General features: G+C 74.1%; 50 protein-coding genes (2 of these 50 only partly in view). 34 read left to right on the top strand and 16 right to left on the bottom strand.

Annotation, left to right across the window (positions count from 1 at the left end; all coding sequences use genetic code 11):
- Both ACIGHB_RS29230 and ACIGHB_RS29225 read right to left on the bottom strand, forming a co-directional pair.
- A protein-coding gene (locus tag ACIGHB_RS29230; protein ID WP_399917218.1) for an MFS transporter crosses the window boundary here: on the bottom strand, positions 1-1,569 show its 5' portion. The gene continues 9 nt to the left of window position 1, outside the view; the window shows 1,569 of its 1,578 coding nt (coding positions 1-1,569); its start codon is at positions 1,567-1,569; the stop codon falls past the left edge of the window.
- A gap of 144 nt (positions 1,570-1,713) precedes the next feature.
- Positions 1,714-2,439: a TetR/AcrR family transcriptional regulator gene (locus ACIGHB_RS29225; RefSeq protein WP_399917087.1), complete on the bottom strand. Its 726-nt coding sequence runs from the start codon at positions 2,437-2,439 to the stop codon at positions 1,714-1,716.
- A 127-nt stretch (positions 2,440-2,566) separates the two neighbouring features.
- Here ACIGHB_RS29225 and ACIGHB_RS29220 point away from each other — a divergent pair, with 127 nt between their 5' ends.
- Complete coding sequence (locus ACIGHB_RS29220; RefSeq protein ID WP_399917085.1) at positions 2,567-3,790, top strand: saccharopine dehydrogenase family protein; 1,224 nt, start codon at positions 2,567-2,569, stop codon at positions 3,788-3,790.
- A 103-nt stretch (positions 3,791-3,893) separates the two neighbouring features.
- Here the strand turns inward: ACIGHB_RS29220 and ACIGHB_RS29215 are convergent, their stop codons facing one another.
- Together ACIGHB_RS29215 and ACIGHB_RS29210 are read right to left on the bottom strand one after the other, a co-directional pair.
- Complete coding sequence (locus tag ACIGHB_RS29215; RefSeq protein ID WP_399917083.1) at positions 3,894-4,412, bottom strand: STAS domain-containing protein; 519 nt, start codon at positions 4,410-4,412, stop codon at positions 3,894-3,896.
- 112 nt (positions 4,413-4,524) lie between these two features.
- On the bottom strand, positions 4,525-5,523 hold the full coding sequence (locus ACIGHB_RS29210; protein ID WP_399917081.1) for a LysR substrate-binding domain-containing protein: 999 nt from the start codon (positions 5,521-5,523) through the stop codon (positions 4,525-4,527).
- Positions 5,524-5,710: 187 nt separating this feature from the next.
- On the opposite strand from ACIGHB_RS29210, the gene ACIGHB_RS29205 reads away from it, so the two are divergent.
- The 11 genes from ACIGHB_RS29205 to ACIGHB_RS29155 all read left to right on the top strand — a co-directional run bounded on the left by ACIGHB_RS29205 (position 5,711) and on the right by ACIGHB_RS29155 (position 17,325).
- A complete protein-coding gene (locus ACIGHB_RS29205) occupies positions 5,711-7,126 on the top strand; it encodes a 2-hydroxymuconic semialdehyde dehydrogenase (RefSeq protein ID WP_399917079.1) in 1,416 nt (471 codons plus the stop codon).
- Positions 7,123-7,956 (top strand): fumarylacetoacetate hydrolase family protein, encoded by an 834-nt coding sequence (locus ACIGHB_RS29200; RefSeq protein WP_360313917.1) that lies wholly within the window; start codon positions 7,123-7,125, stop codon positions 7,954-7,956. The genes ACIGHB_RS29205 and ACIGHB_RS29200 overlap by 4 nt, the downstream gene beginning before the upstream one ends.
- 60 nt (positions 7,957-8,016) lie before the next feature.
- The gene (locus ACIGHB_RS29195) at positions 8,017-8,796 is read left to right on the top strand and encodes a 2-keto-4-pentenoate hydratase (protein WP_399917076.1); all 780 of its coding nucleotides are present in this window, start codon (positions 8,017-8,019) and stop codon (positions 8,794-8,796) included.
- Positions 8,793-9,212 (top strand): RidA family protein, encoded by a 420-nt coding sequence (locus ACIGHB_RS29190; RefSeq protein ID WP_399917074.1) that lies wholly within the window; start codon positions 8,793-8,795, stop codon positions 9,210-9,212. Before ACIGHB_RS29195 ends, ACIGHB_RS29190 begins: the two co-directional genes overlap by 4 nt.
- A complete protein-coding gene (locus tag ACIGHB_RS29185) occupies positions 9,209-9,781 on the top strand; it encodes a 3-hydroxyanthranilate 3,4-dioxygenase (protein ID WP_399917072.1) in 573 nt (190 codons plus the stop codon). Before ACIGHB_RS29190 ends, ACIGHB_RS29185 begins: the two co-directional genes overlap by 4 nt.
- On the top strand, positions 9,778-10,800 hold the full coding sequence (locus ACIGHB_RS29180) for an amidohydrolase family protein (protein WP_399917070.1): 1,023 nt from the start codon (positions 9,778-9,780) through the stop codon (positions 10,798-10,800). The genes ACIGHB_RS29185 and ACIGHB_RS29180 overlap by 4 nt, the downstream gene beginning before the upstream one ends.
- Positions 10,797-11,711, top strand: coding sequence for an acetaldehyde dehydrogenase (acetylating) (locus ACIGHB_RS29175; RefSeq protein WP_399917068.1), 915 nt, complete (start codon positions 10,797-10,799; stop codon positions 11,709-11,711). Before ACIGHB_RS29180 ends, ACIGHB_RS29175 begins: the two co-directional genes overlap by 4 nt.
- Positions 11,708-12,760 (top strand): 4-hydroxy-2-oxovalerate aldolase, encoded by a 1,053-nt coding sequence (gene dmpG / locus ACIGHB_RS29170; RefSeq protein ID WP_399917066.1) that lies wholly within the window; start codon positions 11,708-11,710, stop codon positions 12,758-12,760. The genes ACIGHB_RS29175 and dmpG overlap by 4 nt, the downstream gene beginning before the upstream one ends.
- Positions 12,757-14,001 (top strand): kynureninase, encoded by a 1,245-nt coding sequence (gene kynU / locus ACIGHB_RS29165; RefSeq protein WP_360313931.1) that lies wholly within the window; start codon positions 12,757-12,759, stop codon positions 13,999-14,001. Before dmpG ends, kynU begins: the two co-directional genes overlap by 4 nt.
- Before the next feature lie 38 nt (positions 14,002-14,039).
- Positions 14,040-15,803: an LVIVD repeat-containing protein gene (locus ACIGHB_RS29160; RefSeq protein ID WP_399917064.1), complete on the top strand. Its 1,764-nt coding sequence runs from the start codon at positions 14,040-14,042 to the stop codon at positions 15,801-15,803.
- A 61-nt stretch (positions 15,804-15,864) separates the two neighbouring features.
- Positions 15,865-17,325, top strand: a complete 1,461-nt coding sequence (locus tag ACIGHB_RS29155; protein ID WP_360313935.1) for an amino acid permease — start codon at positions 15,865-15,867, stop codon at positions 17,323-17,325.
- A 121-nt stretch (positions 17,326-17,446) separates the two neighbouring features.
- Here the strand turns inward: ACIGHB_RS29155 and ACIGHB_RS29150 are convergent, their stop codons facing one another.
- The 4 genes from ACIGHB_RS29150 to ACIGHB_RS29135 all read right to left on the bottom strand — a co-directional run bounded on the left by ACIGHB_RS29150 (position 17,447) and on the right by ACIGHB_RS29135 (position 21,317).
- Positions 17,447-19,129, bottom strand: coding sequence for an alpha/beta fold hydrolase (locus ACIGHB_RS29150; RefSeq protein WP_399917061.1), 1,683 nt, complete (start codon positions 19,127-19,129; stop codon positions 17,447-17,449).
- A gap of 84 nt (positions 19,130-19,213) precedes the next feature.
- Positions 19,214-19,771 (bottom strand): TetR/AcrR family transcriptional regulator, encoded by a 558-nt coding sequence (locus ACIGHB_RS29145; RefSeq protein WP_399917059.1) that lies wholly within the window; start codon positions 19,769-19,771, stop codon positions 19,214-19,216.
- Between the two features lie 92 nt (positions 19,772-19,863).
- On the bottom strand, positions 19,864-20,070 hold the full coding sequence (locus ACIGHB_RS29140) for a ferredoxin (protein WP_399917057.1): 207 nt from the start codon (positions 20,068-20,070) through the stop codon (positions 19,864-19,866).
- A 47-nt stretch (positions 20,071-20,117) separates the two neighbouring features.
- Entirely contained in the window at positions 20,118-21,317 is a 1,200-nt protein-coding gene (locus ACIGHB_RS29135) for a cytochrome P450 (protein ID WP_399917055.1), read from the bottom strand.
- 210 nt (positions 21,318-21,527) lie between these two features.
- On the opposite strand from ACIGHB_RS29135, the gene ACIGHB_RS29130 reads away from it, so the two are divergent.
- The 3 genes from ACIGHB_RS29130 (at position 21,528) to ACIGHB_RS29120 (ending at position 25,636) form a co-directional block, all read left to right on the top strand.
- On the top strand, positions 21,528-23,726 hold the full coding sequence (locus ACIGHB_RS29130) for an FUSC family protein (RefSeq protein WP_399917053.1): 2,199 nt from the start codon (positions 21,528-21,530) through the stop codon (positions 23,724-23,726).
- A gap of 216 nt (positions 23,727-23,942) precedes the next feature.
- Entirely contained in the window at positions 23,943-24,821 is an 879-nt protein-coding gene (locus ACIGHB_RS29125; RefSeq protein ID WP_399917216.1) for a DMT family transporter, read from the top strand.
- A 392-nt stretch (positions 24,822-25,213) separates the two neighbouring features.
- Positions 25,214-25,636, top strand: coding sequence for a subtilase-type protease inhibitor (locus tag ACIGHB_RS29120; RefSeq protein WP_399917051.1), 423 nt, complete (start codon positions 25,214-25,216; stop codon positions 25,634-25,636).
- Positions 25,637-25,805: 169 nt separating this feature from the next.
- Here ACIGHB_RS29120 and ACIGHB_RS29115 read toward each other — a convergent pair whose 3' ends face one another.
- Positions 25,806-26,270, bottom strand: coding sequence for an ATP-binding protein (locus tag ACIGHB_RS29115; protein WP_399917049.1), 465 nt, complete (start codon positions 26,268-26,270; stop codon positions 25,806-25,808).
- Positions 26,271-26,628: 358 nt separating this feature from the next.
- On the opposite strand from ACIGHB_RS29115, the gene ACIGHB_RS29110 reads away from it, so the two are divergent.
- A complete protein-coding gene (locus tag ACIGHB_RS29110) occupies positions 26,629-27,183 on the top strand; it encodes a hypothetical protein (protein WP_399917047.1) in 555 nt (184 codons plus the stop codon).
- A gap of 632 nt (positions 27,184-27,815) precedes the next feature.
- Positions 27,816-28,211 carry a hypothetical protein gene (locus ACIGHB_RS29105; RefSeq protein ID WP_399917045.1) on the top strand — a complete coding sequence of 132 codons (396 nt, stop codon included), beginning with the start codon at positions 27,816-27,818 and terminating at the stop codon, positions 28,209-28,211.
- A 218-nt stretch (positions 28,212-28,429) separates the two neighbouring features.
- On the opposite strand, the gene ACIGHB_RS29100 is transcribed toward ACIGHB_RS29105, so the two are convergent.
- Positions 28,430-29,557: a protein kinase gene (locus ACIGHB_RS29100; RefSeq protein ID WP_399917043.1), complete on the bottom strand. Its 1,128-nt coding sequence runs from the start codon at positions 29,555-29,557 to the stop codon at positions 28,430-28,432.
- A gap of 1,153 nt (positions 29,558-30,710) precedes the next feature.
- Between ACIGHB_RS29100 and ACIGHB_RS29095 the strand changes: the two genes are divergently transcribed.
- Together ACIGHB_RS29095 and ACIGHB_RS29090 are read left to right on the top strand one after the other, a co-directional pair.
- Entirely contained in the window at positions 30,711-30,890 is a 180-nt protein-coding gene (locus ACIGHB_RS29095) for a hypothetical protein (RefSeq protein WP_399917041.1), read from the top strand.
- A gap of 230 nt (positions 30,891-31,120) precedes the next feature.
- Positions 31,121-31,699: a DUF6328 family protein gene (locus ACIGHB_RS29090; RefSeq protein WP_399917039.1), complete on the top strand. Its 579-nt coding sequence runs from the start codon at positions 31,121-31,123 to the stop codon at positions 31,697-31,699.
- A 116-nt stretch (positions 31,700-31,815) separates the two neighbouring features.
- On the opposite strand, the gene ACIGHB_RS29085 is transcribed toward ACIGHB_RS29090, so the two are convergent.
- The gene (locus tag ACIGHB_RS29085) at positions 31,816-33,546 is read right to left on the bottom strand and encodes a thiamine pyrophosphate-dependent enzyme (protein ID WP_360322485.1); all 1,731 of its coding nucleotides are present in this window, start codon (positions 33,544-33,546) and stop codon (positions 31,816-31,818) included.
- 32 nt (positions 33,547-33,578) lie between these two features.
- Positions 33,579-35,171 (bottom strand): FMN-binding glutamate synthase family protein, encoded by a 1,593-nt coding sequence (locus ACIGHB_RS29080; RefSeq protein ID WP_399917036.1) that lies wholly within the window; start codon positions 35,169-35,171, stop codon positions 33,579-33,581.
- 83 nt (positions 35,172-35,254) lie between these two features.
- Here ACIGHB_RS29080 and ACIGHB_RS29075 point away from each other — a divergent pair, with 83 nt between their 5' ends.
- Both ACIGHB_RS29075 and ACIGHB_RS29070 read left to right on the top strand, forming a co-directional pair.
- Positions 35,255-35,641 (top strand): hypothetical protein, encoded by a 387-nt coding sequence (locus ACIGHB_RS29075; protein WP_399917034.1) that lies wholly within the window; start codon positions 35,255-35,257, stop codon positions 35,639-35,641.
- Between the two features lie 115 nt (positions 35,642-35,756).
- Positions 35,757-35,918 carry a DUF5670 family protein gene (locus ACIGHB_RS29070; protein ID WP_360309855.1) on the top strand — a complete coding sequence of 54 codons (162 nt, stop codon included), beginning with the start codon at positions 35,757-35,759 and terminating at the stop codon, positions 35,916-35,918.
- Between the two features lie 147 nt (positions 35,919-36,065).
- On the opposite strand, the gene ACIGHB_RS29065 is transcribed toward ACIGHB_RS29070, so the two are convergent.
- A complete protein-coding gene (locus tag ACIGHB_RS29065) occupies positions 36,066-36,293 on the bottom strand; it encodes a DUF5133 domain-containing protein (protein ID WP_360309857.1) in 228 nt (75 codons plus the stop codon).
- A gap of 286 nt (positions 36,294-36,579) precedes the next feature.
- Between ACIGHB_RS29065 and ACIGHB_RS29060 the strand changes: the two genes are divergently transcribed.
- From ACIGHB_RS29060 to ACIGHB_RS29045, 4 genes are all read left to right on the top strand, one after another.
- Positions 36,580-40,611 (top strand): HAMP domain-containing protein, encoded by a 4,032-nt coding sequence (locus tag ACIGHB_RS29060; RefSeq protein WP_360309859.1) that lies wholly within the window; start codon positions 36,580-36,582, stop codon positions 40,609-40,611.
- A gap of 118 nt (positions 40,612-40,729) precedes the next feature.
- Positions 40,730-43,198: a SpoIIE family protein phosphatase gene (locus tag ACIGHB_RS29055; RefSeq protein WP_399917031.1), complete on the top strand. Its 2,469-nt coding sequence runs from the start codon at positions 40,730-40,732 to the stop codon at positions 43,196-43,198.
- Positions 43,199-43,244: 46 nt separating this feature from the next.
- Positions 43,245-43,613, top strand: a complete 369-nt coding sequence (locus ACIGHB_RS29050) for an STAS domain-containing protein (RefSeq protein WP_360309863.1) — start codon at positions 43,245-43,247, stop codon at positions 43,611-43,613.
- A gap of 67 nt (positions 43,614-43,680) precedes the next feature.
- The gene (locus ACIGHB_RS29045; RefSeq protein ID WP_360309865.1) at positions 43,681-44,859 is read left to right on the top strand and encodes a PP2C family protein-serine/threonine phosphatase; all 1,179 of its coding nucleotides are present in this window, start codon (positions 43,681-43,683) and stop codon (positions 44,857-44,859) included.
- A gap of 119 nt (positions 44,860-44,978) precedes the next feature.
- Here the strand turns inward: ACIGHB_RS29045 and ACIGHB_RS29040 are convergent, their stop codons facing one another.
- A complete protein-coding gene (locus tag ACIGHB_RS29040) occupies positions 44,979-45,491 on the bottom strand; it encodes a MarR family transcriptional regulator (protein WP_360309867.1) in 513 nt (170 codons plus the stop codon).
- Between the two features lie 107 nt (positions 45,492-45,598).
- Here ACIGHB_RS29040 and ACIGHB_RS29035 point away from each other — a divergent pair, with 107 nt between their 5' ends.
- The 9 genes from ACIGHB_RS29035 to ACIGHB_RS28995 all read left to right on the top strand — a co-directional run bounded on the left by ACIGHB_RS29035 (position 45,599) and on the right by ACIGHB_RS28995 (position 55,089).
- A complete protein-coding gene (locus tag ACIGHB_RS29035; protein WP_399917028.1) occupies positions 45,599-46,810 on the top strand; it encodes a PP2C family protein-serine/threonine phosphatase in 1,212 nt (403 codons plus the stop codon).
- A gap of 109 nt (positions 46,811-46,919) precedes the next feature.
- Positions 46,920-47,405 (top strand): ATP-binding protein, encoded by a 486-nt coding sequence (locus ACIGHB_RS29030; protein ID WP_399917026.1) that lies wholly within the window; start codon positions 46,920-46,922, stop codon positions 47,403-47,405.
- A gap of 172 nt (positions 47,406-47,577) precedes the next feature.
- A complete protein-coding gene (locus ACIGHB_RS29025) occupies positions 47,578-47,985 on the top strand; it encodes an STAS domain-containing protein (protein ID WP_399917024.1) in 408 nt (135 codons plus the stop codon).
- Positions 47,982-50,195: a SpoIIE family protein phosphatase gene (locus tag ACIGHB_RS29020; protein ID WP_399917022.1), complete on the top strand. Its 2,214-nt coding sequence runs from the start codon at positions 47,982-47,984 to the stop codon at positions 50,193-50,195. The genes ACIGHB_RS29025 and ACIGHB_RS29020 overlap by 4 nt, the downstream gene beginning before the upstream one ends.
- A 177-nt stretch (positions 50,196-50,372) precedes the next feature.
- Positions 50,373-52,055 carry a PP2C family protein-serine/threonine phosphatase gene (locus ACIGHB_RS29015; RefSeq protein WP_399917020.1) on the top strand — a complete coding sequence of 561 codons (1,683 nt, stop codon included), beginning with the start codon at positions 50,373-50,375 and terminating at the stop codon, positions 52,053-52,055.
- Entirely contained in the window at positions 52,052-53,161 is a 1,110-nt protein-coding gene (locus tag ACIGHB_RS29010) for a B12-binding domain-containing protein (RefSeq protein ID WP_399917018.1), read from the top strand. The genes ACIGHB_RS29015 and ACIGHB_RS29010 overlap by 4 nt, the downstream gene beginning before the upstream one ends.
- Entirely contained in the window at positions 53,158-53,559 is a 402-nt protein-coding gene (locus ACIGHB_RS29005) for an STAS domain-containing protein (protein WP_399917016.1), read from the top strand. Before ACIGHB_RS29010 ends, ACIGHB_RS29005 begins: the two co-directional genes overlap by 4 nt.
- 133 nt (positions 53,560-53,692) lie before the next feature.
- Positions 53,693-54,118 carry an SsgA family sporulation/cell division regulator gene (locus tag ACIGHB_RS29000; protein WP_360309882.1) on the top strand — a complete coding sequence of 142 codons (426 nt, stop codon included), beginning with the start codon at positions 53,693-53,695 and terminating at the stop codon, positions 54,116-54,118.
- A 128-nt stretch (positions 54,119-54,246) separates the two neighbouring features.
- Entirely contained in the window at positions 54,247-55,089 is an 843-nt protein-coding gene (locus ACIGHB_RS28995) for an RNA polymerase sigma factor SigF (RefSeq protein WP_399917014.1), read from the top strand.
- Positions 55,090-55,160: 71 nt separating this feature from the next.
- Here the strand turns inward: ACIGHB_RS28995 and ppk2 are convergent, their stop codons facing one another.
- Both ppk2 and ACIGHB_RS28985 read right to left on the bottom strand, forming a co-directional pair.
- On the bottom strand, positions 55,161-56,180 hold the full coding sequence (gene ppk2, locus ACIGHB_RS28990; protein ID WP_360309886.1) for a polyphosphate kinase 2: 1,020 nt from the start codon (positions 56,178-56,180) through the stop codon (positions 55,161-55,163).
- Positions 56,177-56,599, bottom strand: the 3' portion of a protein-coding gene (locus ACIGHB_RS28985) for a hypothetical protein (RefSeq protein WP_399917011.1). The gene runs 21 nt beyond the window's last position; 423 of the gene's 444 nt are visible here — the last part of the coding sequence; the start codon falls outside the window, past its right edge; the stop codon is at positions 56,177-56,179. Before ACIGHB_RS28985 ends, ppk2 begins: the two co-directional genes overlap by 4 nt.

The raw sequence follows: 56,599 nt of genomic DNA, 5'->3' as shown, positions 1-56,599 counted from the left end.
CGGAGGGCGCTTCCGCGTCCCGGCCGCCCCCGCATCGGACCCTGTCGCCGCCCCCTCGTCCTCCGGCCGCCGCGTGGCCGCGCCGTGCCCGCCGGGGTGGCGCAGGGCGAAGAGGTAGCCGACGGCGAGGGCGATGGCCATGCCGTAGAAGACCCACTGGTTGGCCTGCGCGAAGTCCATCTGGATGGCTTGCATGGCGTCCCGTGTCGCCTCCGCCACCTGGCCGGTTCCGGTGGGCGGCGTGGAGTCGCCGTGTCCGGAGACGGACTCGCTGATGCCGCGGGCGACGTCGTGCGCCACGTCGGACGAGAAGCCGCGGGCCCGCAGGGTGTCCACCACGTTGTCGGCCATGACCCGCGTCAGGATGGTGCCGAACACCGCCATGCCGACGCTCGCCGCGTAGTTGCGGACCGTCTGGGTGATGCCGGTGACCTCCCCGTACGACGGACCGATGGCCCGGTTCACGGCGTCGGTCGAGGCCGGCGCCAGGATGAAGCCGATGCCCGCGCCGGCCATCGCCGCGTAGGGCCACTGGTCGTGCATCGAGAGGTTGGTGAGGTTGTTCGCCCACAGGGCGAAGCCCACGGCGCCGACGACGCATCCGACCTTCAGCGCGGGGCGGGCGCCCTTCTTGTCGAGGATCCGGCCGCCCCACTGGGAGGCGAGGGCGAAGCCGGCGAAGAAGTACAGCAGGAACAGGGCCGCCTGGTTCGGCGAGGCGCTGAGGGACACCTGGGCGTACACGGACGAGAAGAAGAACACCGGGACGAAGGCCAGCATGGCGAAGAACAGCACCGCCACGTCCATCGAGAACGCCTTGTCCTTGAACACCCTCAGATCGACCAGAGGATGTGCGACGCGCTGCTCGTACCGCACGAAGACGAAGAGCACCGCGAGCCCGCCGACGACGCAGAGCCACGTCGCCGCGCTCGCCCAGCCCCACGACCACGCCTGCTGGAAGCCGAGGACGCTCAGGCCCATGCCGACGGCGATGAGCACGGCGCCCCGCCAGTCCAGGGTGCCGCTGCGAGGCCGGTCGGCGATGTGGGCGAACAGCGTCAGCACCAGGGCGACGACCGCCACGGGGACGTTCACCCAGAACACGGCCCGCCAGGTCCACGACGCCGTGAGCCAGCCGCCCAGCAGCGGCCCGATCGCGGTCAGCGCGCCGGAGATCCCGAAGAACAGGGCGAGGGCGCGGCCACGTCTCTCGACCGGGAACACGGCCACCACGACGGCCAGCGCGGCCGGGAACAGCAGGGCCGCTCCGAACCCCTGGACGCCGCGGAAGACGATGAGCCACGTCTGCGCGAAGTCCCCGCTGGGCACACAGCCGCACAGCACCGACGCCACGACGAACACCAGGGTGCCGATCATGACCACGCGCCGGGGACCGTACAGGTCGGCGAGGCGGCCGCCGAGGGCGAAGAAGGCCGCGAGGGCGAGCAGATAGGCGTTCACGACCCACTGCATGCCCGAACTGGTGAGACCGAGCTCCCGGACGATGTCCGGGGCGGCGATGGAGACGATGGTCTGGTCGATGAAGGTCATCGCCACCGCGAACATCATCGCCGCGAGGGCCACGGTCTGGTTCGGAGCCCGCGCGGGACTCCCCGTCTCTGCTGCTCCGGGCCCCGAACCGGATGCCGGTTGGTTGCTCACCCTGACCAGTGTGATCCCGACCGGTGAGTTCCGCAGCGCGCCCGCCGGCTGTCAGGCGGCGCCGGAGGCCCGGCCCCGCGAGCCCGCCAGCCGGGCCTCCGCCCGGTCCAGGAGGGTGTCGAGGACGATCGGATAGGCGCTGAGGTTCATCCGGTCCGCCAGCAGGCGCGAGGTGGCGGCGATGTGCGGATGCGTCTCGGCGGGCAGGCGGGCGTACGTGGAGGTCCACATCGACTCGTCCGCCTGCCGGGCCTCATCCTTGACGGCCAGGGCACCCGCGTCGAGGGAGGCGAAGGCCAGCGCCAGGTCGATGAAGGCGTGGTACAGGCCCACGGCCTCCACGTCGCCGAAGCCCACACCGCGCAGAATGCCCAGGATGGCCTCGTCCACCTCGATCTCCCGGGGGCGGCCGGTGACGCGGCTGGCGGTCAGCAGCGCCGCCTGGGGATGCGCGAGGTACGAGGCGTGGATGGCCATGCCGAGCGAGCGCAGGTCGGCCCGCCAGTGCCCGGTGGGGGTCCAGCTGTCCAGGGCCCGGCCCATGAGCTCCTCGCCGATGGCCCGGGTGAGACCGTCGAGGCCGGAGAAGTAGCGGTACAGCGTGCTGGGGTCCGCGCCGAGGGCGGCGCCGAGCCTGCGTGCGGTCAGCCCGGCGCTCCCGTGCTCGCGCAGCATCCGCAACGCCGTCTCCACGATGTGCTTCTCCGACAGCACGGTGCCCTGCCGGGTCGGCCGGCGCCGGCGCCGTTCCGCCTCCGGAACCACCTTCTTCGGCATGCCTCCGCCACCTCTCCGCTCTCCCCGGTCCTTATGCCAACGCCGTAGACCTTATCGGCGGGGATCGTGTTCCATCGAGCCGTTCCCGGGGTCCCGCCGGGACCGTCTCGACGAAACGGTGTGTGACATGCGTGTACTTCTCGTGGGCGCCGGCGGTGTCGGAACCGCCGTCACCCGCATCGCGGCCCGACGCGGCTTCCTCACCCACATGGTCGTGGCCGACTACGACCCGGCCCGCGCGGAGGGCGCCGTGGCCGCGCTGGACGACCGGGAGGGCCGCTTCAGCGCGCGCCGCGTGGACGCCTCCGACGAGTCGGCGGTCCGCCGCCTCCTCGCCGAGGAGAACTGCGACGTGCTCCTCAACGCCACCGACCCCAGGTTCGTGATGCCCCTGTTCCGCGCCGCGCTCGCCGCCGGCACGCACTACGTCGATATGGCGATGTCGCTGTCCGTGCCGCACCCGACCGCCCCCTACGAACAGTGCGGGGTCAAGCTCGGCGACGAGCAGTTCGCCCTGGCCGAGGCGTGGGAGAAGGCGGACCGCCTCGCCCTGGTCGGCATGGGCGTGGAACCGGGCCTGTCGGACGTGTTCGCCCGGTACGCGGCGGACGAACTCTTCGACGAGATCGAGGAGATCGGCGTCCGCGACGGCGCGAACCTCACGGTGGAGGGATACGACTTCGCGCCCTCCTTCAGCATCTGGACCACCATCGAGGAGTGCCTCAACCCGCCCGTCGTCTACGAGAAGGGCCGAGGCTGGTTCACCACGGCGCCCTTCAGCGAGCCGGAGGTCTTCGACTTCCCCGAGGGCATCGGCCCGGTGGAGTGCGTGAACGTCGAGCACGAGGAGGTCCTCCTCATGCCCCGCTGGGTGGACGCGCGCCGGGTGACCTTCAAGTACGGCCTGGGCGACGACTTCATCGCGAAGCTGAAGACCCTCAGCGACCTGGGTCTCGACTCGACGGCCGAGGTCACCGTGCCCGGCCCCGACGGGCCGGTCCGGGTCTCGCCGCGCGACGTGGTCGCCGCCTGCCTGCCCGACCCGGCCACGCTGGGCGACCGCATGAAGGGCAAGACCTGCGCGGGCACCTGGGTGAAGGGGACCAAGGACGGCTCGGCGCGCGAGGTGTACCTGTACCACGTCGTCGACAACGAGTGGTCGATGCGCGCGTACGGTTCCCAGGCCGTCGTCTGGCAGACCGCCCTGAACCCGGTGATCGCCCTGGAGCTGATCGCCGACGGCACGTGGAAGGCCGCCGGCGTCCTCGGCCCCGAGGCGCTGCCGCCGCGGCCGTTCCTCGACCTCCTCGGCGCGTACGGCGCGCCCTGGGGCCTGCGCGAGGAGCGCTGACCGCGGGTTCCCCCGACGGTACGGGCGGCGTTCCCCCGACGGTACGGGCGGCGGAGAGGGGTGGGCGCGGATGGTCTTCCCGTCACCCGGCCCACCCCTCTCCTCACCTGGTCCGTGGTGGACGGGCTACCGCTCGCGGGCGGTCCGGAATCCGGTCGGGGGGGCTGCCGGGAGGTGCCGGGGCGTTGTCCCGCGGCCGGCCGCGCGGGCTCCTGCGGGCGGGGGAGACCGTCCACTCGGGGCGCGGCCGTCCGTACGCCGCGGCGCGCAGGAGGCGCTGGACGGCCCGGGAGCGGTTCGCGAGCCTGAGTCGCCGTCCGCGCCGCGGCCACCAGTCCAGGACCTTGAGGAACGCGGAGTCGCAGAAGGTGACCTGGGCGGTGTCCAGGACGAGGCCCGTGGTGCCGGCGTCGGCCGCCGAAGCCAGCAGGGCGCGCAGCGGGCCGACGCTGAGGTGATCGATCTCGCCGGCGAGGTGGACGACCAGGGTGCTGCCGAGGGTGGTGCAGGAGACGACGACTATCTCGCCGGGCGCGGCGTCCGCGCCCGAGTCGTGCACGACGGGAGGGGCGGGAGTGTCGAGGAGAACGGTCAGTATCGGAGCGGTGCTTGCGGTACTCACATCCCCACCAACGCCGTCCGCCCGGCGCCGGGCACGCCGGCTGTCCTCGGTTCACCCCAACTGACCAGCGACGATCCCCGGAAAGAGGGAAAATCGCGCCCGCCGGGATCCCTCAGAGGAGCAGCGCGCCCGACCCGCCGACGCTCCCGCCCGGCAGTGAGGCGCGGAGCAGGGCCGCCTCCTCGTCGAGGTGGCGGAGGAGGGCTTCCAGGGCGGGGGTGCGGGTGCGGTGGGCGGCCTCGGTGACGCCCACCGTGCGGCCGACGGAGGGGAGTTCGACGGGCAGGGCGGCGAGGTGTTCGTCGTCGCGGAGGACCAGCTCGGGCAGGAGCGCCACCATGTCCGTCTGGAGCAGCAGGGCCCGCATGGTCAGGATCGAGGTGCATTCGACCCGGTCGGCGGGGAGCGAGAGGCCCCGGTCGACGAAGAGGGCGGCCAGCTCCTGCCGCAGGGCGGTCTGTTCGACGGGAAGGATCCAGGGATGCCCGAGGGCGTCGGTGAGCGTGACCTCCGGAGCGTCTCCGCCGTGGGGCCGCGCCTCGCCGAGGAGGGGGTGGCCCGCCCGTACCGCGAGCCGGATGGGCTCGCGGTAGAGCACACGCTGGCGTAGCCGCTCGCCCCCCTCGCCGTCCCCGGGCACGGCACCCACCCGCCCGACGATGACGTCGAGTTCGCCGCCGAGCAGCGCGGGGTGCAGGACGTCCGGAGTGCCCTCCCTGACCACGACGGTCAGCCGGGGGCGCTCGCGCTTCAGCCGTGCGACGGCACGGGGGAGCAGCACGTTGGCCCCGGCGAGGAGGGTGCCCACGGTGACCGTGCCGTCCCGCCCCTGCCGCAGCCCCGTGAGGTGCTCCTCGGCGCGCCGCACCTCCGCCACCACCGCGCGGGCGTGGCCGACGAGCGCCTCGCCGTAGACGGTGGGGAGCATGCCGCGCGGGACGCGGGTGAAGAGCGGCAGCTCCGCGACCGCCTCCAGCTCGCGCAGGGTGCGGGTCGCGGCGGGCTGGGTGAGGTGCAGCGACTCGGCGGCGCGTACGACGCTTCCGTGCTCGTACACCGCGATCAGCAGGGTCAGGTGCCGGAACTTCAGCCGGCCGTCCAGGAGGTCCATCGCCCGGGGCTCCTTCCGCGGGACCTGCGGGACGAGTCCCCTCCCGCATACCGGTTTCGCTATACCTCATGCGTCGATCGGCATTGGATCGGCATAGCTGAGGGGGCGCACTATACCGACACGCCCCGGGGGCGCGTTTCGGACAGTCCCCGGCTCAGCAACGGAGGTCTGCAAGGTGAGTTCACCCGTGCGGCATTACGTAGGAGGCGGGTTCGACGCGTCCGGCGTGCCGTTCCCGCTGGTCGACCCGGTCACAGGGCGCGTCGTCGGCGAGGTGCCGGAGGCGAGCCCGGAGCTGGTCGACCGGGCGGTGGGCGCGGCCCGCGCGGCGCTGCGCGGGCCGTGGGCCGGCTGGAGCCCGGCGGAGCGGTCGCGGCTCCTGCACCGGATCGCGGACGGCATCGAGCGGCGCTCTCAGGAGTTCACCGACGCCGAGTGCGCCGACACCGGCAAGCCCCGCGAGCTGGCCTCGACCGTCGACATCCCGCGCGCCGTCGCCAACTTCCGGGCGTACGCGGACCTCCTGACCGGCCGCCACGAGCGCTCGTGGCACACCGCGACCCCCGACGGGCGCGGCGCCCTCAACTACACGGTGCACAAGCCCCTCGGCGTGGTCGCGGTCATCTCGCCGTGGAACCTGCCGCTGCTGCTCCTCACCTGGAAGGTCGCGCCGGCCCTGGCCGCCGGCAACACCGTCGTCGCCAAGCCGTCCGAACTCACCCCCGGCACCGCCTGCCTGCTCGCCGAGGTGATGGCCGAGGCGGAGGTCCCGGCGGGCGTCTTCAACCTCGTGCACGGCCGGGGCGCCGACGCCGCGGGCCAGTGGCTGACCGAGCACTCCGGCGTGGACGCGGTCGCCTTCACCGGCGAGTCCCGCACCGGAGCGACCATCATGCGGGCGGCGGCGGCCCGGCTCGCTCCGGTCTCCTTCGAGCTGGGCGGGAAGAACGCCGGACTCGTCTTCGCCGACTCCGACCTCGACGAGGCCGTCGCGGGCACCCTCCGCTCCTCCTTCACCCACAGCGGCCAGGTCTGCCTCTGCACCGAGCGCCTGTACGTGGAGCGGCCGGTCTTTGACGCGTTCGCCGCCGCCCTCTCCGCCGGGGCGAAGGAGCTCACCGGCTACGGCCCGATGATCTCGGCCGCCCACCGCGACAAGGTCCGCGGCCACCTCGCACGCGCCGCCGCCGACGGGCAGGTGCTGGCCGGCGGCGGGGTCCCGTCCTTCGGGGACGCCCGCGACGGCGGCTTCTGGGTCGAGCCCACCGTGCTCACCGGCCTCCCGGAGGACCACCCGGCGGTACGGGACGAGATCTTCGGCCCGGTCGTGCACCTGGCGCCGTTCGACACCGAGGAGGAGGCCCTCGCGCTCGCCAACGCCGGCCCGTACGGCCTCGCCGCCACCGTCTGGACCGGAGACGTGCGCCGGGCCCACCGGGTCGCCCCCGCCCTCGACGTCGGCATCGCCTGGGTCAACACCTGGAACCTGCGCGACCTGCGCACCCCCTTCGGCGGGGTGAAGGCATCCGGCATCGGGCGCGAGGGCGGCGACCACTCGCTCGACTTCTTCTCCGAACCGATGAATGTGTGCGTGAAGCTGTGACGACGACCCATCAGGCCACCCCGCGCGGCAGCGAGGCGGTGGCGGCCGCCGCCGAACGCCTCGACCGCGCCCGCCGCACCGGAGTTCCCTGCGACCCCGTACGCGACCTCCTGCCGCCCGGCGACCTCGACGCCGCCTATGACGTCCAGGCCCTCCTCACCGGGCGCAGGCTCGCCGAGGGCCGCCGGACCACCGGCTGGAAGATCGGCCTCACCTCTCCCGCCGTCCAGCGTCAGCTCGGCGTCGACACGCCCGACTTCGGCGCCCTCCTCGACGACACCGCCGTCCCCGACGGCGAGGAGCTGCCCTGGGGCGCGGTCCTCCAGCCGAAGGCCGAGGCCGAGGTGGCGCTCGTCCTGGAGCACGACCTCCTCCACGAGCGGCACACCGTCGCCGACGTGATCCGGGCGACCGCCTTCGCGCTGCCCGCCGTCGAGATCGTCGGCAGCCGCGTCCGCGACTGGGACATCACGGCCGTCGACACCGTCGCCGACAACGCGTCCAGCGGCGCGTACGTCCTCGGCACCCGCCCGGCCCTCCTGCGCGACCTCGACCTGCGCACCGCCGGCATGGTCCTGGAACGCCGCGGCGAACCCGTCTCGACCGGCGCGGGCGTCGCCTGCCTCGGCAACCCGCTGCACGCCGCCGTCTGGCTCGCCGACACCCTCGTCCGCCTCGGCCGGCCGCTGCGCGCCGGGGACACCGTCCTCACCGGCGCGCTCGGCCCGATGGCCGAAGTGGCTCCCGGCGACGTGCTGGAGGCCCGTATCGACGGGCTCGGCACGGTCCGCGCGGCCTTCGGCCCGGCCGTCGCGGGGGGCGCCCGATGAATCCCGCCGCCACCGAAGGACGCCACCGATGAACCCCTCCCACCCCGAAGGAGGCGCCCGATGAACCCGACCGCGCTCGCCGAACGCCTCGACGCCGCCGCCCGCGACGCCCGCCCGCTCCCCAGCGGCACCACCGGCCTCACCGAAGCCGGACCAGAAGGCGGCACCGCCGCCGCCTACGCCGTCCAGGAAGCCCTGGTCGCCCTCCGGCTCGCCCGCGGCGAACGACCCACCGGCGTCAAGCTCGGCTTCACCAGCCTCGCGAAGATGCGGCAGATGGGCGTCGCCGACCTGATCCACGGACGGCTCACCGACCGCATGGAGGTCCCGGACGGCGGACGCCTCGACATCTCCGGCCTCATCCACCCGCGCGTCGAACCCGAGATCGCCTTCCTCCTCGGGGCGGAACTCACCCCCGGCGGCGACCCGGCCGCCGCCGTCGCCGGAGTCGCCCCCGCCCTGGAGGTCATCGACTCCCGCTACGACGGCTTCCGCTTCTCGCTGCCCGAGGTCATCGCCGACAACACCTCCGCCGCCGCGTACGCCACCGGCCCCTGGACCCGGCCCGAAGCCCTGGGCGGTCCGCGCGCCCTGGCCAACCTCGGCGTCGTCCTTGAACTCGAGGGCCGCCCCGCCGAGACCGGCTCCACCGCCGCGATCCTCGGCGACCCGCTGCGCGCCCTCGCCGCCGCGGCCCGGCTCGCCGGACCGCTCCCCGCCGGTACGGTCATCCTCGCCGGAGCGGCGACCGCCGCCGTACCGCTGCCGCCCGGCACCCACGTACGGGCCACCGTCGCCCGGCTCGGCGCGGTCCGCCTCACCACAGGGGAGGCGCCGTGATCGTCCCCGGCGCGGCCCCGCCGCGCGGCCGCTTCCCGCACCTGCGCCGCGCGGGCGACCTGGTCTTCGTCTCCGGCACCAGCTCCCGCCGTCCCGACGGCACGTTCGCCGGCGCGGACGCCGACCCGATGGGGGTCACCGACCTCGACATCCGGGTCCAGACCCGCGCCGTGCTCGACACCATCGACGCCCTCCTCGCGGCCGCCGGCGGAAGCCTCCGCGACCTCGTGTCGGTCACCGCCTACCTCGTCAGCATGAACGACTTCGGCGGCTACAACGAGGTCTACAACGCGTACTTCGACGAGACCGGACCGACCCGGACGACCGTCGCCGTCCACCAGCTGCCCCACCCCCACCTGCTGATCGAGATCAGCGCGGTGGCCCACCTCCCGCACGACAAGGACACGCACCGATGAACCTCAGACCGTTCAACCTCCAGGCGTGGATCGAGGACCACCGCCACCTGCTCAAGCCGCCCGTCGGCAACGTGCAGATCTGGCGGGACGCCGACCTGATGGTGACGATCGTCGGCGGCCCCAACCGCCGCACCGACTTCCACGACGACCCCATCGAGGAGTTCTTCTACCAGCTCAAGGGCGACATGGTGCTCCGCGTCATGGAGGAGGAGGGCCGGCCGCCGCGCGACCTCCACATCCGCGAGGGCGACGTCTTCCTCGCCCCCGCCCACCTCCGGCACTCCCCGCAGCGCCCCGAGGAGGACAGCATCGGCCTCGTCGTCGAGTTCGCCCGCCCCCAGGGCCACCGCGACGCCTTCGAGTGGTACTGCGTCGAGTGCCACCACCTCGTGCACCGCAGCGAGGTCCAGCTCACCTCCATCGTGGACGACCTGCCGCCCGTCTTCAGCGCCTTCTACACCGACGACGCCGCCCGCACCTGCGGCCACTGCGGCGCCCTCCACCCCGGCAAGGACTGGCCCGAGGAACTCCGCCCCCGCACCCGCCGCGACGGGGCGGACGGCTCATGACCGTCGTCGACGTCCACGCCCACGTCTTCCCCGAGATCGGCCGCGCCGAGGCCGGCCGCATCACCGGCGGCGACGACGCGCCCTGGCTGCGCACCACCGACGGCCCCGACGCCGGGATGATGATGGCCGGCACCGCCGAGTACCGGCCCGTGCGCCGCACCCTGTGGGACCCGGCCGAACGCGTCGCCGACCTCGACCGGCTCGGCGTCGACGTCCAGGTGCTCTCCAGCACCCCGCTCCTCTTCGGCTACGGACTCGAACCCGCCCGAGCCGCCGACTGGTGCCGCACCGTCAACGCCCACCTCCTGGCGTACGCCGCCCACGCCCCCGACCGGCTCGCCCCGCTCTGCCAGGTGCCCCTCCAGGACACCGAGGCCGCCTGCGCCATGGTCACCGAGGCGATGCGGCAGGGCTTCCACGGCGTCCACATCGGCAACCACCTCGGCGACCGCGACCTCGACGACGGCGCGCTCGTGGAGTTCCTGGCGCACTGCGCCCACGAGGACGCGGCCGTCCTCGTCCACCCGTGGGACCTGCCCACCGGGCCCCGGTACTCCCGGTACATGCTGGCCTGGCTGGCCGGCATGGCCGGCGAGACCCACCTGACCATCCTCTCGCTCATCCTCTCCGGCGCCTTCGAGCGGCTTCCCGCCTCGCTGCGACTGCTCTTCGCGCACGGCGGCGGCAGCTTCCCTTACCTGCTGGGCCGGGCCGACAACGCCTGGCACCGCCGCGACCTCGTCCGCGCCGACAGCCCCCGCCCGCCGTCCGCGTACACCGACCGCTTCTCCGTCGACTCCGCCGTCTTCGACCCTGACGCGCTGCGGCTCCTGGTCGACGTGATGGGCGCCGAGCGGGTGCTTCTGGGCTCGGACCACCCGTTCCCGCTCGGCGAGGAGGAGATCGGCCGGCTGGTCCGCCAGAGCGACCTCACCCCCGAGGAGCGGGCCGCCGTCCTCGGCGGCAACGCCGTCCGCTTCTTCGGACTGACCCCCAGGCTCAAGGAGGCCGCGCGGTGAAGGCAGCCGTCATCGGATCGGGCAACATCGGCACCGATCTCCTCATCAAGATCATCCGAGGCGAGGGGCACGTCACCGCCGCCGCCATGGCCGGCATCGACCCCGGCTCGGAGGGACTCGCGCGGGCCCGGAGGCTCGGCGTCCCGACGACCTCCGACGGCGTCGCCGGACTCATCGCCCTGGACGGCTTCGACGAGATCGACGTCGTCTTCGACGCCACCTCCGCCGGCGCCCACCACCACAACGCCGCCGCCCTCGCCCCGTACGGCAAGACGCTCGTCGACCTCACCCCGGCCGCCCTCGGCCCCTACGTCGTCCCGCCCGTCAACCTCGACCAGCACCTCGGCGCGACCAACGTCAACATGGTCACCTGCGGCGGCCAGGCCACCGTCCCCATCGTCGCCGCCGTCTCCGCCGTCACCCCCGTCCACTACGCCGAGATCGTCGCCTCCATCGCCTCCCGCTCCGCCGGACCCGGCACCCGCGCCAACATCGACGAGTTCACCGAGACCACCTCCCGCGCCCTCGAAGAGGTCGGCGGCGCCGCCCGCGGCAAGGCCATCATCGTCCTCAACCCGGCCGAACCGCCGCTCCTCATGCGGGACACCGTCCACTGCCTCGTCGACGACGCCGACACCGAGCGCGTCACCGCCTCGGTGCACGCCATGGTCGCCTCCGTCGCCGCCTACGTCCCCGGCTACCGGCTCAAGCAGGAACCCCAGTTCCGCACGCTCCCCGCCGACGACCCGCTCGTCCGTCTCGGCGCCGGCGCCCGGCTCCTCGTCTCCGTCTACCTGGAGGTCGAGGGCGCCGCCCACCACCTCCCCGCCTACGCCGGGAACCTCGACATCATGACCGCCGCCGCGCTGCGCACCGCCGAGCGCCTGGCCGAACGGAGCCGGACCCGATGAGCCGTACGGAACCGGGGCCGACGCACCGGGTCTACGTCCAGGACGTCACCCTCAGGGACGGCATGCACGCCGTCTCCCACCGCTACACCCTCGACCAGGTCAGAGCCATCGCCGCCGCCCTGGAGGCGGCCGGCGTCGACGCCGTCGAGGTCGCCCACGGCGACGGCCTCTCCGGCTCCTCCGTCACGTACGGCCCCGGCGCCCACACCGACTGGGAGTGGCTGGAGGCCGCCGCCGGCGCCCTCGACCGGGCCCGCCTCACCACCCTCCTGCTGCCCGGCATCGGCACCGCCCACGACCTGCGCCGCGCCCACGCCCTCGGCGTCACCTCGGTCCGGGTCGCCACCCACTGCACCGAGGCCGACATCTCCGCGCAGCACATCGGGCTCGCCCGCGAACTCGGCATGGACGTCTCCGGCTTCCTGATGATGTCCCACCTCGCCCCACCCGCCGAACTCGCGCTCCAGGCGCGCCTGATGGAGTCGTACGGCGCCCACTGCGTGTACGTCACCGACTCCGGCGGCCGACTCACCATGGACGGCGTCCGCGACCGGGTCCGCGCCTACCGCGACGTCCTCGACCCGGCCACCGAGATCGGCGTCCACGCCCACCACAACCTCGGCCTGGGCGTCGCCAACAGCATCGTCGCCGTCGAGGCCGGCGCCCACCGCGTCGACGCCTCCCTCGCCGGACAGGGCGCCGGCGCCGGCAACGCCCCCCTCGAACCCGTCGTCGCCGTCCTCGACCTCATGGGCATCGCGCACGGCTGCGACCTCTTCCCCCTCATGGACGCCGCCGAGGAACTCGTCCGCCCCACCCAGGACCGGCCCGTCCGCGTCGACCGGGAGACCCTCACGCTCGGCTACGCCGGCGTGTACTCCAGCTTCCTGCGGCACGCCGAGACCACGGCCGCCCGTCACGGCCTCGACACCCGCGACCTGCTCGTCGAGGCGGGCCGCCGCCGCCTCGTCGGCGGCCAGGAGGACCTCCTCACGGACATCGCCCTCGACCTCACCCGCCGCACCGACGCCCCCGGAGCCCCCGCATGACGCACGACCTCGCCGCCCGCGCCGCCGCCCTGGACGCCGCCGACCCGCTCGCCGCCGTCCGGGACCGCTTCCTCCTCCCCGAGGACGTCGTCTACCTCGACGGCAACTCCCTCGGCGCCCTGCCCGCCGCCGTCCCCGCCGCCGTCGAGGACGCCGTCCACCGCCAGTGGGGCACCGACCTCATCCGCTCCTGGAACGCCAACGGCTGGTGGGACGCCCCCGTCCGCACCGGCGACGCCATCGGCCGGCTGATCGGCGCCGCCGCCGGCCAGGTCGTCGCCGGCGACTCCACCAGCGTCCAGCTCTTCAACACCCTCCTCGCCGCCGCCCGGCTCCGCCCCGGCCGCCGCCTCCTCCTCACCGACCCCGACCACTTCCCGACCGACCAGTACATCGCCGACTCCGTCGGCCGCCTCCTCGGCCTCGACGTGCGCCGCGTCCCGGCCCGCGACGCCGCCGCCGTGCTCGCCGCCGAGTCCGGGAACGTCGCGGTCGCCGCGTACGCCCCCGTCGACTACCGCACCGGCGAGCTCCACGACATGGCCGCGCTCACCTCCGCCGCCCACGCCGCCGGCGCCCTCGTCCACTGGGACCTCTGCCACGCGGCCGGCGCCCTCCCCGTCGAACTCGACGCGATCGAGGCGGACTTCGCCGTGGGGTGCGGCTACAAGTACCTGTCGGGCGGACCCGGCGCCCCCGCTTTCGCGTACCTCGCCCGCCGCCACCAGGAGGCGTTCGACCACCCCCTCACCGGCTGGCACGGCCACGCCGAGCCGTTCGCCATGGCCGGCACGTACACCCCCGCCCCGGACGTCACCCGGGCCCGCGTCGGCACCCCCGCCCTCCTCTCCCTGCTCGCCCTGGAAGCCGCGCTCACCGCCTTCGACGGCGTCGGGATGAAGACCGTCCGGGCGAAGAGCCTCTCCCTCACCGGCTTCTTCCAGGAGTGCGCCGACACCCTCCTCGACGGACTCGGCTTCACCCCGGCCACCCCGCGCGAGCCCGACCGGCGCGGCAGCCAGGTCGCGCTGCGCCACCCCGAGGCGTACCCCCTCGTCGCCGCGCTCACCGCCCGGGGCGTCATCGGCGACATGCGCGCGCCCGACCTGCTCCGCTTCGGCTTCAACGCCCTGTACGTCACCCACGCGGACGTCCTGCGCGCGGTCCGCGAGCTCCGCGACATCGCGGTGACCGGCGCCCACCGCGCCCCCGCGTTCCAGTCCCGCCCGACGGTCACCTGACCACCCCGCCGCCCCGCCCCCACCCGAAAGGACCGTCCATGCGCCTCACCCGCGGAAACACGGTGCTCGCCACCCTCGTCGCGGCCGCCGCCACGGCCACGCTCCTCGCCCCCGGCATCTCCGCCACGCCCGTCGCCGCCGCCGCGACCGACCCGGACGTCCGGGAGGTCTGCGCCGACCGCCGCCCCGGGCCGGCCGACCCCGGCGCGTACGGGATGCAGCTCGACGGCACGTTCCGCCACCCCTCCCTCACCCCCGTCGACGAGGGGTCCGACCACCCCTTCCCCGGCCGCGCCGACGCGTACGACACCCGCGCGTACATCAAGAACATGAAGGTCGAAGCCGCCTACGAGGGTGCCGACTTCACCCCCGACTACTTCCACACCTGGCAGAACGTCGTCGACTTCCACGGCCGCCGCTACCTCTTCCAGTACGACCGCTCCGAAGGTCGCGTCTACGACGTCACCGACGTCAGGAAGGTCAAGGTCGTCGAGAAACTGAGCCGCGAGGACGTCGACGGCGACGAGACCCGCGCCAACGGCGACTGGGCCGCGCACGACTACTGGGGCGCGTCCACCATCCAGTGGAGCCGCAAGCTCGGCGCGTACGTCATGGTGCAGAGCTTCGAGAGCAAGCGGCAGATCTCCGAACTCTCCGACCACCCGCCGCTCGACAAGTACCACAACCCCGACGGCGTGCGGAAGCTGCGCGCCAAGCCGGGGCTCAAGGGCTTCAAGGTCTACCGCCTCGACGGCCCCCGCAAGAAGGACTGGAAGCTCCTCGCGACCGTCTCCACCGACTCCACCCAGCGGGACCCGCTGCGCAGCGACCCCGCCACCGCGCAGCAGGGCTCCGGCTCCATCGACGTGCCGTACTGGACCGGCGAGAAGTACATGTTCCTCGCCACGGCCCCCGACGAAACCTACTCCGGCACCGAGTACCCGACCAACCTGCACTCGGCCGGCTACCAGTCCTGGGACATGTCCGACCCCGCGCACCCCAGGCTCCTCGACACCTGGCACCTGCCCGGCCAGCGCACCGGCGAGGACGCCGCCTACCGGAAGAACCCGCGCTGCGGGAACCGCACCAGCTGGATGGGCGCCCGGATGCCGCTCTTCCTTCCCAAGCCCGTGGAGAAGGGCGGGCGTTACGCCTTCGCCGCGATGGGCGGATACGGCCTCGCGGTGCTCGACGTCTCCGACCCCGCGCACCTGCGGACCGTCGGCCGGCTCGACCTGCCCGCCTCGGTCGCGGGCACCGAGGGCGACAACATCGACGTCTCCCAGTACGAGAAGACCGGGATGATCTACTACTCCGGCTACCCGCTGACCGAGGACTGTTACGAGCCCTACAAGGACGTCTACCAGATCGACGTCCGCGACCCCGCCCGGCCGCGCGTCGTCGGCGCCCTGCCCCGCCCCGTCCCTCCGAAGGCGTCCGGCCTCACCGACTACTGCCAGCGGCGCGGCAGCTTCGGCCCCAAGCGCACCGGCTACTACACCAACCCGGGCAAGCACGACGCCGGACTCCTCGGCTACGGCTTCTACAACGCCGGCGTCCAGTTCTTCGACGTCTCCGACCCGGCGGCCCCCGAGATCTCCGCGTACTTCGTGCCCAAGGCGTACGGCCGGGACACCGCCGCGTACGCGTACGGCAACCAGACCCACGGCATCTACGTGGAGTGGGACCGCAACATCGCCTGGGCGCTGACCAACCACGGCATCTACGCCCTGTCGTCGAAGGTCCTCGGCAAGCCCGACCTCGACGCCCCCGCGAAGCCGTTCCGCGGCAGCGAGTTCTGACCTCCCGACGGTACCCGCACCACCCACCCCGCCCCGCCCCGCGCAGAAGGGTCACCCCGCCATGACCGCAGCCGGCGAATCCGCGCCCCCCGCCCCCACTTCCCCCGACGGAACCGACCGAACCGACGCCGACGAGGCCGCCAGACCGGCTCCCGGAGGCGAGGGCGGCCTGGTCCGCTCCCTCACCCACCGCCAGACCACCATGATCGGACTGGGCTCCGCGCTCGGCACCGGCCTCTTCCTCGGCTCCGGCTCCGCGATATCCGTCGCCGGACCCGCCGTCATCGTCGCGTACGTCATCGGCGCCGTGCTCGTCGCGATCATCGCCGTCCTGCTCGGCGAGATGTCCGCCGCCCACCCCGTCCAGGGCTCGTTCGGCACCGTCGCCCACCGCTACCTCGGCCCCTGGGCCGGCTTCCTCAGCCGCTGGCTGTACTGGTTCAGCGCCGTCGTCGTCATCGGCACCGAAGTGGTCGCCTCGGCCCTCTACATCCGCTGGTGGTGGCCCGAGGTGCCGATGTCGGCCGCCATCCTCGTCATCGCGGCGGTGGTCCTCGCCGTCAACGTCATCAGCGTGAAGTCCTTCGGCACCACCGAGTTCTGGCTCTCCACCGTCAAGGTCGTCGCGCTCTGCGCCTTCGTCCTCTGCGCCGCCCTGCTCGTCGTCTTCGGCCTGCCGGACACCGAGGCGACCGGTTTCGCGCACCTCACCGACGACGGCGGTTTCCTGCCGCACGGGGCGAGCTCCGTCTGGCTGGCCATGTCGATCGTGATGTTCGCCTACGCCGGCTTCGAGGTCGTCGCCATCGCCTCCGCCGAGGCGGCCGACCCACAGCGCACCATCCGCACCGCCATGCGCCAGCTCGCCTGGCGCCTCGCCTTCTTCTACCTGCTGTCCATCACCCTCGTCCTCGCCCTCATCCCGTGGCGGACCCTGGCCGGCGGCGACGGCAGCGTCGAGTCCAGCCCGTTCGTCCGCGTCTTCACCGAGGTCGGCGTGCCCGCCGCGGCGACCGTCACCAACGCGGTCGTCCTCATCGCCGCCATGTCCGCCGCCAACGCGCACCTGTACGGCGCCTCCCGGCTGCTCCACTCCCTCGGCGCCGACGGCCTCGCCCCCGCCCGGCTGGCCCGGCTCAGCCGGCGCGGCGTCCCCGCGGCCGCCCTCGCCGCGTCCACCCTGGGCATCGCGGTGGCGGCGCTCCTCGCCTTCTACGACGTCAGCGGGCTCTTCGGCATCCTCATGTCGATCGCGATCTTCGCGGTGCTGCTCGTGTGGCTGCTGATTCTCGCCTCGTACGTCGCCTTCCGCCGCCACCGGAACGCGCACCCGGAGGAGTTCACCGGCTTCAGCATCCCCGGCGGCGACAAGCTCGCGGTCGTCGCCGCGCTGGGGGTCCTCGCGGTGGCGGCGACGGCGGTGGAGGTCCCCGACATGCGCCAGGCCGCCGGCATCGGCCTCGCGTTCACCGCCGTCCTCCTCGTCTGCCACGCGGTGACGGCCCGGCGCCGCCGCCCGTGACCCTCGCCCACCACCGGGCGGGGCCGTGCCGCGCGCACGCGGCACGGCCCCGCTCACTCGCCCGGGCTCCCGAGGCCGGGTGCGGCCGGAGCTCCGGACGGGCCGGTCGCCCGCACCGGAGTCACGCGCCGGCCGGCACGGCCACGTCGAGGTGTCGGGCCACCTGGGCGGGGTGGGTGAGCTGGGGGTAGTGGCCGGCCCCGGCGACCCGGGCCACCGGCAGGTCGACGGCTTCGACCAGCGGGTCCTCCGAGCCCACGACGATGCGGACCGGTACCTCCACCCGCGCCGGCAGGGCACGCAGCCGCCCGCGCTCGGAGACGGCCCCGCGCAGGGCCGCCGCGACGCGCCGCGCCACCCCGGGGCGGCTCAGATCGGCCGCGGCGCTCCGCACTTCCGGTCCCTCGGGCACACCGAGCGTCGTGGCCAGCCGGGACGCCGGCATGCGGCGGAGCATCGGCGCGGCCAGGGCCGAGCGGGCGAGCCGGGAGGAGGGTGCCTGGAGGAACGCGGGGGAGACGAGGACGAGCCCGCTGACGCGGTCCGGGTGGGCGGCGGCGAAGCGCAGGGCGGGTCCGCAGGCCAGGGAGTGCGCGACGAGCACGGGGCGGGTCCGCACCGGGCCCATCAGATCGGCCAGCCACGCGTCGACCGGCTGCGTGGAGGGGGCCGAGCGTCCCAGGCCGGGCAGGTCGGGCGCGAGGACCGGGCCGGAGAGGTGGGCGGCGAGCGGCGCCCAGAGGTCGGCGTTCATCGGCAGGCCGTGCAGCAGGACGTGGGAGGGGCTCCGCCGGTCACCGGTCACCCAGGTCGGGCCGCCCGCCACGGTCTGGAAGCCGTACGGGCTCCGCCACGGCGACGCGGAGCCGAAGCGGGCGGCCACCAGGTCGTCGGCCCAGCTCCGCAGGGCATCGGTCGCCGGAGGTGCCTCCAGACCGGTGCGTGCGGCGAAGGCCCGGGCGGAGGCCGTCGGGTAGCGGTCGGCGGACAGGAAGGACAGCGTCTCGGGGTCGACGCCCGTCAGCCGGCGCGGCAGCCGCCGCAGCAGTCCGGCGGAAACGGTCCTGCGGGGTGCCCGTACCCCCATGTGGGCGGCCAGCATGCCGATCAGGTCGGGCAGGAGGGGGGTGTCGTCGTCCAGCACCCAGTAGTGCTCGCCCACCGGCGACGCGGGGATCTCCGCCAGGAACCGCGCGAGGTGATCGATGGTCGTGACGGGCAGGAAGGTGTCGGAGCCGCCGGGCACCACGGGGAGCCGCCCGTTCCACAGGTCCTCGACGAGGGTCGCCAGGCCGATGTACTGGCCCGGCCCGATCACCGTGCTGGGATTGGCGATGGTCAGCGGTACCGCAAGCGCCTCGGCTCGGGCCCGGACCGCCCGGTCGCCCTCGATCTTCGATGCCTCGTAGGCGCCCAGCGCGGGCCGGCCGAGGAGGTCGTCGGCCGCGGACACGCGGTACCCGGTGAGGTGCACGAGCCGGCGCAGCCGCGGCAGCGACGCGGCCCACTCGACCACGTGGAGCGCGCCGGTGACGTTGACCGACCGGGCCTCCCGCTCGCCGAGCCCGAAGGCGAAGCGGCCGGCCGCGTTGTAGACGTCCCGGACGTCGGGCAGGTCCGTCAGCGGTCGCGTGATGTCGGCGGTGACGATCTCCAGTCCGCGGGTGTCGACGTTCTGGGACGCCAGCCAGGGGGTGAGGGTGTCGTCGCGTACGGCGGCCGCCACCCGCTGACCGCGGCCGAGCAGTTCGGCGACGAGGGAACGGCCGATGAAGCCGGTCGCGCCGAAGACGATCGCGTCCATGGAGCTCTCCTTGAATAGATCGGTCTACATATTTTTGAGTCAGGCAAAGGCCCGCCCGTGAGGGCGGGCCGTAAGGGGGCGGGGTCAGCCGATGAGTGCGCCGATCTGGCGGGCGACCCGGTCAAGAGGTTCCCTGCTGCGGTGTGTGCGGGCCAGCAGGAGCGCGCCCTCGACGAGGGCGAGGACGGTGACCGCGAGGTCGTCGGCGTCCGGGCGGCCCGCCAGTCGAGCGCGCAGCGCCCCCTCCCACGAGGTGTAGACCTCGGAACATGCCTCCCGGAGCGGGTTGTTGCTGCTGGCCGTCTCCAGTGCGACGGTCGCCACCGGACACCCCTTGCGCCAGTCCGACTCCTCCAGTCGTTCACCGAGGTGGCGCAGCACCGCCCCGATGAACTCGGCCGCCGACGCGCTGGACTTCGCCAGCTCCTCCAGATCGCCGCCGATCGCGCGGCCGGCCCGCCGGACGGACTCCCCGACCAGCTGGTCCTTGCCGCCGGGGAAGTGGAAGTACACCGAGCCGCGGGGGGCGCCGCTGGCGGCGATCACCTGATTGAGCCCGGCGCCGGGATAGCCCCCGGTCTCGATCAACTCCTGCGTCGCGTCCAGCAGTCGGTCCCGTGTCTCGGCGCCCTTCAGTCCCATGGGTGAACTGTAGACCGATCTATATATTTTCTCAATCGGTGGGTGGCGGGGGCGGGCCGCGGGCGGGCGCCCCCGGCCCGCCCGGTGCCTTCCTACCGTGCCGGGCCGTCCCCCAGGCTGATCGCCTGGACGGGGCAGGCGCGGACGGCCTCTCGCACGAGCGTCGCGCCCTCGCCGTCCTCGCGGCCGGGCAGGACGGTGCCGAAGCCGTCGTCGTCCTGGGTGAAGACCTCGGGGGAGACCAGGGCGCACTGGCCCGCTCCCATGCAGAGGTCGGGGTCGATGGCGATGCGTACCACTGGGGTTCCCTTCCTCGGGGGGCCGGCTCCGTGCCGTGCCGGGACGCTCACCAGGTGACGGGGAGTTCGAGCATCCCCTGGATCGTGTCGCCCGGCTTGAACGGGATCTCCTCGGCGGCCGCCGCGAGCCGCAGGCCCGGCAGCCGCCGCAGCAGCGTGCCGAGGGCGATCTCCAGCTCCGCGCGCGCCAGGTTCTGGCCCAGGCACTGGTGGATACCGAAGCCGAAGGCGACGTGATGGCGGGCCGTACGCTCCCAGTCCAGCGCGTCGGGGTCGGCGTAGACCGAGCCGTCACGGTTGATGAGGGAGGTGGAGAACACCACCCCGTCACCCGCGCGGATGACCGCCCCGTCGATCTCCACGTCCTCGCGGGCCACCCGCAGCATGCCGTCCGCGATCGACAGGAATCGCAGCAGCTCCTCCACGGCCGTCGGCAACAAAGCCGGATCGGCTCGGAGCTGGGCCATCCGCTCGGGATGGCGGAGCAGCGTGTACGTCCCCAGGGAGATCATGTTGGCGGTGGTCTCGTGTCCCGCGACGAGCAGGATCGTCGCCAGCTGCACGAGCTCCTCGCGGTCGGGTCCGCCCTCGCGCGCCTGCCGTGCGACCAGATCGTCGAGGACTCCTTCGCCGGGCCGGGCGCGCTTGCCGTCGATGAGGTCGCCGATGTAGCCCTCCAGCCGGGCCAGCGCGTCCTCGATGTCGTCGCCCGTCGGGCCGCGGAGCAGGCGCCGGGACTGCTCCTCGAAGAAGTCGTGGTCCTCGTACGGCACGCCCAGCAGGTCGCAGATGACGATCGAGGGCACCGGCAGCGCGAACGCGCTCACCAGCTCGGCCGGCGGACCCGCGGCCTCCATGGAGTCCAGCAGCCGGTCCACGGTCGCCTGGATCCGGGGGCGCATGCCGTCCGTGCGCTTCAGGGAGAAGCTCGGGATCAGCATCCTCCGCTGGACGTTGTGCTCGGGGTCGTCCCAGCCGAGGAGCGCGGTGCGCCGGCGGCTGCGGAGGGCCTGGGCCCGTTCCACGGGGATCGGGAAGTCGGGGCGGGTGGAGTCGGTGGAGAGGCGCTGGTCGGCCAGGAGCGCGCGGGCGGTCGGGTGTCCGGTGACGAGCCAGACCTCCCGGCCGTCCCACAGGGTGACCCGGGACAGGGGGCCGTCCTCGCGCAGCGGATCGTAGGCGGTCGGCGGGTGATAGGGGCAGGATCGGTTCTGAGGGAAGGTGACGGTCTCGTCCGTTGTCGTCATCTGGGAACCTCGCAGACGTCGGATCGTGGGCTCCGGCGTGAACGCCACCCTCCACTACATGCCTCAGGCACCTATCCGGTCTACGCGGAGTTCGGCCAATCCGCCGGAACGAGTGGCACCGTTCCCCCGCGCGCGCGAGGGCGCCCCGGACGGCGCGGGCACACAGCCGGTCATCCGGCGGGTTCCGCCGTGCCGCGAGATGCTGGGGGCATGCCTGGCGTGCTCCGGCGACGGCCCCCGCCCGCCTACCGGACGGCGGGGCGCGGGGCACTGCGCGTCACGATCGCGGCCTCCGCCGGGTTCTACGTCCTCCTGTACGGACTGGACTGGTCGGTCGGAGCGACCTACGCCCTCTTCGGCGCGATCGCCATGGCCGGCCTGTCGCACCTCCCCGGCTCCGGACGGCAGCGAGCCGGGTCGCTGCTCGGTGCCGTGCCGGTGTGCTGGGCGCTGATCACGCTCGGCACGTACCTGTCGGTACGGACCTGGAGCGCCGTCGTCGGCATGCTGGTCGTCGGGTTCACGCTCGCCTTCACGGCGGTCGGGGGACCACGGTTCGCGGGCGCCGCCACCGGCCTGCACCTGATGTACATCCTGCCGTCGTTCCCGCCCTACGCCCCCGGCTCACTGGGCGAACGACTCGCGGGGGCGACCTTCGGGATCGCCCTGCTGATCGTCGCGGAGCTGACGCTGCTGCCCGAGCCCGGCGCGCTGCCCTACCGCGAACGGGCCGCCCGGGCCGCCGAGGGCGCCGCCCGCTGCGCCGAGCGGCTGCGGTCGGCGCCGTACACCCTGCCGGAGGACCTGCGCGACACGGCCCGCGCCCTCGGCACGGAGCTCCGCTCCTCCCAGGTCCCGGAGGCGGAGCGGCCGGCCGGAGCCGGCCTGCGACAGCGGGCGCTGGCCCACACGGGTCTGGCGACCCGCACCCTGCTCGGCCGGCTGGCGGCGCTGCCACCGCCCCCGGCAGCCGCGGTGCGGCCCGGCGGCACCGCGGCCGAGGCGGACGGGACGGACGCCGATCCGCTGCGGGTGGTCGCGGACGTCGCGGAGGAGACCGTCGTCGGGCTACGGGGCGGAACCCCGGACGTCCGGGCCCGCGCCCGGCTGCGGCGGGTCCGCCGGGCGCTCACCTCGGCCGAGGACGCCCTGCCCGCCGCACAGCGTCGCACCGCCGCGCTCCTGGAGATCGCGGACGCGGCGCTCGCGATGTCCACCGCGGCCGACCTCGCCGTACGGGGCCGGGCCGCCGCCGCGCCGGCGCCGGGGCGCTTCTGGTACGCGCGGATGCGGGCCCCGCAGCTGTGGTGGCGGCGCCTGTCCGGCCATGTGGGCGGCAGATCGGTGTTCTTCCAGAACGCCGTACGGATCAGCCTCGCCCTGGCGGCGGCCCGGCTGATCGCCGGCGTCGACACACTTCCGCACGGCTTCTGGGTCCTCCTGGCCACCCTCACGCTGACGCGCACGACGGTACGGGAGACCCGCACGACGGTGCGCAGGGCGCTCACCGGCACCCTCGTCGGGGCCTTCGTCGCGGCCACCCTGCTCGCGCTGGTCGGCACCGACATCGAGGTGTACGCGGTGGCCCTGCCGCCCCTGATGCTCGTCACCTTCACGCTGGGGCCGGTGAAGGGCGTCGGGTGGTCGCAGGCGCTGTTCACGGTCGTCGTCGCCCTGGTGTTCGCCCAACTGGCGCCGGCCACCTGGCAGCTCGCGGAGTTCCGGCTGCTCGACGTGGTCACGGGCAGCGCGATCGGCGCGGTGTTCGGCCTGCTCGCCTGGCCGCGCGGCGCCCACGACGAGCTGCGGCGCTCGGTCGCGGTGCTGCTGCGCGTCGCCGCGGAGATCGTCGTCTCCACGACGGCATGGACAGCGGCGGGCGGCCGGCGCGTACCCGTGCTCTCCGCGCCGGGCAGCCGGTCGCTCCAGCACGCCCTGGTCATGGCGGAGTCGGCGTACGCCCAGTACCAGAGCGAGCCGAGCGGCCGCGCACGCCCGCCGGGCGGCCAGGACTGGCAGGCCGCGCTCATCACCGGACACCACACGCTGTGGGGCGCCGACCGGCTCCTCGTACCGCCGGAGCCGGTCGAGGTCCCCCCGCTGGACAGCCGCCCGGCCGAGGCCGTCGTCCGCGCGGGCGACCGGGTCGCGGCCCGGATGCTGCTGCTCTCCGCCCGTACCGACCCCACCGGTGACACCGGGGAGACACCGCTGCCGCTCTCCGGCCCCCCGGCGCCCGCCCTCCTCCTCGACGCCCCGCCCGGGACCCCGCACGCCTACTACGCGACCATGGCGTGGCTGGCCTCGCTGACGACGGACCTCGAACGCCTCGCCGGAGAGACCGGTGCCGCGGCCACCCCCGACGGACGGCCGGCTCCGCCGCGGACGCACGCCGGACCGGCGTGGTGACACCGGTCCGGAGGGCCGGCCGGGCCCACGGCGTTCCGCTCCCGGACGGCCTCCGCGAGACCCGCGCGGCGCCCTCGGCCCGCCGACCCGACGGCGGCGCACCGCACGACGCGCTCCCGGCCGGCGGACCGCCGCCGGGTCGTCCGCGCGTCCGATCGGCCCAATCCCCGCCGAGGCCGGTCGTGCACCCGCGCCGGCCGGGGGAGCGTGGCCAGTGTGCTCCTCCTCGCCGTCGTCTTCGCCGTCCTCGGGGCGGCCAGCAACGCCACCGGAACCGTGTTCCAGCGGAAGGCCGCGGCCACCGTCCCCGAGGGCGGCGGCCTGCGGCTGATCCTCACCCTGGCCCGTCGTCCCGTCTGGCTGGTCGGCATCGCCGGGGTGGTGGGCGCGGCGGTCTTCCAGGCCCTGGCCCTGTCCTTCGGACCACTCTCCCTCGTTCAGCCCGTCTTCGTCCTGGAGCTCCCGTTCGCCCTCCTCATCTCGATGCCGCTGCTCCACCGGCGGCTTCCCGCCTCCGGCTGGTGGGCGGTGGCCGGCGTGGTCGCCGGCCTGGCGCTGCTCCTGGGCGCGGCCGCTCCGACGGGGGCCTCCAGCGACGCGCCGATGACCCGGTGGGCCGTCGTGCTGACGGCCTGCCTCGGCGCGATCGGCGCCGCGGTGCTCGTGGCCCGGCGGCGCTCCCCGCTCGGGCGGGCCGTCTGCTTCGGCACGGCTGCGGCCCTCGCCAACGCCCTCACCGCGGCGCTGCTGAAGTCTTCGGCCGGAGCCTTCGCGGACCACGGTCCCGCCGCGTTCCTCACCAGCTGGCAGACGTACGGCTTCGCGGTCACGGGAGTGGCCGCCGTGCTGTTGCTGGAGAACGCCCTCCAGGCGGGATCGCTTGCCGCCTCGCAGCCCGCGCTCACCATCGGCGACGCCCTCGCCAGTCTGCTGATCGGCGTCTTCCTCTTCCGGGAGACGATCCGCACGGGCTGGTACCTCCTGCCGGAGGCCGTCGGCGCGGGCCTGATCGTCGTCGGCGTCCTCGTCCTCTCCCGCGCCGTGCGCCACATCCGTGACCTCGGCCCCGCTCCGGCCCCTTCCGAGAGCGGCTGACCGTCCGGCGCCCGACCTCGTGCCGTTCGCCGCGCCTACCACGCCGCGGCCGAACAATTGCCCCATCGGTGACCGACCGTTCGAAGAGCGAGGACAATCGGTCATCTTCGATGCACGGAAGGTGAACACCGGGGAGCCCGGAGCGGGAGCGCGGGCCCGGGATTGCGGGCCCGCACCCGAGGGGGGCGCGCCTGGCCCGGGGTGCCCGCGAGGCGTCCTCGCCGTGCCGAACAGGCAGAACGTTCGGTCGGTGGCCGTGCCTCCGCGGACTTGTCCGTAAGTAGGCCATCGAGGTGTGTTCCACCTTCGTTCGCGACAGTATCTGCGGCGTTGAACCACAGACTCGCTGAAATCTTCTGCGAGATCCCTCATCTTCGAAGGAGCATCCTGTCGTGCGTCACCGTATCGCCGCCGTATCCGCCTCCGCCCTCCTCGTCCTCGCCGGCTCCGCCGGCGTGGCGCAGGCCGCGCCGGACAGCCTGTACGCCCCCTCGGCCCTGGTGCTGACCGTCGCCCAGGGCGACGAGCAGGCGGCCACAGTGGTCCGGGCGTCCACCCTCAGCTGCGCACCGACGGCTCAGGGCACCCACCCCGACCCCGAAGGCGCCTGCGCGGCGCTCGCCGCCACCTCCGGCTCCCTCGACCGCCTGCTGGCCGCCCCCGCGCCGGACCGCCTCTGTCCCCTGCACTACGACCCGATCACCGTCTCCGCCGTCGGCGTGTGGCAGGGCGAGCGCGTCAGCTGGCAGCACACGTTCTCCAACACCTGCGCCATGTCCGTCACGCTGGGGGGCAACGACGTGTTCGCGTTCTGACGAGCGGACACCGAGGGGCGGGGCCTGGGCCCCGCCCGCTCACGGACCGACGAGGGCGTCGATACGGGCCGGCTCCTCGGCGTCGAAGCCGAGGTGCGCGACGGCGGCCACGCTGTCGCAAGGTGTCGCCGTGGCCGTCCACAGGCATCAGCCCGCCCTTCGCCGCCCGTCACCGGTCGGCCCCGGTGACCTTCCCCTCATGCGCCGGTACGGGCGCGGGGGCCGTCGCGCCGTCCAGGGCGAAGGCGGCGGTCACCCGCTTGCCGTCGGGCTCCACACGTACCTCGAAGTGAGGGGCGACGGCCGTCACGACCTCCAGGCCGTGCCGTCCGACGCGGGTGGGGTCGGTGTCCCCGACCACCGGCAGGGCCGGCGAGCTGTCCCGCACGGTGACGGCGAACAGACCGGCCGTCAGCCGTAGCTCCAGCAGCACGGGTCCGGGAGCGTGCTTGAGGGCGTTGGTCACCAGCTCGCTGGTGACCAACCGGGCGATCTCCACGGCGTCGGGCGGCACGGGACGCCCGCGCCGCGCGAGGGCACCGAGGAAGTTCGCGGCGAGGCGACGGGCCCGGGAGGGCGAGAGGTCGCCCCGGTCGAAGGCATGGGTGGTGTACGCGTGGTCCGTCTGCCGCATCGTTCGCTCTCCGTCTCGCACGGCCGGGTCTTCCGGAGCGGGGGCCTCCTGTCCGAGGGTTCTTCTTGTGCCCCGATATCTCCGGTTACCTCCCCTCTGATCGGATAAAAACCCCGCCCGCTCGCGTCTTCGCCCCCGGCCACTCACGTCTTCGCCCCCGGCCACTCACGTCTTCGCCCCCGTCCACCCACGTCTTCGTTCCCGCCGCCACAGCTGTCCTCCGCCCACCGACGGGGCCCGCCCCCGATGCCCGGTTTGCGTCGCGGAGCGGGGGGCACGCGGACCTCCATGAGTTCCGGGCTCTCCACGGGGCCGGAACAGCGCGACGCAGAGAGAGAACGCGAAAGGGTGAGAGCCGATGTCGATCGGAATCGTCCTGGCCGTCGTCGCGGTCGTCGTCGTGGTCGGGTTCGCCGTCGGCGTGATGGTGGACCGCCGACGGCGGGCGCGACTGCGCGACCGCTTCGGGCCCGAGTACGAACGGGCCGTCGAGGCGACCGGCAGCAGACGGGCCGCGGAACAGGAACTGGACGCCCGCGAACGCCGCTTCGCCGATCTGGAGATCAAGCCGGTACCCGGTGAGGTACGGGAGCAGTACGCGCGACGGTGGATGCGCGTCCAGGAGGAGTTCGTGGACCGACCCGAGGCGGCCGTGCACGACGCCGACGAACTCGTGGCGGCCCTGATGCGCGACCGGGGTTACCCCGACGAGGGCTACGAGCAGCGGCTGCGCGACCTGTCCGTGCGGCACGGCCGCACCCTGGACGACTACCGGGCGGCCCTGGAGGTCCACGCGTTGAGTACCCACAACTCCGCCACCACCGAACAGCTGAGGGGCGCGATGATGCACTACCGCACCCTCTTCGACGACCTGCTCGCCGACGGCGAGCCGACCGGCACCCGCCGGTCCTGACACGGAAGGCAGGAGAGATGCGACACCACGAGACGCCCGAGCGCACGACCCGGGCTCCGGGTCGACACCACCACGCGGACCCCGCGGACGAGTACCCCGGGCGTAGGCGGACCCGCCCCGAACCGCAGGCCGGACAGGGCCCCGTCGGCTCCGGGCGTTCCGGTCCCGCGCCGGGCGGTGGAGACGGCGTGCGAGCGCCGGACCACAGCCCGACGGTCGCGCCGACCCCGCCCCGGCAGCCCGGCACGGAGGAGGAGGGCGACGGGCGCCGGCGGTCCGCGCCTCGGGCCCCGTCCTCCGTCCCGCCCGCGCCGTCGGGCCCCACGACCCGTTCGCCGGCCCCGGGCAGTCCTACGGTCGCCCCGACCCCGCCTCAGCACGACCAGCCCGAACGGGAGCAGCCGCGGCCCGAGCAGGCCGGACCGCGCCAGGATCGATCCCCGTCGGACGGATCCCCCTACACCTGGCCCGAGTCGGGCGGGTCGGGCCCGGACCAGGCCCGACCCGACCGGCCCCACGCCGGCGGGCCCCCGCACGATCAGCCTCGCCCCGGCGGTCCCGGGAACCCGCCGCATCCCCCCGAGTCCCCGCGGATCCCGGCCCAGCGGACACCTTCCGCCTCCCCTCCGCCCATGCCCGCCGCACCTCCGGACCCGACGTCCACCCCCCACGGCGGACACGGCCGGCACGCCGCGCCCGCCTCGCGGGAGTGGCCCCCGGTGCCGGAGCACCGTGGCACCGGCACCGAGGCGGAGGGGATCCCCGACCTGCTCGGCCCGGCGGAGGAAGGAGAGTTCGTCCGCCGCTGGCACGAGGTCCAGGGCCGGTTCGTCGACGACCCCCGCCAGGCGGTCCACGCCGCCGACGCCCTCGTCGGTGACGTGATGAAGACCCTGACGGACACCTTCGCCCGGCACCGGCACACCCTGGAGGGGCAGTGGAGCCAGGGGCTGGAGGCCGACACCGAGAGCCTGCGCCTCGCCCTCTGCCAGTACCGCGCGCTGTTCCAGCGCCTGTTGTCCACCTGACGTACCGGACGCCCCCTCTCCCGTGCCCGGCGGTGCGAGCGGCCTCGAAGGCCCGCACCGCCGGGCCGGCGTCATGTCCGGGCCCGGTCCGCGCGCACACGCCGACGCCCCGCGCGGTGATTCGCGCGGGGCGTCGGCCGTTCGGTCCCCGGGCTGGGCGAGCAGGTGTCAGCGGTGGCGCAGCCTGCCCAGCAGGCGGCTCACCCACGGACTGACCGTCAGGCGAGGTGCTCGGTACGGTCGTTGGTGTGGGGGAGGGGCGATGCCGGTGCGCTCGTCCGGGTCCCGTCCGCCGCCCCGTCGTGGGGAGGGGCCGCCGCTCGGCCAGCCGGCGCGCTGCCCAGCGATCCGGTCAGCGTGAGACCGAGCGTGACCAGGGTCGCCGCCACGGCCCGCGCCGGACCGGGCCGCCCCGGCCCGGCGGTGGCGGCGGCGGGCCGGGGCGGCCGGTGTGCCCCCTGCGCCCTCGCCCTCCGGGAGCCGGGTCCGTGAGCGGGCGCCGAGGCACGTCCCGCCGTCCGCGGGTCGGCGAGGATCCGGGCGCAGACGGAGGCTTCCGGCCGGGCCTCGGGGGAGCGGGCGGTCATCGCGGTGAGCAACCGGGCGAGTCCCGCCGGGAGGCCCGGCGGCAGCACCGGAGGCCGGTCCAGGTGCGCCACCGCCGCCTCGAGCGGTGTTCCGCCGTACTCCGCTTCGCCCTTGAGCGTTTCGAGGAGGACCAGGCCGAGGCTGTACACGTCGGCCGCCGGCCCGGTCCTGTGGCCCAGGGCCTGCTCGGGCGCCATGTAGGAGGCGGTGCCGACGACCGCGCCCGCGCTCTCGGGCGTGTCGTCCACGGCCTCGACGCGGCGGGAGATGCCGAAGTCCGCGAGGTGCGGGGTGTCGGCCCGGTCCAGGAGTATGTTCGACGGCTTGACGTCGCGGTGGACGACGCCGTGACCGTGGACATGGGCGAGGGCCGACGCCAGGGCGGCCCCCGTCCGGCAGGTCTCGGCGGGGGTGAGGACCCGGCGGGCGATCCGACTCCGAAGGGTCGTGCCCCGTACGAGCTGCATCACCAGGAACGGCCGGCCCGCGTCGCGGCCCGTGTCGTAGAGGGTCACCAGGCCGGGATGGTGCATACGGGCGAGCAGCCGGGCCTCCTCGCCGCACTGGGCCCCGGTCCCGCCGGCGGCCGCGGGGCGGAACACCTTCACCGCCACGGGGCGACACAGCCGCAGGTCCAGCGCCTCGTACACGTCCGCCGCGCCGCCCCGGCCCAGGAGAACATCGAGCCGGTATCGTCCGGCGACGGTACGGGCCGTCCACGTGACGTCCGGCTGTACGGGACTCGCTGGGACCTGCATCGGGGCTCCCTGGGGGTGTGACCGGCCCTCTGCCGAGGGGCCGGGAGTCGGCTGGGTCGCCCGCAGGTGCGTACGCGGGCCCGCGGCTGACCGCGTGCCCCGTCCGTCCATGAACATCCCCCGGAAGACGACGGATCCGGAGGCAGGCGTGTTCGCGCGGACAGGAGAATGCCGGACCCCGGACGTCTCCGAGGAGGCCGGAATGATCGCCGACGCCACGGCGACCGCCCCGCACGGGACCCCTCCCGTCGCGGGGCGGTCCCCTGTCCCGGCACGTCGTCCGGGCCTGCCCCGGCCGCCGCCGGTCTCCGCGCCGCCGGCGCCCGAACACCGCGACGCCGCCACAGGGCCCCGCCGGTCTCCGCGCTCCCGGCGCCGGGAGACCGCGACGCCGAGACCGGGCCGCGCCCCGGGCGGAGGGGATCGGGTGGCATGAATCCCGGAAGGCGGGGCAGGCGGTGGTCGAGCGATGGGACACGCTCACGCCGGACGATTCGCGGTTCCCCCCCTTGCCGCGGTCGGCGGCACCCGCGTGCGGCCCGCACCTCCACGAGGTGCGGGCCGCACGCATGCCGCCGGGGACGCGCCCGAGGCGACGGCCCCAGCGGGGCCGCACCGCCGCGAGGCGTCTCCGGATCCTCGGGTTTGAGCGAGACAAGAGCGGCAAGGCGAACTCGTACACACCGGAAGCAGGGTGACGGACAGTCGGCCCGCGAAACCCACCCAGGAGGCGCTCGTGTCGAACCCGACCCGCGTCCTCGTCCGCGTGGCGCCGCGCGCCGCGCGGGTGGAATCGCTTCGGCCCGGCCGTCCAGCCCCTTCCTCCGGTGGCCCGCCGGGACCGGGGGCGGACCCCAGGACCCACGGGAAGCGGCGCGAACCGCCGACTCAGGGGACTCCGGCGCCGGCGGCTCCGGCGCCGGGTGCCCCCTCGCGGGGCACCCCTGCCCGGGGGCTCCCCGGCACGCCGGTTCTCGAGCCCGCGCACGCCGTCCGGACCGGTGTGACGGAGCCCGGGGCACCGGCCCGCCCGCCTCGTCGTCCGCCCCGCCTTCCGGTGACGCCGCCGTCGCGGCCGCCGAAGGCCGCAGCCCCGTCCGAGGACCCCAGCGCCTCGGGCCGGAGCGGGGAGAGCCGCAGGCTCGCTCCCGCCGTGACCCCCGACGCGCCGCGCGGACGGGACGGGCAGCAGGGGCGGCGGGGGCTGGACGGGCGCGTCGACGGTCTCCCGACCGGCGCCCGCGCGCGGGCGCTCCGCGACGACGGCAACGCCCGCCGTGGACGGTGGCGGCACCACGCGCCCCCGCGAACGGCCGGCACGAAGCGGGCCTGACACCGCACCGTGCCGTGCCGCGCCGCGCGGAAGCCCCTGGTATCGACGGGGGCTTCCGTCGTGTCGGGCCCCGCGCCGTGCCCCGGGCCCCTGGCACCTTCCACGGCACCGCCCCGCGACGCGGCGGGCCGCCGGGACGGCGCGCCATCCGCATCCGATCATCGGCGGCCCGCACCACCCGACCGGGTGGCGCGGGCCGCTCCTGCCCCGTGCTGCAGAGGAGCATCTTCATGGACGAACGACATGCCAGTACGCCGGAGGACGAGACGAAGGAGGCGCGGCACGGCGGGCACGCCCCGGAGCCGGGCAGTGGCACGGGTGCCGAGCCCGGCGCCGGCGCGGACAGGCGGGGGGAGACGGAGGAGGAGCGCGCGGACCGGCGCTGGCAGGAGCTGCTCCAGGAGATACGGGTCGCGCAGACCGGTGTCCAGATCCTCCTCGGCTTCCTCCTGACCGTCGTGTTCACCCCGCTCTTCCACGACCTGGAGCAGACCGACAAGACGATCTACCTGGTCACCGTCGTCCTCGGTTCGCTGTCGACGGGCGCGCTGATAGGCCCCGTCTCCTTCCACCGGATCGTGTCCGGGCGCCGGGTCAAGCCCCAGGCCGTCGCCTGGGCCTCCCGGCTCACCTTCACCGGCATCCTGCTGCTGCTCGCGACGCTGACGGCCGCGCTGTTCCTCATCCTGCGGGTGGCGACGCACGACCCGTACGTCCCCTGGCTGGTCTCCGGCGTCCTCGCCTGGTACCTGCTGTGCTGGTTCGCCCTGCCCCTGTGGGTCCGGACCCGCTACGCCGAGGGAAGCTGACCCCGCGGCCTGCACGCCCCGACGAGCCGGGAGCGACGACGCGAGAGGGGCGGCCCGCCGGATGGCGGGCCGCCCCTCTCGCGCCGGACGAGGTCCGTCACAAGCCACCGCGCCGCTCAGCGCGTGCCGGACGGCAGGTTCTCCTTCATCTTGGCGATGGCGAAGCCCCACCCCTGCGACACCGTCGGCTTGCCCGGCACGGCCACCTCCGCCGGGTTGGTCAGCACGTCGAGGAGGACCGGGCCGGGCACGGCGAGCGCCTCGCGCACGGCTTCGTCCAGCTCGCCCGGCGCGGTCACGCGGATTCCGGTCAGACCCATCGCCTCGGCCACCGCGGCGAAGTCGGGATTGTCCAGGACCGTCCCGAACTCGGGCAGCCCCGCCTGCTCCTGCTCCAGCTTGACCATGCCCAGGCGACGGTTGTCGAAGACGACGAGCTTGACCGGCAGCCGTTCGGACCGGATGGTCATCAGATCGCCGAGCAGCATGCCGAGGCCACCGTCACCGCAGAAGGCCACCACCTGCCGGTCGGGCGCCCACAGCTGCGCCCCGATGGCCTGGGGCATGGCGTTGGCCATGGAGCCGAGGTTGTACGAGCCGATCAGCCGGCGGGTGCCGCGCATCCGCACGAGCCGAGAGAGCCACACGGTGGCCATCCCGGTGTCCGAGGTGAAGATCGCGTCGTCGGCGGCGTGGCGGTCGACGGCGACCGCGAGGGCCTCGGGGCGGATCTCGTCCTCGCGGTTGTCGAACATCGCCCGGACCCGCCCCAGCAGCCGCTTGTCGTGGGCGGGATCGGCGAGGTCCGCCTGGCCCTCCTGCCAGCTCGCGTACCGCTCACGGGCCTCGTCCAGGTGGGAGCGGGACGGAACCGGCGCCAGCAGCGGCAGCAGCGCCCGCAGCGTCGCGCCCACGTCCCCGGCCAGCCCGACGTCCACCGGGACCCGACGCCCCAGGTGCTCCTCGCGGGTGTCGATCTGGACGACCCGGCAGTCGTCCGGATACCAGTCCCGGTAGGGGAAGTCCGTCCCCAGCATGATCAGCGTGTCGCAGGTGTCCATGGCGTGCGCCGCGGCGGGATTGCCGATGAGGCCGGTCTGGCCGACCTCGTACGGGTTGTCGTCCTCGAAGCCCTCCTTGCCCTTCAGGGTGAGCACCATCGGCGCCGACAGGAGCTCGGCGGCGCGCAGCACCTCCGCACGGGCCTCCCGGGCGCCGCGCCCCACCAGGAGCGTGACCCGCGAGCCGCGGGCGATCGCCTCGGCCGCCTCGGCGAGCGCCGGATCGTCGGGACGCGTGACGGCCGGCCGCGGCAGCGCGAACCGCGTCGGCCGGTCCTCCGCGACCTCCTGGTCGCCGAGGTCCCCGGGAACGGTCAGCACCGCCACGCCCCGCCCGGTCACGGCCGCCCGCACCGCCGACTCCAGCAGCCGGGGCATCTGGTCGGGGGAGGTCACGGTGGCCCGGTACACGGCCACGTCCCGGAAGAGGAGATCATTGTCGACCTCCTGGAAGTAGTCGCCGCCCATCTCCGACAGCGGCACCTGGCCGCAGATCGCCAGGACCGGCGCCCCGCTCTTCGCCGCGTCGTACAGTCCGTTCAGCAGGTGCACCGAGCCCGGCCCCACGGTGCCCATGCAGACGGCCAGGTCGCCGGAGAGCTGGGCGCGCGCTCCGGCCGCGAAGGCCGCCGCCTCCTCGTGGCGGAAGCCGGTCCAGTCGATGCCCTCGGTGGTCCGGATGGCGTCGGTGAGCGGGTTGAGCGCATCGCCGACCACGCCGAAGACACGACCGACACCGAGGTCCGTGAGCCCGTCGACGATCACCTGTGCGACGGTACGAGTCATGGGTCTCCCTTTCGCTGGGGATGTCGACCGGTTCACCTGAGGGTGAACCGGTCCGGATGAGCCGCCTTCCAGTCGCCTGCCCAGGTGTCCGGAACCGATGCGGACGAAAGGAGCAGACCCGGTTCGAGCGGTTCGTACAGCTCGCCGTGGGACCGCACCGTGTCCGGCCCGACCCGGCGCAGCAGCATGCCGGGCTCCAGCTCCCCCGGACCCCCGGCGCCCATGGCCGCCATGAGCTCCTGGGCGCTCCGGACGGTCGCCTCCTGGAACCGCCGCACGCGCTCCGCCTTGTCCTCGACGTCGAGCGCCCTGGCGCGCCGGCGGTCCTGGGTGGCGACCCCGACGGGGCAGGTGTTGGTGTGGCAGCGCTGGGCCTGGATGCACCCGAGGGCGAACATCATGGCCCGGGCGGAGTTGGTGTAGTCGGCGCCCTGGACGAGCCGCTTGACGATGTCGCTCCCGGTGGCGATCTTGCCGGAGGCGCCGATCCGCACGCGGTCGCGCAGTCCCGTGCCGACGAGGGCCCGGTGCACCGTGGTCAGGCCCTCGGTCAGCGGCAGGCCGACGGTGTCCGCGAACTCCAGCGGGGCGGCGCCCGTGCCGCCCTCCGCGCCGTCGACGACGATGAAGTCGGGGGTGAGGTCCTCCTCCAGCATCGCCTTGCAGACGGCGAGGAAGTCGCGGCGCGCGCCCACGCACAGCTTGAAGCCGACCGGCTTGCCCCCGGAGAGCTCCCGCATCCGGCCGAGGAAGCGCACCAGCTCCCGGGGAGTCCGGTAGACGCGGTGGTACGGCGGGGAGACCACCGTGCGGCCCTCGGGAACGCCGCGGACCGCGGCGATCTCCCGGCCGACCTTCGCACCGGGCAGCACGCCCCCGATGCCGGGTTTCGCGCCCTGGCTGACCTTCAGCAGGACACAGGCGACCTGGTCGAGGGATGCCTTCTCGGCGAACCGCCGGGGATCGAAGCCGCCGTCCTCGGTCCGGCAGCCGAAGTACCCGGTCCCGATCTCCCAGACGAGGTCGCCGCCGGGGGCGAGATGGTGCTCCGATATCCCGCCCTCGCCGGTGTCGTGGGCGAAACCGCCCCGCCGGGCGCCCTCGTTCAGAGCGCGGATCGCCCGGTCCGAGAGGGAGCCGAAGCTCATGGCCGACACGTTGAGCAGGGCCATGTCGTAGGGCCGGGCGCAGTCGGGGCCGCCGATCCGGACCCGGGGCGGCTCCTCCGGCACCGGGCGCGGGGCCATGGAGGGAATCAGGTACTCGGTGCCGGTCCGGTCCAGCTCCAGCTCGGTGCCGAAGGGGTCCTCGGCGTCCGTCCCCTTCGCCCGCTCGTACACGATGGAGCGGGTGTCCCGGTCGAAGGGCACGCCGTCGACGTTCCCCTCGACGAAGTACTGCTGGACCTCGGGGCGGATCGCCTCCATCGCGAAGCGCAGGTGCCCGAGGAGCGGATAGTTGCGCAGGATCGAGTGGCTCCGCTGGACGACGTCGTACGACGCGACCGCGGCGAGCAGCAGGGCGGGGCCGGCCGCGCACCACCACCACGGGGACACCAGGACGGCCGCGAGGCCGGTGGCGAGCGCGGCGAGGACGGGGCAGACCACGAGCAGTGACGTCACCATGGACGGCCGTCTGTCCCGGACGGGCCGGGCCAAGCGCCGGGGCGGCCAGGTTTGGCGTGCGGGAGTCCGGCGAGACGGTGTCCATGAGCGCTTCGGAGAACAGCGAACGGAACCAGTTCCCCTGGACCGGCCCCCAGGGCGCCCCGGACCAACCCGGCCCGGCGCGGGTGGGGCTGACGCGGGAGGACGACCCCGACGTGGACGCCCGGTACGAGCCGGCGAACCTCGGGGAGCAGGGCGACCTCCCGTCCCCGCTCGCCGGGAAGGCCCGCGCGGCCGCGGAGGCGGCCCGGGGAGCCGGGAACGACCTGTGGGGCGTCGCGCGGGCGCACCGGGCCGTGACGGCAGGTGCCGCCGCGGGCACGGCCGCCGCGCTCGCCCTCGCGTACGGGTGGGGGCACCGGACCGGGAGCCTCGCCGCTCGGCGCGACCTCGGCCCGGTGGCGCTGCTCCTCGCCCGCCGCCGCTGAACGGGCGGAGGCCGCCCGCCTCCCGCCTCCCGCCGGGGGCGTGAGCGCGGCCCCGCACGCACTCCGACCGTCTTGTACCCCCAGCGTCCACCCGTCTTCCCGGAGGTCGATCCGTATGGTCCCCCTGCTTCTCGTCCTGCTGCTCGCCCTGCTCCTCTTCGGTGCCGGCTTCGCGTTCAAGGCACTCTGGTGGATCGCCGTCATCGTGCTCGTCCTGTGGCTGGTGGGCTTCGTGGCCCGGCCGAAGGGCGGCACCGGCCGCTGGTACCGCTGGTAGGCGGCCCCCGCGGCGCGGACCGCCCGCGGCACGACAGAGCCCGGCACCTCCTTCAGGGGCCGGGCTCGGCCGTGCGGCGCGGACCGCACGCGGCATGACCGGGCCCCGGCACCTCCGTCAGGGGAGGGCCGGGGCCCGGCCGTGCGATCAGGCGCTCAGCACCGAGTCGTCCTCGGGGCGCGCGCCGGGCAGCCGGTGGCGGGCCGCGATCAGCGCCGCGTCCACGTCACGCGTACCGGTGGAGACACACAGGGTGTACGCGAGGTCGTCCATGCGCCGCCGAACCTCCGCGCCGCCTTTCTCCGCCTGGAGCGCCTGGAGCGTCTCGTACTGCTCGATGAGATTGCGCAGCACCACGGGATGGGCCATCAGCACGTCATGCTCCCCTTTGTCCTCGGGGGCGGGGGACCGCCCGGTTCGACGCGCGTGTACCCCGGTCGCGGTGGCGTATGCCCGCCGTCCGGCGACGGGCGAGGGCGGGTTCAGGCCGTATGACCCGGCACCGCTCTCCTCTTGTCGATCACGGAGGGGTACTGTCGTCATGATTGCCGTACGGCAACGATCGCGGCAGCCGGAGCCGTCCCGGGGGAGCGGACGTCCAGCCCGTGGCGCCCGCCGTACGGTCCGTGTGCGACAGCTTGGTGGGGAACGAGGATGGGGCATGTCTGAGACGACGACCAAGGGCTCCCCGGGCCGGGAACACCCCGGACCGGCCGCAGTGGTCGAGCCTGAACTCCGCCAGCTCCTGGCCGGGCTCACGGCGGTGCGGGACGGCGACTTCGGCACCCGTCTGCCGGACGAGGCGGACGGGCTGATGGGTGAGATCTCCCGGGTGTTCAACGGGATGGTGGACCAGCTGTCGCTGTTCACGTCCGAGGTGACACGGGTGGCGCGGGAGGTCGGCACGGAGGGGACGCTCGGCGGGCAGGCCGCCGTTCCCGGTGTCTCCGGCACCTGGGCCGACCTGACCGACTCGGTGAACGCGATGGCCGGGAACCTCACCACCCAGGTCCGTGACATCGCCCACGTGGCCACGGCGGTCGCCAAGGGCGACCTCTCCCAGAAGATCGACGTGGACGCGCGCGGCGAGATCCTGGAGCTGAAGAACACCATCAACACGATGGTCGACCAGCTCTCGGCCTTCGCCGACGAGGTCACGCGCATGGCCCGTGACGTGGGCACCGAGGGCATCCTCGGGGGACAGGCCGACGTGAAGGGAGTCTCCGGCACCTGGCGCGACCTGACCGACTCCGTCAACTCGATGGCGGGGAACCTCACCGCCCAGGTGCGGGCGATCGCCCACGTGGCCACCGCCGTCGCCGGCGGAGACCTGTCGAAGAAGGTCGACGTGGACGCCCGGGGCGAGATCCTGGAGCTGAAGACGACCATCAACACCATGGTCGACCAGCTCTCGGCCTTCGCCGACGAGGTCACCCGGGTCGCCCGCGAGGTGGGCACCGAGGGCAACCTCGGCGGCCAGGCCACCGTCCGGGGCGCCTCGGGCACCTGGAAGGACCTGACCGACAACGTCAACGTGATGGCGTCCAACCTCACCGGGCAGGTGCGTTCGATCGCCCAGGTCGCCACCGCCGTGGCCCGCGGCGACCTGTCCCGCCGGATCACCGTGGAGGCCAAGGGCGAGGTCGCGGCCCTCGCCGACACCATCAACACCATGGTGGACACGCTGTCGGCCTTCGCCGACGAGGTCACCCGCGTCGCCCGCGAGGTGGGCACCGAGGGCCGCCTCGGCGGCCAGGCCAGGGTGCCGAACGTGGCCGGCACCTGGAAGGACCTCACCGACAACGTCAACTCGATGGCGAACAACCTGACCGGGCAGGTCCGCAACATCGCCCAGGTCACCACCGCCGTCGCCAACGGCGACCTGTCCAGGAAGATCGACGTCGACGCCCGGGGCGAGATCCTGGAGCTGAAGACGACGATCAACACGATGGTCGACCAGCTGTCGTCGTTCGCGGCCGAGGTGACCCGGGTGGCCCGCGAGGTCGGCAGCGAGGGCAGGCTCGGCGGCCAGGCCGAGGTCGAGGGCGTCTCCGGCACCTGGAAGCGGCTGACCGAGAACGTCAACGAACTGGCCGGCAACCTCACCCGCCAGGTTCGCGCCATCGCCGAGGTCGCGAGCGCGGTCGCCGAGGGCGACCTCACCCGCTCGATCACCGTCGAGGCGTCGGGCGAGGTGGCCGAGCTCAAGGACAACATCAACGCCATGGTCGGCTCGCTGCGCGAGACGACGCGGGCCAACCAGGAGCAGGACTGGCTCAAGTCCAGCCTGGCCCGGATCTCCGCGCTGATGCAGGGCCACCGCGACCTGGCCGTCGTCGCCGAACTCGTCATGGACGAGCTGACCCCGCTCGTCGCCGCCCAGTACGGCGCGTTCTACCTCGCCGAGGAGGGCGCGGACGGTGTCGAGCTCGGCCTCGTCGGCTCCTACGGGCGTCCCGCCGGCGACCCGGGCCGGGCCGCCCGCTTCCGGCCGGGCGAGTCGCTCGTGGGACAGGCAGCCCGCAGCCGCCGCACCATCGCCGCCGAGAACGTCCCCGGCGACTACGTCACGATCTCCTCGGGACTCGGCAGCACGACCCGGGGCAGCCTCGTGGTGCTGCCGGTCGTCGTCGAGGAGCAGGTGCTCGGCGTCATCGAGCTGATGTCCTTCAGCCCCTTCACCTCCGTGCACCGGGACTTCCTGGAACAGCTCATGGAGACCGTCGGCGTCAACCTGAGCACCATCGTCGCCAACGCCCGTACCGACGAACTCCTCGACGAGTCCCAGCGGCTCGCCGGCGAACTGCGCTCACGGACCGAGGAACTCCAGGTGCGGCAGGAGGAACTCCAGCGCTCCAACGCCGAGCTGGAGGAGAAGGCCGCCCTGCTCGTCACCCAGAACCGTGACATCGAGGCCAAGAACCTCCAGATCGAGCAGGCCCGGCAGGAGCTGGAGGACCGCGCCCAGCAGCTCGCCCTGGCCTCCACCTACAAGTCGGAGTTCCTGGCCAACATGAGCCACGAACTGCGCACCCCGCTCAACAGCCTGCTCATCCTGGCCCAGCTGCTGGCCCAGAACCCGACCCGCAACCTCACGGCCAAGCAGGTCGAGTACGCCGGCATCATCCACTCGGCCGGATCGGACCTGCTCCAGCTGATCAACGACATCCTCGACCTGTCCAAGGTGGAGGCCGGCAAGATGGACCTCCACCCGGAGCGCGTGCCCCTGCGCAGGCTCCTCGACTACGTCGAGGCCACCTTCCGCCCGCTCACCTCGCAGAAGAGCCTCACCTTCGCGGTCTCCACCGCCGCCGGCGTCCCGGTCGACCTCGTCACCGACGACTCACGGCTCCGGCAGGTGCTGCGCAACCTGCTGTCGAACGCCGTCAAGTTCACCGAGCACGGCAGCGTCGAGCTCCGCATCGAACCGGCGTCGGACGGCGAGCTGCCCGTCTCCGTGCAGCGCGGCGGGCCCGTCGTCGCCTTCCGCGTCGCCGACACCGGCATCGGCATCGCCGCCGAGAACCTGGAGGCCATCTTCGGCGCCTTCCAGCAGGCCGACGGGACCACCAACCGCAAGTACGGCGGCACCGGCCTGGGACTCTCCATCAGCCGCGAGATCGCCTATCTGCTCGGCGGCGCCCTCACGGTCACGAGCGTCCCCGGCGAGGGCAGCACCTTCACCCTCTACCTCCCCGTCACCCGCACCGACTTCACCGAACAGCCCGGACCCGCCGCCCCGCCGGCGGACCCCACCGCGGTGCTCCCCGTCCCGGCACCCGCCCACGGCGGCGCGCTCGCCCTGCCCGGCGCCCCCGCCGCCCGGCCGACGCGACGCCTCCTGGTGATCGAGGAGCGGCCCCGCGGGCTCCTCGCCGTCGTCGCCGAGAACGCCGTCACGCAACTGGCGGCCGACGGCGGCCACACGGAACGGGCCGACATCGAACTCATCGCGGTCGTCGGCCCCCAGGAGGCCGCCTCCGCCCTCGCCACCCGGCCGTTCCACTGCGTCGTGCTCGACGTCGACATGGCGGACGGCGACGCCCTGCGCTTCCTGGAGGCCATGGACGGCGACGAGGCCCTGCGTACCGTCCCCGTCCTCGCCCACAACAACCGCAGGCTCCCCGCCGAGGAGGAGGGCGCCCTCCAGGACCTCGCCCGCCGCCGCCCGCTGGAGCTCCTCTCCAGCCTCGACGAGCTGCGCGAGCGGATCGCCCTCCACCTGTCCGCGGAGCAGCCCGGCGACGTCGTCCCCCTGGTACGGGGCGACCACTGGGCCCCCGCTCCCCAGGCCATCGACACCACCCTGCGCGGCAGGACCGTCCTCGCCGTCGACGACGACGCCCGCAACCTCTACGCCCTCAGCGGCATCCTGGAGCTGCACGGCATCACCGTGCTGCACGCCGAGAACGGCCGGAAGGGGATCGAGACGCTCCTGGCCAACCCGGCCGTCGCCCTCGTCCTGATGGACGTGATGATGCCGGAGATGGACGGCTACACGGCCACCGCGCGAATCAGGGAGCTGCCGCAGTACGCGGACCTTCCCGTGATCGCCGTCACCGCGAAGGCGATGCCCGGCGACCGGGAGAAGAGCCTCGCGTCCGGCGCCAGCGACTACGTCACCAAGCCCGTCGACGCCGACGAACTCATCGCCTGTGTCAGCCGCTGGCTCGACGGCGGAGCGGCCTCGTGACCGCCCCCGCGGGCCTGGCCCGCCCTCCGCGCACGGCCGGCGAGCGCCGGACCGGCCCGCGCCCCCTCCCCGCACACCGCGGCCCCGGGGCCGCCCCGACCGAGGAGTCGACGAGGTGATGGACCCCCGCTACACGGGCGGAGATCCGTCCGCCGATCCCGGCGCGCCCGCGGTCTTCGAGGGCGCGGTCCCGGCCCCCGACGACGGCGCGGGCGCGGTCCCGGCCCCCGCCGACGGCGCCGCGTCCGCCGACGGCCGGCTGGCCGCCACGGTGGAGCGGCTGCGCGGCGAGGTGCGCGCCGCGCACGCGGCGGCCGAGGGCCGTGCCCTGATCGAGGTCGCCAAGGGCGTCATCGTCGAGCGCCTCGGCTGCGGGCCCGCCCAGGCGGCCCGCCAGCTCGCGGAGCTCGCCGACCGGGCCGGACTGTCCCGGCTGGAGCTGGCGGCGGACATCATCAACCAGGCGGCCCGGGACCGGATGGCCGAGGTGGCCGACGACTTCGTGAGGACGGCCGTCGGCGAGCCGGGCACCACCGCCCCCGCCGCCTCGGTGGCCGTGCGGCTGCGTACGGCGGAGAGCGCGGCGCTCAGCGCCGGTGACACCCAGGCCGTCGCCGAGTCGCTGCTCACCCACGCCCTCGAACCCCTCGGGGCCGTCGCCGTCGCGATCTGGACCACCGGCCCGGACACCTCGCTGAGCCTGCGCGGCCACGCCGGCTTCGGTCTCGACGAGGCGGCCCGCTGGCACTACGTACCGCCGGGGGTGACCACCGCGGCCCGCCAGGCGCTCACCGGGCGCAGCACCGTCCGGTACGCCTCCCTGGCGGCCGCGGGCATCCCCTCGATCGGGCGCGCGCATCATCCCGAAGGCGGCCGGGTCGTCGTCCCCGCCGGGACCGGCGGCCGCATCCACGGTGTCCTGGAGATCTGCTGGGCCCGTCCGCTCGGCCCCCTGCCGCAGGCCGTGGAGCGGCAGATCGAGGCCCTGGCCGAGCTCTGCGCCCACACCCTGGAGGCACTGCCCGAGGCCGCCCCCGGCGGTTTCGCCGGCGGGACCGGCGGGACCGGCGGGGACGGCGCGCCGGCGCTGGCCGAGCTCTCCGACGGGCTCTACGACCCCGCCCTCGTCCTGACCCCCCACCTGGACGAGGACGGGCGGCTCGTCGACTTCCGCATCCGGCACGCCAACGCGCACTTCCAGGACCCGGCCGGACGGCCCCGCGGTTCCGTCGACGGGGCTCTCCTCCTGGAGGCGTACCCGGCGACGGCCGGCGGGAGCGAACTCTTCGACCGGATCGAACGCGTCTACGCCACGGGCGAGCCGTTCCGCGCCCGCCGGATCCGGCTCACCGCCCTGGTGGACCAGGTGCCGCTCGACTCGCTCGCCGACATCAGCATCAGCCGGTTCGGCACGGGCGTCCTCCTCATCTGGCGCGTCGAGGACGAGTCGGCCCGCCTGGCCAGTCTCCTCCAGCACGCGCAGCGGCTCGGCCGGGTCGGCGCCTTCGAGGAGGACGTCGTCGCGGGGGAGATCACCTGGCACGGCCAGCTCTTCGAGCTCTTCGGCCGCAGGCCGACGGAGCCGCCGGTCGCCTTGCGCGACCTCGCCGCGCACGCCCACCCCGACGACGCGGAAACCATCCGCCGCTTCCTCCAGAAGGTGCTCTATCAGCGGCGGGTGGGCTCCACCGCCTTCCGCATGCTCCGTCACGACGGCGTGACGCGGCACATCCGGGTGACCGCCGAACCGGCCCTGGGCACGGACGGCGGTCTCCAGGCCGTCCGGGGCGCCTACCAGGACATCTCGGCGCAGCACTGGACCGAGGTGGCCCTCACCGCCACCCGCGACCGGCTGGCGGCGACGGAGGAGGCGGCCGAGGAACGCAACCGGCTCACCCTCCAGCTCCAGCACGCCATCATGCCGCCGGCCAAGCCACCGCTCGACGCGCCCGGACTCGACGTCGCCGTGCGCTACCGCCCGGCCGAGACCGAGTCGCTGGTCGGCGGCGACTGGTACGACGCGGTCGTGCTGCCGTCCAAGAAGGTGCTCCTGTGCGTCGGCGACGTCGCCGGCCACGGCGTGGAGGCCGCCACGGGGATGGTGGTGCTGCGCAACGCGCTCCGCGGCCTCGCCGTGACGGGCGCGGGCCCGGGGCAGCTGCTCTCCTGGCTCAACAGCGTCGCCCACCACCTGACCGCCCACGTCACGGCCACCGCGGTGTGCGGGATCTACGACCCCGAGAGCCGTACCCTGCGCTGGGCACGCGCGGGACACCTCCCGCCCGTGCTGGTCCGAGGGGAGGACGCGGTCGACCTGCCGCTGCTGCGCGGGCTGCTGCTGGGGGCCCTCGCGGAGGCCGAGTACGAGGAGTCGGAGCTGCGGCTCGAACCCGGCGACACGGTGCTGATGTACACCGACGGGCTCGTCGAGCGGCGGGACACCGCCGTCCACGACTCCGTCGCCCAACTGCTCACGGTCGCCCGGCAGCCGACCCACAGCCTCGAACGCCGGCTCGACCACCTGCTGGAGCGCAGCAAGTCGGACACGGACGACGACACGTGCGTGGTCGGCGTCCAGGTGTCCTGACCCCGTCCTTCCGTCCCCACGACCGCCCCCATGGAAAGCAGGAACTATGTCCGAGCGAGAACCGAATCTGGATGTCGGCGTCGAGATCCGTGACGACCGCACGGCCGTACTGACCGTGGCGGGCGAGCTGGACATGGAGACGGCGGGCCGTCTGCAGGAACGCCTGTCGGACCAGTTCGGCGAGGGACGGCGCCGTCTCGTGCTGGACCTGTCCGACCTCGACTTCATGGACTCCTCGGGGCTGAACGTCCTGATCAGAGCCGTCAACCGGGCGCGGGAGGACGGCGGCGACCTGTATCTCGCCGCGCCGACCCCGGCCGTGCGACGCATCCTGGAGATCACCGGCGTGACGACCACGATCCCGCCGTTCGGCGGCGTGGCGGACGCGCTGGCCGCGGCCGGCGGCGCGAGATAGCGGACGGGCGGCCCGGTCCCCGTGCACGGGACCGGGCCCGGAGATGAGGGAGAGGGAGAGGGAGACCGTGCACGAGATCGCCGAGATCGAGCAGGCGCTCCGCCGGGCGGCCCCACACCAGCTCGTGGGTGTCGTCGAGGACGCCCTGAGGGAGCACCGAGGGGTGCGGCGGGTGGAGCTCCGTCTGGCCGATTACGGCCTGCGGACGCTCCAGCTCGTCGGGCACGCCTCGGGGGCGGACGATTCCGCGGTCCCGATCCACGACAGTCCCCAGGGGCGCGCCTTCGGTGCCCAGGAGCCGTACGTCGTCCGGGATCCCGGGGCGCTCCGGCTCCATCTGCCGGTCACCGTGCGAGGGGACCGGCTGGGGGTGCTGACGGCGGATCTTCCCCCGGAGGCCGACCTCAGGCCGCTGCTCCCCGCGCTCGCCCAGGTCTGCGAGGCCCTCGGCCACGAGATCCTGGTGGCCGAGCGCGACACGGACCTGTACGTCCTGGCCCGGCGCGCGGCGCGGCTCACGCTCGCGGCGGAGATGCAGTGGCAGCTGCTGCCGGGCCGTTCCTGCGCGCGTCCGGAATTCGCCCTGGCCGCGCATCTGGAGCCCGCCTACGCCATCTTCGGCGACAACTACGACTGGTCGGTCTCGGACGGCCGGCTGACCCTGACGGTCACCAACGGCATGGGGGAGGGCATCGAGGCTGCCCTCCTGACGAACCTCGCGATCAACGCGCTCCGCAACGCCCGCCGGGCCGGTCTTCCGCTGGCGGACCAGGCCGCGCTGGCGGACCAGGCCGTGTACGCCCACTACCGGGGCGCGGCCTTCGTGTCGGTGCTGCTGCTCTGCTTCGACCTGGCCACGGGCGAGGTGGAGGCCGTGGACGCCGGGTCGCCCCGGCTGTGGCGCCAGCGGGGGCAGGCGGTGGAGCCCGTCGGCTTCGAGGCGCAGCTGCCCCTCGGCATGTTCGAGGACACCGTGTACGTCCCCGAGCGGTTCGCCGTGCGGCCGGGCGACCGGCTGCTGTTCGGCAGCGACGGCGTGTACGACGCGGTCTCGCCCGCGGGGGAGAGCTACGGGGACCGGGCGCTGGCCCGGGCCCTGCGGGGTACGCGTCTGCTGCCGCCCACGCTCGTGCCGCAGGCGGTGCTCCGGGAGCTCGCCGTCCACCACGGCGCGAGCCCGTTGGAGGACGACGCCCTGGTCGTCTGCCTCGACTGGCACGGCACCGCGTCAACAGTTGCCGTGTGACAACTGTATCCTTGGGGCAACACCTGGCGGGGTGCCCGGAAGAACGCCGTCAAGGACGACCAGAGGTGGCAATGAGGACATGGGGTGCGCGCACGGCCGGAGTCGGCGCCGCGCGGGGATCAGGCGGAACTGACGTCCTTCAGCGACGTGCTTCCCGGTGACGAGGCGGTCGCCCCGCCCCCTCCCACGGCCTCGTGGAACCCGGTGAGCCCCCGCAGCAGCGCCTTGCGGCTCGTCGGTGACATGTCCGCGATGACCGCGAGCAGGGCCTCCTCGCGCTGGGCCCGGAGGTCCCGCAGGTACGCCTTGCCGTGCACGGTCAGGTGCAGCTCCAGCTGCCGCCGGCTCACGGGACTGGGCAGCCGCTGCACAAAACCCAGCGCCTCCAGCCGGTCGCACATGCGGCTCACCGAAGGGGGAGCGGACCCGAGCAGCTCGCCCAGGGTGCGCAGGCTGATGCCCTCCTCGCGGTCCAGGCTGTACAGCACGCGCAGCTGACTCGCCGAGACCGGTGTCGACGACACCATGTCCCGGCCGCGCTCCCACAACACCTCCAGCAGCTCGATCAGCTCCCGGGCGGCCTCTGCCGTCCGCTGCGGCTCCCGCGGCGACGGGGCTGGGTTGACGTTCATGCCTGCCGACACTCCTCGGACGTCCGGGGCCGGGGACGTCGGCCCTGCGACCGACCGGTCATCTCCACATCTCTCCAGAAGGCGGTACGGATCCGGTGGATCGACACGTGACAGTGGAAAGCGCACTGCGCGGGGCGGCACCACACCTCCTCCTGGACTCCCTCCGTACCAGTCTCGCGCACCTGTACGCCGCGACCTGTGCCGACCTGCTGCTCGTCGACTACGGATTCACGACCCTGCGCCCCGTCGAGCCCGTGCAGACACCCGCCGGGATGCCGGCCGTACCCGTGCACGTGGGCCCCGCCGGCCGCGTCCTCCGCACCCAGCAACCATATCTATTCCGAGATGTCGGGCCCACGGCGACCGTTTACCTTCCCGTCACGGTCCGCGGCGACCGGTTCGGCGTCCTGCTCGTCACCCTGCCCGCGGACCGCTCCGGCCCCACCACCACCGCGAGCCTCGCCCGGGTCGCCGAGACCCTCGGACACGCCCTGCGCGTCGCCGACCGCCACACCGACCTCTACCGCCGCACCCGCAGGACGCGCGCCCTCAGCGTCGCGGGCGAGATGCAGTGGGACACCCTCCCGGGCCGGGCCTGCACCGGACCGGCCTTCGCCCTCCACGCCCACTGGGAACCCGCCTACACCTCCGGAGGACACCTCCTCGACTGGAGCGCCACCGAGCGGGAACTGCTGATCGTCGTCGCCGACGGCGCCGGGCCCGGCACCCCCGCCGCCCTGGCCAGCACCCTCGCGCTGACGGCGATCCGCAACGCCCGGCGGGCCGGACTCGACCTGGAGACCCAGGCCAGCCTCACCGACCAGGCCCTCTACGGGCAGTACCGGGGCAAACACCCGCTCGCCGCCCTGCTGCTCCGGCTCGACCTGACCACCGGCGAGGCCGAGGTCGTCGACGCCGGATCACCGGAACTCTGGCGCATCCGCTCCACCGCGACCGAGCGCATCGAACTGGACCGCCAACTGCCCCTGGGCATGTTCGAGGACACCGTCTACACCACCCAGCGCCTGCGCCTCCAGCGCGGTGACCGCCTGGTCTTCGTCGCCCACGGCGCCACGGAGGTCCCGGCCGGCGGGGAGCACGAAGCGCCGGACGGACCCGTCGCCCGCGCCCTCGCCGGCGACGGCGGCCGGAAGGGCGCGGACGTCCCCAGGGCCGTCGTACGGGCGTTGCGTCGCGGGGCGCCCCCTGGCGTGCCGGACGCCGTCCTCGTACTCTGCCTCGACTGGCACGGCCACGACGCCGAAACGCCCGGCACGGGACGGCACGGCGGCCCCGCGCAGGGGCCGGGCTCCCCCTGACGCGCGGCCGACGGGTGCCATCCGCGGTACAGGCGGTGTGGGATCGGTGAAGAGGGGAAAGGCGGGTACGAGGAGCCCAGCCGCCGATCACGAGGGGAGTACGAGCGCCATGACGGACGCGATCACCGCGGAGCGCCCGGTGCCGGAGCCCCTGCTGTCCGCGGGGGCCGTCTACGACGACGGCTTCCGCGGCGGGGCGATCGCGGCCGCCCGCGCCTTCACGGCCGACCTCCTCGCGGCGGCCCCGACCGTGCTGCCGGGACCGGTCGCCGACGAGCGCGTCGAACTCGCGCAGCTGGTGGTCAGCGAACTCGTCACCAACGCGATCCGGCACACGTCCGGCCCCTGCCGCCTCCTCCTCGAACTGGGCCGCGACGCCCTGGAGATCTCGGTCTTCGACCACGGCGCCGCCGCCCCCGTCCCCCGCGGACACGACCCCCGCCGCATCGGCCAGCACGGCGTCGAGATCGTCCTCGCCGTCTGCGAGAGCCTGACCGTGGAACCCGCCCCGGAAGGGAAACGGGTCCGTGCCCGCCTCTCCCTCCTGCCGGACCACGCCGAGGCGGCGCACCCGCCGGAAGGGCGCCCGCGTTGACACACCGGCAGGCGACCCCGGACAGCCGGACCGGCACGACCGGGACCGTCACGCCGAAACTCCCCGCTCCGCCGTGAATCCGGCGGACCGGGGAACGCGGAAGGGACAGTGATCTCCGGGCCGCCCCCAGGCCGGGACGTACATCGCAAGCGGCGCACGGAGGAAGTCGAGGGTGTTCTCGGTCGACATCGGACAGGAGGAGCGGGGCACGGTGCTGCTGCTCCGCGGCGAGCTGGACTTCGACAGCGCCGTCCAGCTGGACGAGGTCCGGCGGACGGGCCCGGTCTCCGGCGACGGCCAAGGGCCCGTCGTGGCCGACCTCGCCGCCCTGACCTTCTGCGACTCCAGCGGCGTCAGCGCCCTGCTGCGCCTCTACCAGCACCTCTCCGCCCGGGGGAGACCCCTCCGGCTCGCCGCCGTACCGCGAACCGTCCAGCGCCTGTTCGCCCTGACCGGCCTGGACCAGATCTTCACCATGCACGCCGGCGTGCACGAGGCACTCGCCGCGGGACCGGCCGGGCCGGACACCGCACCCGGAGCCGGAGCACCGGCGCGGCCGAACAGGAAAGAGAGCGCATGAGGCGCGTACCGGGTCAGCACCCCCACCGGCCCGACCCGGCGGAGGACTTCGGTCGTGCCGCCGCCGGCCCGGCGGAGGACGACCTCAGAGCCCTGTTCGGCGAAGCCACCGCCGTCTTCGCCTCCCTCGCCGGACCCGCCCACCTCGTCGAGAGCGCCAACCCCGCCTTCTTCGACGCGATCGGCGCGGGCCCGCGCGGCCGCACCGACGTGCCCCTCGCGCAGCTGCTGCCCGGGCTCGCCGGCCAGGAACTCATCGGCCTGCTCGACCGCGTGTACCGGTCGGGCACCTCCCGCACGAGCCGCGACGCCCGGGTGCTCCTCGCCGACGGCGCGGAGCACCGGGAGGCGTTCTTCGACTTCAGCTACGAGCCCCGCGTCGACACCGGCGGCAACGTCACCGGCGTACGGGTCATCGGCGTGGAGACGACACAGGTCAAGCAGGCCCAGAGGTTCACGGCCGAGCACCGCGTGCTCCTGGAACAGATCGCCCGGCAGGCGCCGCTGAGCGAGGTCCTGGACGGAATGGCGCGCGCGATAGAGGAACTGTCGCCCGAGGACCTCGTCGTCTCCGTCCTCCTCGCCGACCGCGACGGCCGGCGCCTCCTCCACGGCGCGGCACCCAGCCTGCCCGACTTCTACAACCGGGCCGTCGACGGGATCGACATCGGCGAGGGCGCCGGGTCCTGCGGCACCGCCGCCCACCGCCGCGAGCCCGTCGTCGTCGCCGACATCGCCACGGACCCCCTGTGGGACGACTTCCGCGACCTGGCACGGCAGGCCGACCTGTCCGCCTGCTGGTCCACCCCCGTCCTGGGACGCGACGGCGCCCTCCTGGGAACCTTCGCGATGTACCACCGCGCCCCCAGGCTCCCGCAGACGGCCGACCTCGCCCTCGCCCGCCTCTTCGCCGACACCGCGGCACTCGCCGTGGAGCGGCACCAGGAGGAGGCGGCCCGCAGGGCCGCCGAGACCCGCGAGCGGGAGGCCCGCGAGGACCTCGCCTTCCTCCTCCAGGCCAGCACCGCCCTCACCGTCGACCTCGACGCCGTCCAGACCCTGGAACGGCTCGCCGCCTCCTGCGCCCCGCGCCTGGCACCGCTGTGCGCCGTCGACCTCGTGGAGAACGGGCGCCTGCACCGCGTCGCCACGGCCGCCCCGGACGAACGGCAGCGGCGGGTCCTCGCCTCCCACATCCCGGTCTACGACTCCGACGACGACGCCGTCGCCCGGGTCCTCGCGACGCGCGCGAGCGAGATCGCCCGGCGCGCGCCCACCGGACCGGGCCCCTGGCGGGACCTCGGCGTGACGGGCTACCTCTGCATCCCGCTGCTCGACCGCGGCACCGCCTTCGGCACCGTGACGCTGCTCTCCACCGAGGCGGCGCCCTTCGACGGACACCGCGTGGCCCTCGCCGAGGAACTCGCCCGCCGCGCCGCCTCCGCCGCCCGCAACGCCCGCCAGTACACCCACCGGGTGACCCTCGCCCGCGACCTCCAGGCCGGGCTCCTCATGCCGGAACTCCCCGACGTACCCGGCGCGGACGTGGCCACCTCCTACCACCCCGCCGGGGAGGGCCTCGACATCGGAGGCGACTTCTACGACGTCTTCCCGCTGGGCGACGGCCGGTGGGCGTTCCTCCTCGGCGACGTCTGCGGGCGCGGCGCCATCGCCGCCACGACCACCGCCCTCGTCCGCCACACCGCCCGGGCCGTCGCCCCCCTCCTGCCCGGCCCGGAGGAGGTCGTCGCGGCCGTCAACCAGGCCCTCGTCAACCGGCCCGGCAGCCACGGCACCGGCTTCGTCACCCTCGTGTGCGGCCGGCTCACCCCCACCGGCCACGGACTGGACGTCGAACTCGTACGGGCCGGCCACACCCTGCCCCTCCACCTCGACGCCCGCCACACCACCCGCCTCGTCGACGCCCCCGGATCCCTGCTCGGCATCTCCCCCGCCACCGACGTCGTCTCCCGCACCGTCCATCTCGACCCGCACGAGAGCCTGTTGCTCTACACGGACGGCATCACGGAGGCCCGTGACGGCGACGGCGAGCAGTTCGGCGAGGAACGCCTCGCCGAAGCCGTCGCCGGCACCCCGCCCCGCCCCTCGGCCCAGCAGGTCGTCGACGCCCTCACCCAGGCCGTGCGCGCGTTCACCGGCGGACACGAGATCGACGACGACCGGGCGGTCCTCGTCCTCACTGCCACGTGAGGGCCCGCCTCCGGTGAAGCTCCTGTGCCGAAACCGTGCGGGTGTCGCGCGGAAGCACGGGGCGCGTACCGGAGGAGGGGGGTTCACTTGCCGTGCGGCGCCCGCTCCGCAAGGCTGGACGGACGAGCTGTCGTCGAGTGGGAAGGTGGCGGGCCACCACACACGGGCCACGCTCTTATGACTGTTTTCGAAGACGAGTCCGGCCGTTCCCGGGAAACCGCGGGAACGGCGGGCACCTCCTGGCACGGCTCGCCCCATCCCGCCGTGGTGGCCGACCGGCAGGGCGGCGTCGTGGAGTTCAACGCGGCGGCGGCCGACCTCTTCCCCCGGATGCGGGTCGGCACATGGCTGGACGAGGTCGTCCCGGGATGGCTCGCCGACGCCCACCGACGCCTTGCCCACCCGGCGCCCGCACCGGCCGCCGCGGCGGCGGCGCGGGCGGGACCCGCCCCGCTGCGCGGCAGCCACGACGGCCGGCTCCTGCGAGCCCACCCCACCGATTCCGGTCACGGAGACGTGGCCTGGTGGCTCGTCGACGACTCCGACCTGACGGCCGCACAGGACGCCCTGCGGACCGAACGGGAGCGTCACACCCTCCTGGCCGAGGCGTCCACGCAGCTGCTGGCCTCCCTCAACCCCGACCGCTGCCTGGAGACGGCCGCCCTGCTCGCCGCCGCCCACCTCGGCGACGCGGCCCTCGTGATCTCCCCGCCCGTACGGAACCGCTACACCGTGGTCACCGCCATGGACGGCGGCTTCGAGCGGAGCCAGCTCACCCTGGACCCGGCCCTCGTACCGGGACTCGCCGAGGCCCTGCAAGGCTTCCCGCCGGTGCCCGCCCGCTGGATCGACCCCGCCGAACTCCCGGACTGGGCCGTGCCCGACGGCTTCGGAGGGCCCCCGGGCGCCGTCGCCATCACCGCGCTGCCCGGCCACGGCGTGCCCGCCGGAGCCCTGATCCTGCTGCGGCGCGGCGGGCGGCCGGCCTTCGAGGCGTCCGAGGAGCTCTTCGCCCGCCTGTTCGCCGCCCGCGCGGGCGCCGCCCTCTCGGCCGCCCGCCTCTACACGGAACAGGCCCGCATCACCCGCGCGCTCATCGCCGAACTCCTCCCGCCGCAGCTCCACCACGTCGGCGGCGTCGACTTCGCCGGCGGCTACCGCACCTCCCAGGACACCGAGCGCATCGGCGGCGACTTCTACGACGTGCACGCCGGCACCGAGGACGGCCAGGAGACGCTCGCCGTCCTCGGCGACGTGTGCGGCAAGGGACTGGACGCCGCCGTGCTCACGGGCAGGATCCGCAGCACCGTACAGGCCCTGCTGCCCCTCGCCGACGACCACCAGTCCGTCCTGCGGCTGCTCAACGGCGCCTTGCTGACCGCCCGGCACACCCGCTTCGCCACCCTCGTCCTGGCCTCGGTACGGCGCGCGGGCAGCCAGGTGCGGCTCCGGCTCACCAGCGCCGGCCACCCCCGCCCGCTCATCCTGCGCGCCACGGGCGAGGTGGAGGAGGCGGACACCGCGGGCACCCTGGTGGGCGCCCTGCCCGTCGTCTCCAGCCGATCCGCGACCGTCCACCTCCTGCCCGGCGAGACGTGCCTGCTCTACACCGACGGGATCACCGAGGCCCGTGGCGGGCCGCTCGGCTCGGCCATGTTCGGCGAGGACCGACTGTGCTCCGCGCTCGCCGAATGCGTGGGCCTCCCGGCCGAGGCCATCGTCGAGCGCCTGCAGATGATCGCGGGGGACTGGGTGGGCCACGGCCCCCACGACGACATGGCGGTCGTCGCCATCACCGCGCCGCACACCCACCATCTCTCCGCGGTGAACGGCCACACCCGGGGCAGGTACACCGCGTGAGCACGCAGACCACCACCCCCTCGACCACCAGCCTCGCCGCCACCCGCCGACAGTTGTGGACGGCCCTGGAAGCACGGGACGAACCGGCGGCCGCCGCGGCCGTCCTCGCCGCCCACGACACCGGCGTACCGGCCGAGGACCTCCTCCTCGACGTGATCGGCCCGACCCAGGCCAGGATCGGCGCGGAGTGGGCCGCCGGCCGCATCGGAGTCGCCCAGGAGCACGCCGCGACGGCCATCCAGGACCGCGTCGTCGCAGCCCTCGCCCACCGCGCGGCGGACGCGCGCGGCCCCCGGCCGGAGACCGGTACGACGCCCCGGCACATCACCGTCGCCTGCGTCGACGGCGAGTGGCACGCCCTTCCCGCCCGCCTCCTCGCCGAGGTCCTGCGCGGCCGGGGCTTCTCCGTCGACTACCTCGGGGCACACGTCCCCACCCCCCACCTCATCGCGCACCTGCACGAGACCGGCACCGACGCCGTCGCGCTCTCCGCCTCGCTGCCGCTCCGGCTCCCGACCGCCCACGCCGCCGTCACCGCCGTCCAGGCCATCGGACTCCCCGTCCTCGTCGGCGGAGCCGCCTTCGGGCCCGACGGCCGGTACGCCCGCCTGCTCGGCGCGGACGGATGGGCACCGGACGCCCGCGCCGCCGCCCGCCTCCTCGCCGCCGGCCCGCCGCGTCCCCGCACGGCCCGGCCCGCCCCCGGCGGCGACCTGTCCCATCTGGCCGACCAGGAGTTCACCCTGGTCACGCGCGCCCGCACCCAGCTCGTCCGCCACGTCCTCGAGGGCCTCGACGCCTCGGTCCCGGCCATGGCCGCGTACACCGAAAGGCAGCGGGAGAGGACCGCGGAGGACATCGCTCACATCGTCGACTTCCTCGCCGCGTCCCTCTACACCGACGATCCCGAGCTGTTCACCGGCTTCACCACCTGGACCGCCGCGATCCTCCGGGCCCGCGGCGTCCCGGGCACCGCCCTGGCCGCCGCCCTCGACCTGCTCGCCGACGCCCAGCACGACTTCCCCCGCGCGCGGTCCCACCTCGCCGCCGGGCGCCTCGCCCTCCTCCGCGTACCCGCCCCACCGGCCCCGGGACCCCGCTCGTGAACACCCCCGACCACACCTTCGCACTCCGGACCGTCACCGCCCCCGACGGCGTCCTGTACGTGACACTCGCCGGCGACCTGGCCTGGGACAGCGCCGACGAGTTGACCGACACCGCACGCGCCCACCTCGACGCGCCCGCCGCCCCGACGGACGTCCGCGTCGACTGCGCCGGACTGACCCTGTGCGACTCGATGGGCCTGTCCGCCCTGCTGACCCTCCACCGGCTGGCCGCCGCCGCCGGCGTCCGGCTGCACCTCGACCGCAGACCGCCCTTCCTCGACCGCATGCTCCTGATCACCGGCACGTACGAGCACCTGACGGGCCGGTCCGAGACCGCGGGACCCGACGGCGACACCCCCAGCGGCACGGTGCGGGGCCCCCGCCCCACCGGCCCCTGACAGCCCTTCACAAGCTTCACGCGATCCCCACGCCATCTCCACATCCGCCGCGCCGTCACGAGGTGTATCAGGGGCGGGACGGGTCAAGCGGACACCGCACCCGCTCGCTGACAGCCCCTCAGCCGGAGGACCCATGTACCAGCATCCCGCCGCGCCGCTCCCCGCACCGCGCGTCCTCACCCAGCCGATGGCCATGGAACTGCTCACCGCCGACGCGGCGGTCAGGGTCGACACCACCGTCGGCTACGACTCCCGCGACCCGCACGCCCTGAGCATCGCCTTCCACCTCCTGGGCGAGGACGCGGTGGTGTGGCGCGTCGACCGGGAGATGGTCCTCACCGGATCGCTCCGGCCCACCGGCGACGGCGACGTCCTGATCCGGCCCGCCCCCGACGGAACACTCCTGCTGCGCCTCGGGCCGGCGGGCGGGCGCGCCGTCGTCAGGTGCGACCAGGAGGCGCTCGCCCGCCTCGTCCGCGAGACCTTCGTCCTGGTGCCCCAGGGCACGGAGGAACACCACATCGACTGGGGGCCGCTGCTCGCGTCCCTCAGGCGCTAGAAAACCGATCGAATCAGTTGAGGAATCATGGGTGTGGACAGAAGAACTCCGGGTATGCGGGCAACCTCAGGGGCGCGCGTCCCGGTTCGGGACCTACGTGAGAGGGGAACGGTGTGACGGTCACCACGATGCCGGTAGCGGGAGTCGAGGTCGGTGCGGGGACGCTGCCGGAGATCCCGGACACGTCGGCGGTCGCGCCGAAGGACGCGCGGGCTTTGTCGAAGGTGTTCTTCCGGGAGCTCGCGGTGCTGGAGGAGGGGACGCACGAGTACCAGTACGCGCGGAACACCCTCATCGAGATGAACATGAGCCTGGTGCGTTACGCGGCCGGGCGGTTTCGTCATCGTGCGGACGAGATGGAGGACATCGTCCAGGTCGGGATGATCGGCCTGATCAAGGCGATCGACCGGTTCGAGCTGTCGCGCGAGGTCGAGTTCACCACCTTCGCCGTTCCTTACATCGTGGGTGAGATCAAGCGGTTCTTCCGGGACACGTCGTGGGCGGTGCATGTGCCGCGCCGGCTCCAGGAGGCGCGGGTGGAGCTGGCGAAGGCGACGGAGGAGCTGAGTACGCGGCTCGGTCGTACGCCGACGGTGAAGGAGCTGGCCGAGCTGATGAGCCTCACCGAGGCAGAGGTGACCGAGGCGCGGCTGGCGTCGAACGGGTACAACTCCTCGTCCCTCGACGCCGCGCTCGGCGGTGACGAGGAGGACGGCGACGCGTCCCTGGCCGACTTCATCGGCGCCGAGGACCCCGCGATGGAGCTGGTGGAGGACTTCCACGCACTGGCCCCGCTCATCGCGGACCTGGACGAGCGCGACCGCCACATCATCCATCTCAGGTTCGTCGAGGAACTCACCCAGGCCCAGATCGGAGAACGCCTGGGCTGCTCCCAGATGCACGTCTCACGACTGCTGTCCCGCACCGTGAAGCGCCTGCGCGAAGGGCTGCTGGGCAGCGGCGCCGCCTGAGCCGCCCTCCCGCACGGCTCCAGGGGTTCCGCACCGGACGACTGTCCGGTGCGGAACCCCTGGAGCCTTTCTCACGCCGTCGGGTGATGGCCCCGGCCCACCGGAGGCCCGGCCAGCGGTGTCGGGGAGAGCGCCGACGGCTCCTCTCCCGGTTCCAGGAGCGTGTCGGCGGCGCCCACGATCAGGGGATCGGGCAGCCCGACGGCCTCGGCGTCCTTGCTGTCGTAGTCGATCCGCCACAACAGATAGCGCATTGCCTCCAGCCGCCCCCGCCGCTTGTCGTTGCTCTTGACCACCGTCCACGGCGCGTCGGTGGTGTCGGTCGCGCGGAACATCTCGACCTTCGCGGCGGTGTACGCGTCCCACCGGTCCAGCGAGGCCAGATCCGTCGGCGACAGCTTCCACTGGCGGACCGGGTCCACCTGCCGGATCGCGAACCGGGTGCGCTGCTCGGCGCGGGAGACCGAGAACCAGAACTTGACCAGGATGATGCCGTCCTCGACCAGCATCGACTCGAAGGCGGGGCACTGCCGGAGGAACAGCGCGTGCTCCTCCTCCGTGCAGAAGCCCATGACCTTCTCGACACCCGCGCGGTTGTGCCAGGAACGGTCGAAGAACACGATCTCGCCGCGTGCCGGCAGATACGGGACGTACCGCTGGAAGTACCACTGCCCCGCCTCCCGTTCGGTCGGCTTGTCCAGGGCGACGATCCGCGCCCCCCGGGGGTTGAGCCGCTCCGTGAAGCGCTGGATCGTGCCGCCCTTGCCCGCCGCGTCCCGCCCCTCGCAGATCACGACCAGCCGGGCACCCGTCTCCTTGACCCAGCGCTGCAGCTTCAGCAGCTCGATCTGCAGGACCCGCTTGGTCCGTTCGTACTCGCCGCGACGGATCTTCCGCTCGTAGGGGTAGTTCTCGCGCCAGGTCCGGATGGGGAGCCCCCGCGCGTCCAGCAGAACGGGCTGCTCCGGGCGGCTGGTGTCCACGCTCAGCCCGTCCAGCAGGCCGTCGGCGGGGTCGCCGGCAGCGGCGTCGGAGGCTGCGTCGGACGCGTCGTCGGGACGGGCGCCGACGGGGCCGCCGGCGTCGCTCATGCGTCGGCTCCTTCCGCCGGGGCGTGGTCGGGGTGACCGGGCGTGCGCCGGTCCTTCTGGAGACGGGCCTCGAAGCGGTGCTCCCGGCCACCGGCAAGCGCCGACACCGCGGCGCGCTCGACCGCCCGGAACGGCTCGTAGTAGGTCTCGTTGTAGGCGTCGACGATCTGGTACGTCCAGCTGCCCGGGATCACGTTGCGCCCCAGGAGCTCCGTCTCCACCCGGTCCGCCCAGGCGTGGTGCCCGGCCGCCCGCAGGAGCATCACCGCCCGGTCGAGCTCGAAGTCGGCGGTGCCGGTCAGCTGGTGGAAGCCGTACAGATGGCCCCGGGCGCGCTCCACGGTCTCCAGGGCCTTGGACAGCGAACCGAGGGCCTCGACCGTGGTGGCGTCCGGTGCGGTGGGGCCGGGGCGGGCCCG

The organism is Streptomyces sp. NPDC085460, from assembly GCF_044541975.1.
Classification (GTDB): Bacteria; Actinomycetota; Actinomycetes; order Streptomycetales; family Streptomycetaceae; genus Streptomyces.
This window is presented reverse-complemented; position numbering and strand designations above follow the sequence as displayed.

Excerpts from the sequence above, each read along its gene's own strand:
- dmpG (WP_399917066.1), top strand. The coding sequence starts at position 11,708 with ATGAGCCGTACGGAACCGGGGCCGACGCACCGGGTCTACGTCCAGGAC.
- ACIGHB_RS29000 (WP_360309882.1), top strand. The coding sequence starts at position 53,693 with ATGTACCAGCATCCCGCCGCGCCGCTCCCCGCACCGCGCGTCCTCACC.
- ACIGHB_RS29020 (WP_399917022.1), top strand. The coding sequence starts at position 47,982 with ATGAGGCGCGTACCGGGTCAGCACCCCCACCGGCCCGACCCGGCGGAG.
- ACIGHB_RS29015 (WP_399917020.1), top strand. The coding sequence starts at position 50,373 with ATGACTGTTTTCGAAGACGAGTCCGGCCGTTCCCGGGAAACCGCGGGA.
- ACIGHB_RS28995 (WP_399917014.1), top strand. The coding sequence starts at position 54,247 with ATGCCGGTAGCGGGAGTCGAGGTCGGTGCGGGGACGCTGCCGGAGATC.
- ACIGHB_RS29040 (WP_360309867.1), bottom strand. The coding sequence starts at position 45,491 with ATGAACGTCAACCCAGCCCCGTCGCCGCGGGAGCCGCAGCGGACGGCA.
- ACIGHB_RS29130 (WP_399917053.1), top strand. The coding sequence starts at position 21,528 with ATGCCTGGCGTGCTCCGGCGACGGCCCCCGCCCGCCTACCGGACGGCG.
- ACIGHB_RS29105 (WP_399917045.1), top strand. The coding sequence starts at position 27,816 with ATGCCCGCCGCACCTCCGGACCCGACGTCCACCCCCCACGGCGGACAC.
- ACIGHB_RS29180 (WP_399917070.1), top strand. The coding sequence starts at position 9,778 with ATGACCGTCGTCGACGTCCACGCCCACGTCTTCCCCGAGATCGGCCGC.
- ACIGHB_RS29145 (WP_399917059.1), bottom strand. The coding sequence starts at position 19,771 with ATGGGACTGAAGGGCGCCGAGACACGGGACCGACTGCTGGACGCGACG.
- ACIGHB_RS29160 (WP_399917064.1), top strand. The coding sequence starts at position 14,040 with ATGCGCCTCACCCGCGGAAACACGGTGCTCGCCACCCTCGTCGCGGCC.
- ACIGHB_RS29155 (WP_360313935.1), top strand. The coding sequence starts at position 15,865 with ATGACCGCAGCCGGCGAATCCGCGCCCCCCGCCCCCACTTCCCCCGAC.
- ACIGHB_RS29050 (WP_360309863.1), top strand. The coding sequence starts at position 43,245 with ATGTCCGAGCGAGAACCGAATCTGGATGTCGGCGTCGAGATCCGTGAC.
- ACIGHB_RS29060 (WP_360309859.1), top strand. The coding sequence starts at position 36,580 with ATGTCTGAGACGACGACCAAGGGCTCCCCGGGCCGGGAACACCCCGGA.
- ACIGHB_RS29030 (WP_399917026.1), top strand. The coding sequence starts at position 46,920 with ATGACGGACGCGATCACCGCGGAGCGCCCGGTGCCGGAGCCCCTGCTG.
- ACIGHB_RS29100 (WP_399917043.1), bottom strand. The coding sequence starts at position 29,557 with ATGCAGGTCCCAGCGAGTCCCGTACAGCCGGACGTCACGTGGACGGCC.
- ACIGHB_RS29070 (WP_360309855.1), top strand. The coding sequence starts at position 35,757 with ATGGTCCCCCTGCTTCTCGTCCTGCTGCTCGCCCTGCTCCTCTTCGGT.
- kynU (WP_360313931.1), top strand. The coding sequence starts at position 12,757 with ATGACGCACGACCTCGCCGCCCGCGCCGCCGCCCTGGACGCCGCCGAC.
- ppk2 (WP_360309886.1), bottom strand. The coding sequence starts at position 56,180 with ATGAGCGACGCCGGCGGCCCCGTCGGCGCCCGTCCCGACGACGCGTCC.
- ACIGHB_RS29055 (WP_399917031.1), top strand. The coding sequence starts at position 40,730 with ATGGACCCCCGCTACACGGGCGGAGATCCGTCCGCCGATCCCGGCGCG.
- ACIGHB_RS29110 (WP_399917047.1), top strand. The coding sequence starts at position 26,629 with ATGTCGATCGGAATCGTCCTGGCCGTCGTCGCGGTCGTCGTCGTGGTC.
- ACIGHB_RS29135 (WP_399917055.1), bottom strand. The coding sequence starts at position 21,317 with ATGACGACAACGGACGAGACCGTCACCTTCCCTCAGAACCGATCCTGC.
- ACIGHB_RS29185 (WP_399917072.1), top strand. The coding sequence starts at position 9,209 with ATGAACCTCAGACCGTTCAACCTCCAGGCGTGGATCGAGGACCACCGC.
- ACIGHB_RS29115 (WP_399917049.1), bottom strand. The coding sequence starts at position 26,270 with ATGCGGCAGACGGACCACGCGTACACCACCCATGCCTTCGACCGGGGC.
- ACIGHB_RS29075 (WP_399917034.1), top strand. The coding sequence starts at position 35,255 with ATGAGCGCTTCGGAGAACAGCGAACGGAACCAGTTCCCCTGGACCGGC.
- ACIGHB_RS29210 (WP_399917081.1), bottom strand. The coding sequence starts at position 5,523 with ATGGACCTCCTGGACGGCCGGCTGAAGTTCCGGCACCTGACCCTGCTG.
- ACIGHB_RS29225 (WP_399917087.1), bottom strand. The coding sequence starts at position 2,439 with ATGCCGAAGAAGGTGGTTCCGGAGGCGGAACGGCGCCGGCGCCGGCCG.
- ACIGHB_RS29195 (WP_399917076.1), top strand. The coding sequence starts at position 8,017 with ATGAACCCGACCGCGCTCGCCGAACGCCTCGACGCCGCCGCCCGCGAC.
- ACIGHB_RS29090 (WP_399917039.1), top strand. The coding sequence starts at position 31,121 with ATGGACGAACGACATGCCAGTACGCCGGAGGACGAGACGAAGGAGGCG.
- ACIGHB_RS29150 (WP_399917061.1), bottom strand. The coding sequence starts at position 19,129 with ATGGACGCGATCGTCTTCGGCGCGACCGGCTTCATCGGCCGTTCCCTC.
- ACIGHB_RS29080 (WP_399917036.1), bottom strand. The coding sequence starts at position 35,171 with ATGGTGACGTCACTGCTCGTGGTCTGCCCCGTCCTCGCCGCGCTCGCC.
- ACIGHB_RS29085 (WP_360322485.1), bottom strand. The coding sequence starts at position 33,546 with ATGACTCGTACCGTCGCACAGGTGATCGTCGACGGGCTCACGGACCTC.
- ACIGHB_RS29220 (WP_399917085.1), top strand. The coding sequence starts at position 2,567 with ATGCGTGTACTTCTCGTGGGCGCCGGCGGTGTCGGAACCGCCGTCACC.